This window comes from Ensifer sp. Root31 (assembly GCF_001424825.1).
GTDB lineage: Bacteria > Pseudomonadota > Alphaproteobacteria > Rhizobiales > Rhizobiaceae > Ensifer > Ensifer canadensis.
In genome coordinates, this window is record NZ_LMCO01000024.1 from 1 (window position 1) to 54,817 (window position 54,817).

Sequence of the window (54,817 nt, forward strand, 5' to 3'; positions counted from 1 at the left end):
GTCGACGCGGCCCTCGACGCCGCAATGTTCGGCCGAGCCGCGCCCGTTTTTGCCGACGAAGCCGACCGCATGGCTGTCATCGACCATGACCATGGCGCCGTACTTCTCGGCGAGGTCACAGACGCCCCCGAGATTGGCGATGATGCCGTCCATCGAGAACACGCCGTCGGTGGCGATCAGCTTGAAGCGACTGCCTTCGGCCTTCTTCAGCTCTTCCTCCAGCGCCGCCATGTCGTTGTTGGCATAGCGGAAGCGCTTGGCCTTGGAGAGGCGCACGCCGTCGATGATCGAGGCGTGGTTCAAGGCGTCGGAGATGATCGCGTCCTCTTCGCCCAGCAGCGTCTCGAACAGGCCGCCATTGGCGTCGAAACAGGAGGAATAAAGGATCGTGTCTTCCAGGCCGAGGAAGGCGGAGATGCGCGCCTCCAACTGCTTGTGCTCTTCCTGCGTGCCGCAGATAAAGCGCACCGAGGCCATGCCGTAGCCGTAACGGTCGAGCGCCTTTTTGCCGGCCTCAGTCAGTTCCGCATTGTCGGCCAGGCCGAGATAGTTGTTGGCGCAGAAGTTCAGCACCCGCTCGCCCGAGGCAACCTCGATCTCGCCCGCCTGCTTCGAGACGATCACCCGCTCCGACTTGTAAAGGCCTGATGATTTCAAGCCATCGAGTTCGGAGCGGAGGTGGGAAAGAAAAGCATTGGTCATGGCGGGCCGCTTTCACTGTGAAAAGGACGTTTCGTGCCAGACGAGTACCACGACAGCTTTCCCGTTGCAGCAAATTCCAGCGGCCAGGCCATGCGCAGAGGCAGTAGTGAGGGAAAACGACAGGGCCTTTCGCAACAGACCCGCTGGTCTGAAATTTTATGTCGCGCCCTTGGCGGTGCGAGACATATTGCTTCGGCCACTCCAGCTTTTGAGCGGTCGAAGATCGAAGCTGGCACCCTTTGTCCCATCAAGCACCATCCATTCGCGCCGCCGACGCAGCGCGGCTGGATTCCTGTGACAAGCACAGGAATGAGGGAGGGGACGTAGTTGCAGCCAGCGTATTCAGAATCTGGTCCCCAACAATCGCGGCAATATTATCCCAAGCTCAGGACAATGAGACGGGATCATTGGTCAGAGGGCATGCAGATAGGGCGAGATATCCTCCCAATCCGGGTTCATGCGTTCGATCAGGTTCAACTTCCACTTTCGAGGCCATTTCTTGATCGTTTTCTCCCGAGTTATCGCCGCGGTCAGCAAATCAAACTCCTCAAACCAGACCAGCGTCTTGACGTATCTCGATGTGAAGCCGGGCGTCAGGTCGTTCTGATGTTCGTAAAGCCGGGTGGCGAGATCCTTCGTCACGCCAACATAAAGCGTGCCTTTCGCTTGGACGCGAGGATGTAGACATAGCCCCTCATGAAAGGGAAATTGGCGATATCGCGCTTATTGCACAAGTAAAAATTGTAGTTGGGTGAAAGAATTTCGACCGCCCGCCACGCCCTCATTCCTGTGCTTGTCACAGGAATCCAGCCGCGCCGCGTCGGCGGCGCGACTTAGCTGGTCTGAGGGCGGAACTCCCCCAACTTCGTACTGCACCAGTGCCGAAAAGATACGAGAATCGGGACAAAGCCCAACCGCGAGAGCTAATCGTCGGGCCTCACCCCTCCAAATACCCGTCGATCACGGCCAGAAATGCCTCGCCGTACCGCTCGCGTTTGCTTTCGCCGATGCCGGGGATGTCGAGCAGCTCGTCGAAGCCGCGCGGGCGCTCCTTGGCGAGCGCGATCAGCGTTGCATCCGGGAAGACGACGTAGGGCGGCACGTTCAGGTCCTTGGCGATGGTGAAGCGCTCGGCGCGCAGCAGTTCGAACAGTTCGAGGTCGGAACCGGCAAGGTCGGCGCGCTCGCGCTGGCTGCCCGATTTCGCCTGCCGCGCCGCCTTGCCCGTCTGCGGGCGGTCCTTGCGAAACAGCACCTGGCGCTCGCGCTTGAACACGGCGCGGGCCTCCGCTTCGAGCTTGACTGCGCCGAAGGCCGTGTGATCGACGCTGACGAGACCGGCGGCCAGCAATTGCCGAAACACCGATTGCCAGGTACGCGCCGGCAGATCCTTGCCGGCGCCGAAGACCGGGATGTCGACATGGCCGAAACGCTCGGTCTTTTCGTTGACGGTCCCCATCAGCACGTCGACGACATGGCCGGTGCCGAAGCGCTCGCCGGTGCGGTAGACGGCGGCGAGCGCCTTGATCGCGGCCTCGGTGCCGTCCCAGGTTTCCACGGGCTTCAGGCAGGTATCGCAATGACCGCAACGACCGGGATGCGCCTCGCCGAAATGCGCGAGGATCGCCTGTCGGCGGCAGCCAGCCGTCTCACAGATCGCCAAAAGCGCATTGAGCTTGCCGCGCTCGATGCGCTTGATTTCGTCCGCCACTGCGCCCTCGTCGATCATCCGGCGGCGCTGCAAGACGTCGGCCATGCCATAGGCCATCCAGACCTCGGACGGTTGGCCGTCACGTCCGGCGCGGCCGGTCTCCTGGTAATAGGCCTCGACCGAGCCCGGCAGATCGAGATGGGCGACATAGCGCACATCCGGCTTGTCGATGCCCATGCCGAAGGCGACGGTTGCGACCAGGCAGAGGCTCTCCTCCTTGAGGAACGCGTCCTGATGGGTGTCGCGCAGCGTCCGGTCCATGCCGGCGTGATAGGGCAGCGCTCGAATGCCCTGCCCGTTCAACCATTCCGCAGTGTCCTCGACCTTTGCCCGCGACAGGCAATAGACGATGCCGGACGATCCGCGGAAGCGGGAGACAAAGCGCAGCAACTGCTGGCGCGGCTGGTCGCGCTCGACAATTTCATAGGCGATGTTCGGTCGGTCGAAGCTGGTGGTAAAGACTTCGGCGCCCTGCAGCGACAAGCGCTCGATAATGTCTTCGCGGGTATGCGGATCGGCCGTCGCCGTCAGCGCGATGCGCGGAACGCCGGGATAGCGCTCGGCAAGCAGGCCGAGGGTGCGATATTCCGGCCGGAAATCATGACCCCACTGCGAAACGCAATGGGCCTCGTCGATGGCGAAAAGCGCAATGCGGGCATTGCCGATGAGATCGGCGAAACCATCGGTGACGATGCGCTCGGGCGTGACGTAGAGGAGGTCAAGCGTGCCATCGGCAATCTGCCGGCGCACGGCCACCGCTTCTTCGCGCGTCAGGGACGAATTGAGTGCCGCCGCATTGACGCCGAGCTGCTTCAACGCCTCGACCTGATCGCGCATCAGCGCGATCAGCGGCGAAACGACGACGCCGAGGCCGGGACGGCAGAGTGCAGGGATCTGGAAGCAGAGCGACTTGCCGGCGCCGGTCGGAAACAGAACGACTGCATCGCCTCCGGCGGCCACATGCTCGACCACCTCCTGCTGCCGGCCGCGAAAGGCGGAGTAGCCATAGACGCGTTTGAGCACATCCAAAGGTGCCGGCGCGGCTCCGTCGAAGAGATGGCCGGCGACGCCCTTGGCGCATTGCGCCCTTTGCCCAATCTCCATCATATCTCCTTTACGGGAATCACCTGATCATCATCGCCCCAAGCGACCGCAATGCCATAGCCTTCCGGTCAACGGAATAGAGCAAGGCAAATCGCGGCGGCTGGACGGGCGGCTTCGGACCTGTTAGCTGAACTCGCCGCCGATGCGACCCTTCCGGTCACCGGCAATCTCGTGGATTGAAAAAACTGGAAAGTAACGATGTCTAGCATTCTGGCGGCAAGCGGCGGCGTCAAGCAGTTAATCTGCATCAACTGGGGGACCAAATACGGCGCGCCCTTCATCAACCGCCTCTATGCCATGGCGGCGCGCAACATCACCCCGCCCTTCACCTTCACCTGCTTCACCGACAATCGCGAGGGTCTGCACCCGGAAATTCTCTGCGAGGATCTGCCGCCGCTGGACATTGGAAAAATGCCCGAGAAGACGCCGGGCATCTGGAACAAATCTCGGCTATGGGGCGCCAAGCTGGGCAACCTCAGCGGACCGGTGCTGTTTCTGGACCTCGATATCGTCATCGTCGGGTCGCTCGACGCCTTCTTCGAGGTCGGAGAACCCGACGATGTGATCCTGGCGCGCAACCAGACGACGCCGTTCGAACGGCTCGGCCAGACCTCGCTGTTTCGCTTCCCGGTCGGCAAGCTGGTGCCGCTGCAGCAGAAGTTCCTGGCCGATCCGCAAGCCGTTGCCAATGAATACCGCTTCGAGCAGCGTTTCGTGACGCGCAACGCGCCGGGCGGCGTAAAACTTTTCCCAAGGCGCTGGGTGCTGCATTTCCGGCAGGACTGCCACTGGCCGCTCCCCCTAAACTACTTCTTCGCGCCGCGCCTGCCGACCGATGCACGCGTGGTGCTTTTCCCCCGCAGCCTGCTGCCGCAGCATGCGATCGACGGACAGTATGGCTATCGCGGCCGCGTGGACACGCCGCTCGGGCATATCCGGCGCCTGTTTTCCGGTGACCGGCGTGAAAAGAATCCAATCCGCTACCTGCGCCACTATATCCGCCCAGCTCCCTGGGTGGCCGAACATTGGCGCGAATAGTCGGCATACTGTTGAGACCGGACCGGATTTCGGCGTGGGCGCGCGACTTTTCGGCGGTCACCGGGCCGCCGGTCCCTTCACGCGGCCGGAGAGCACACCGAAGCCTTCGATGATCGCTTCCTGGTTTTCAAGCCGCGTCACTTCGAACTGTACTTCCTGAAGTGTGCGCAGGAGCTGAGGCACGGCCTCGAGGTCTCCCTCCTCGGTCGCATGCGCCAGTTCCCGCTCCAGCTCGCGCCGCTGCCAATGCAACGCCTTGGAGCGCTGGTGCAGCGCCAGCGCCTGCAGGTAACCCTCGCGCGCATCCTCGGGTGCCGCAGCAGCTGTCGCCGTCCACAGCCGGGCATAGCGGATCTGCTGGTCGATGGCCGCGATCAAGGGCGCAAAGCCTTCGGCTTCCAGCTGTTCCACCAGCCCTTCACGCGTCAGGCGCGGGCCGTTGGCGGCAGCCGCATTGAGCACCGCCGCCCAGCAGCGTTGCAGATCGCGGTGGTCGAACTCGATGGTCGAGATCTCGTCGTATTCGTCAAACAGCAGTTGCGGGTGGTTGACGATGGTGAGCGCCAGCACGCTTTCGCGCAACGAGGGCACCGCCTGCTGGCCGCTGACCAGCGACGAGCGCGCCAGCCGGTCCGAGATTGCCGTCGGACCCGAGGTGTTGGGCTGGCGTCCACCCTGCCCGCCGCGTTGGCCGCCGCCCTGGCGGCCGCCGCGCTCGAATTGCCGCCGCTCGCCGCCGCGACCGGGGCTTGAGGCCTGCAGGAAGGCGTGCAGCCGGTCGCGCATGTCCTGGCCATAGTGGCGCCGCACACTTTCGTCGGCAATGACGGCGGTGACCTGCTTCAGCCTCGCTTCAAGTTCGGCGCGTTTTTCCGGCGTATCGAACGAGCCGCCCTGGATTTCACGTTGCCAGACCATCTCGGCCAGCGACCTTGCATTGGCCAGCACCTGGTCGAAGGGCGCCCGCCCCTCTTGCCGCACCAGATCGTCCGGGTCCTTGCCGTCAGGCAGCATGGCAAAGCGCACCGAGCGGCCGGGTTTCAGATGCGGCAGCGCCAGATCGACGCCGCGGTTGGCAGCGCGGATGCCGGCGCCGTCGCCATCGAAGCAGAGCACCGGCTGCGACGTCATCTTCCAGAGCAGATCGAGCTGGTTTTCGGTGAGTGCTGTTCCAAGCGGCGCAACGGCATTCTCGACGCCCGCCTGGTGGAGCGCGATCACGTCCATATAGCCCTCGACCGCGATGATCGTCGCCGTAGCACTTTCGTTTTGCCCGGCATCACCGGGGCGGCTGCCCCCGGACATTGCACGGCGTGCCCGGGCAAAGTTGTAGAGCACGTTGCCCTTGTGGAAGAGCTCGGTCTCATTCGAATTGAGATACTTCGCCGGCGCATCCGGCGACATGGCGCGGCCGCCGAAGGCGATGACCTTTTCGCGCGACGACAGGATCGGAAACATGATGCGGTCACGGAAGCGGTCGTAGGAAACCGGCACTTCGGGACCATGCACCACCAGGCCGCAGGCCTCTATCTGCTCCTTGCCGATGCCCTTGCCGGCCAAAAATTCCTTCAGCGCATTGCGGCTGTCGGGCGCAAAGCCGAGGCGAAAGGTCTCGATGGTGCGGCCGGTCAGCCCGCGCTCGCGCAGATAGGCGCGCGCCTTGGCGCCATTGGCCGTCTGTAGCTGGTCCTCGAAAAACTGGGTCGCCAGCTCCATCACATCGAGCAGGCTGGTGCGTTCCTTTTCGCGCTTCTCGGCCTGCGGGTCGGGCTGCGGCATGGCAACACCGGCCATGTCGGCGATCTGCTGCACCGCCTCGGGGAAGCTCAGGCCTTCGAGATCGGTGAGGAAGCGGAAGTGGTCGCCGGTAACGCCACAGCCGAAGCAATGGTAGCGGCCCTTGCGGTCCTCGCAGTGGAAGCTCGGAGATTTCTCGCCGTGGAACGGGCAGCAGGCCCAGTAGTCGCCGCGCGAGACATTGGTCTTGCGCCGATCCCAGGTGACGCGTTTGGCGATCACGTCCGAAATCGGCACGCGGTCGCGTATCTCGTCAAGAAAGGACTGTGAAAAGCGCATGGGTACCTCTGGTCAATCCTCCATATAGGCGGCGAAACCGCCGGACGCCACAGCGCTGACCGGCCTTGCCCGCAATTCACAGGCTGTAAAAAGGCAATTGCAAACCCCGCTTGCTGTAGGTCATCGGATGATGCGCGTCTAGCGCGAACATGTTTCTACACCCAGGCCGTGCATCGACCCTGACTCCGACCAAGCACAACAGGATGAATTCGCCTCCCGACCTCGGATCCCGCATCATGGCCATCACCGTCGAAGCACTTGCATCCAGCGCCGGCTTCTTCAACGCCGTGCCCAGCGGCATGGGATGGGATGGCCCGCCGGGTCGCAGCAGCCTCTGGCTGTCGCAGGGTTTCATCCGGGAATATTGGGATTATCAGGCGGAGAAGTTCGCGCTGATCGATCAGGCCCATGAAAGGCTCACCGGCAATTTCAATGCCGCAACGGCGCCCGCCGCAGACGAGCGGGCGCAGTCGGTTACTTCAGCAGGTCCTTGACCAGGCCGGAGGCCTTGGCGAAGTCCATCTGGCCGGGATACCGTTCCTTGAGCGCGTTCATGCACTTGCCCATGTCGCGAAGCCCGTGCGCGCCGGTTTCCTGGATCACCGAAGCACAGAGTTCCTTGACCTTATCCTCTGGCAACTGAGCCGGCAGGAACTGGTTGATGATGACGATTTCCTGCCGCTCCTGCTCGGCAAGCTCCGGCCGGCCGCCCTGGTCGTAGATGCGCGCCGATTCCTCGCGCTGCTTGATCATCTTGGCGAGGATCTGCAGGATCTCGTCGTCGCCGACCGGATCCTTGCCCAGGCCACGGTTGGCAATATCACGATCCTTGATCGCAGCCTGGATCAGCCGCACGGTTGAGGTGCGCCGCGTGTCCTTGGCCTTCAGGGCTTCTTTCAGTACCTCAGCGAACTGGTCGCGCATGTCTTTCTCCATGTCGAAGCCGGCCCGCGGTGCTCTTGCCCGGAACCGGTTCGATGCGTCAATGTTGTCGTCGTCTTAAACCAGTGTGGCAGGTGCAATCAAACGGATTACACAACCGCTTGAATTAAAAGGAATTTTATTTCCAGACAATTCACAGCGGCTGGTTGACCGGGCTTTGCGCTTTGGCTATTTTCCCGCACCTGCACGACATTGGCATGTGAGCACTTTTCGCGGGGATTCCGCGCGTCCATGCCTGAGCACATAAAATGGCGATCAGCCGTCGGGCTTTCAAGCCCCGCCTCGCGCCGCAACGGGATAGGAACGATGACCGCGACACCCGCATGGACCACTGAAAAACCCACCGCTTTGCTCGTTCTTGCCGATGGCACCGTCATCGAAGGCAAGGGCATCGGCGCAACCGGCAAGGTGCAGGCGGAAGTCTGCTTCAACACGGCACTGACCGGCTACCAGGAAATCCTGACGGATCCTTCCTACCTCAGCCAGATCGTCACCTTCACCTTCCCGCACATCGGCAATATCGGCGCCAATGACGAGGACATCGAAGACCTGACGCCGGCAGCCCGCCACGGCGCGGTCGGCGTGATCTTCAAGGCCGATATCACCGAGCCGTCGAACTACCGGTCCGTCAAGCACCTCGATGCCTGGCTGAAAGCCCGCGGCATCATCGGCCTCTGCGGCATCGACACCCGGGCACTCACCGCCTGGATCCGCGAAAACGGCATGCCCAACGCCGTCATCGCCCACGATCCCTCAGGCGTCTTCGACATCGAGACGCTGAAGAAGGAAGCCAAGGCTTGGAGCGGGCTTGAAGGCCTCGATCTTGCCAAGGTCGCGACCTCCGGCCAGTCCTCGCAGTGGACCGAGAAGCCCTGGGTCTGGGACGAAGGCTATTCGACGCTCGGCGATGCCGAGGCCGACTACCACGTCGTCGCCCTCGACTACGGCGTCAAGCGCAACATCCTGCGCCTCTTCACCGGCCTCAACGCCCGCGTCACCGTGATGCCGGCAACGACGAGCGCCGAAGAGGTGCTTGCCCAGAAGCCGGACGGCATCTTCCTCTCCAACGGCCCGGGCGACCCGGCGGCAACCGGCGAATACGCCGTGCCTGTCATCCAGGACCTGCTGAAGAGCGATATCCCGGTGTTCGGTATCTGCCTCGGTCACCAGATGCTGGCGCTGGCGCTTGGCGGCAAGACCGAAAAAATGCACCAGGGCCACCATGGCGCCAACCATCCGGTCAAGGATCACACCACGGGCAAGGTCGAGATCGTCTCGATGAACCACGGCTTCGCGGTCGATTCGAAGTCGCTGCCGGAAGGTGTTGAAGAGACTCACATTTCGCTGTTCGACGGCACCAATTGCGGCCTGCGCGTCGCCGGCAAGCCGGTGTTCTCGGTGCAGCATCACCCGGAAGCCTCGCCGGGCCCGCAGGACAGCCACTACCTCTTCCGCCGGTTCATGAACCTCGTGCGCGAGAAAAAGGGCGAACCGGCGCTTGCCGAGCGCTGAGCGCGCGACCGAGACAGCATAGAGGCCCGCTCCAAGCGGGCCTTTTTCATTTGAACCCTAACTTTCTGCCATCCTTAAAACCAGTAGCGGCCGGCATAGACGCAGGTCATGACCGCGCCGGAGAGGATCACGAACAGCCGCACGACTTGGGCCGGCAGCACCCGCACCAGATGACCGCCGGCATAGCCGCCGATCAGCGCGCCCGACAACATCGTCAGCGTCTCAGGCCATTGCACCATGCCCTTCGCGATGAAGATGACGATCGCCGCGAGGCTGACACAGCTGCCGAGCAGGTTCTTCATCACCTTGACCTTGCGGATGTCGCCCGGCTCTTGCAGCGAAAGCACCGCCGTCAGGAGGATGCCGAGCCCCGCACCAAAGAAACCGCCATAGATCGAAGTGGCAAACAGCGCGGCCATTCCTTCGGTCCTTGATGCTTGTCCCTTCCCGCGATGCGTTACGGTCCACTGGCCGATGCGCGGCGCAAACGCAAAGAGCAGCGTGGCAAGGCCGATGAGCCCGGGAACCGGCAGCACGAAGAGGCGATCGGGAAGCGCAAGCAGAACCAGTGCGCCGATGACGCCGCCAACGACGCAGAGGGCGTGCAGGACCAGCATGCGCCGATCGAAGGTCGGCAGCTTCTCGCGATCGGCAATCGCCGCCAGCAGGTGCCCAGGTGCGATGGCAATGGCATTCGAGGCATTGGCAACAACAGGCGGAAGACCCGCGGCAAGCATCGCCGGGAAGGTGATCAGCGTTGCGCCCCCTGCTAGCGCATTGATGATGCCGCCGGCTATGCCGGCGAGAAACAGAAGAGGCGCGATCAGTCCGTCCATGCCATGCCTTTCGCAATGATGCGAAGAGATCTAGCCTGTGGCCGTGACCACGTCTGGAACGTTTGTGACCGCCCGCATGTTTTCGCCATAGGCGCGTGGTGTGGCGTCGAAGACGCGGCGGAAATGACGGCCGAGATGGCTCTGGTCGGCAAAACCATATTTTGCTGCGATGTCGGCCACCGACGTTTCCGATCGCAGATCGCGCCGGGCCGCGTTCAGGCGGTGCATCAGCCGATAGGCGTGCGGCGACATACCGATCAGCCGCGTGAACCGACGACTGAAACCTTCGCGGCTCAGACCATGACGAACGGCGATCTTGCCGACCGTCATGCTGCTTACACCGATATCGCCAAGCCAGAGATCGTCGCTCGCATGTCCCGGCAACCTGCCACCCGCTTGCAATCGTTCCCCAACGCCGCGGAGCAGCGCGAGCGGATCGGCCTCCCCTTCGGAAAGCCCGAGTTCACGAAGCGAGTATACTGTGGGGCCACAGCCTGCATCCGGCAGGGCAGCGTAGAGGTTGAGGCATTGCGCGCCCTCGGGCTCGGCAGCAAGGCTTCGGTGCGGCATACCGGCGGGAATGTGCAGGCACTGCCCCGCCTCGACCCGGAGTATCACGCTTCCCACCTGAAAGGCGCGACAGCCGGAATGCACCGTCGTCAGCTGGCTTTCGGGGTGGAAATGCATGCCAAGTGCCGGTGCAGGCCCGCCAGCCCAGAAGGCGTACTCGACTTCAGGCGACGCCCGGCCCAGCCAATAAGTCCATTGATGGTTCTCGTGCGGGATCATTCGACAACTCGGGCATCCGTTCGGGCGAAGGATAGGTTGGGGCCGCCCGACGCGCAACGGCAGTGATGCACGCCATCTGGCCAATCATTGCAGCTATGCGGCCGACCCTTGCGCGCCGGGCAGATGCTCGGCGATGAAGTCGACCACCGCGCGCACCGACGGCAGTTGCCCCCGCCGATGCGGCATCAGCAGGGTCGTGGTGACGCTGCCCGCTTCCCAATCGGGCAGGACACGAACGAGGCTGCCCTCCTCGATTTCCGCCCGGCAGAGTTTGCGCGGCAGCGCGGTGATGCCGAGGCCGGAAACGGCGGCCGCACGGAGCACATTGGATTCGTCCGCAAGGAAACGCGGCTCCGGACGGACCCGGACGACCACACCCGCATCATTGCGCATCGTCCATCCCTCGGCGGTCAACGACGCCAGAAGTCCGTCATGACGCGAAAGCTCGCTCGGTTCGCGCGGGGCCCCGCGGCTTTCGAGATAGGCCGGTGCCGCCACCAGCCAGATGGCGTCCGTTGCCACCCGCCGCTGCACAAGACCCGAATCGGGCAAGGGCGCGAAGTGATCGCGCACGGCGATGTCGAAGCCTTCCTGGACGACGTCGACGAAACGGTCGGTCGCGTGCACCATCACCCGCATCTTAGGGTATGCGAGCGCCAACGGCGGTAGAAGGCCTGCCAGCGTCATCTGCGCCGTCGGCACTGAGGCGGTGATCCTGACCGTGCCGCTCGGCTCAGCGAGCCGGCCCTTGACGATGGCTTCGGCCGCATCCGCCTCGATCAGCATCGCCGCGGCATGTCGATAGAAGTCCTCGCCGATCTCGGTCACGGTGAAGCGGCGCGACGTGCGGTTGATCAGCCTGACGCCGAGTGTCTTTTCCAGTTCGGCCACGCGCTTGCTCAGCGTCGATTTCGGCATGTTGAGCGCGCGCGCGGCCGGCGCGAACCCCTTGTGATCGACCACATGGGCAAAGACGATGAAGTCGTTGAGATTGCGCATGGCCATTTTCCGATGTCTACAAATGTGGACGATACATCCACATTTGCCCGTCTTCCGCAATATCGTCCATGAATTTATCTCTTCTCCATCGAACTCACATCGAAGGAAAAGATCATGGGTAGCTATCAGGACAAGAAAGCCGTCGTCATCGGCGGCACGCATGGCATGGGCCTGGCGACAGTCGAACGGCTCGTCAACGGCGGCGCGGAAGTACTCTTGACCGGCAACAATGCGGCCAACCTCGCCAAGATCCAGGAGCGCTTCGGGGCGCGTGTCCATGCGGTAAAATCCGACATCTCCGACCTCGGCGAGATCGCCGTGCTCGGGGCGACCGTCGGCCAAAAGCTGGGGTCGATCGATCTGTTGCACGTCAACGCCGGCACGTCGCTGCTCGAACCGTTCGACCAGGTGACGGAGGCCTCCTACGACCGACAGTTCACCATCAACACCAAGGGCGCCTTCTTCACCGTGCAGCGGCTGGCGCCGCTCATCCGCGACGGCGGCTCCATCGTCTTCACCTCTTCTGTCGCCGATGTCGGCGGTCATGCGGGCATGGCTGTCTATAGCGGCAGCAAGGCGGCACTGATCTCGTTTGCCTCCGTCTTTGCCGCCGAACTGTTGCCACGCGGCATCCGCGTCAACTCGGTCAGCCCCGGCTTCATCGACACGCCGACCAAGGGCGTTGCCGGCATCACCGATGCCGAGCGTGCAGAGTTCAAGGCGCTGGGGGACGCGATCACGCCCATGGGCCGCAACGGCACCGCCGACGAAGTGGCCCGCGCCGTGCTGTTCCTCGCCTTCGACGCGACGTTTACCACTGGCGCGAGGCTGACGGTCGATGGCGGTCTCGGCCAGCAATTGTCGCCGGCTGCCTGAAACAAGCCAGAACGGAGAATCGGATGTCCAATTGCATCACCATCATCGGCCTCGGCGCCATGGGCACGGCCCTCGCAAACGCCCTCATCGAAGCAGGCAACGTAACGACGGTCTGGAACCGCACCCAGGCGCGGGCTGACACACTTGTTGCCCGCGGCGCGCGCCGAGCCGAAACGGTGCAGGAAGCCATCGACGTCAGCGACGTGATCGTGCTGTGCCTCACCGATTATACCGCCGCCGAAGCCACGCTTGCCGACGCCGCTCCCTTGCTGGCCGGCAAGACCGTCGTCAACCTCACCGATGGTCGCCCGGACGAGGTCCGGGCGATCGCCGGCCGTCTTGGCGGATACGGTGCGCTCTATCTCGACGGCGGCAGCATGGCGACGCCGCCGATGATCGGCTCGTCGCACGCCTTCATTCTCTACAGCGGCAGCGCCGATGCGTTTGAGGGCGCAAAGGAGCAACTGGCTGCCTTTGGCCAGAGCCACTATCTCGGCGAAGATCCTGTTCTCGCCGCGGTCAACGACCTCGCATTGCTGTCGGCGATGTACGGCCTCTTCGGCGGCTATCTGCACGCAACGGCGCTTGCCGGCAGCGTTGGCGTCACGGCAATACAGTTCCTAGCCTTCGTCGAGCCCTGGCTGGCAGCGATGATGACGGCTCTGCCCGACCTTGCCGAGCGGATCGACAGCGGCGACCACGCCCGCGACGTGATGTCGAACCTTGCGATGCAATCGGTGGCGATCACCAATATCGTCGCCGCAAGCCGCAGCCAGGGCATCGATCCGGCGTTCATGGATCCGATCGAAAGACTGGCGCAAAAGCGCCTCGCCGGCGGCTTCGGTGCCGACGAGATCTCCGGCATCATCGAGGGAATGCGGGCAAAATAGGGTTCTGTCGTCCACGGGTGGCAGGCGCCGGCGAAAGCAGCGTCCGCCGCTCGCCTAAACATCGTCATAACCAACCGGCTCGAGCAAAACGGTCCGCGGTCGAAAGGTCGCGGGCCCTCGCTTGCTGTTGACCCGCCGCCGGGCTTCACGCATCCTCGCCGCAACTGGAGGTGACGATGATTACAGGTCCACAGTGCCGCGCCGCCCGGGCTCTGATCGAAATTTCGCGCGAGATGCTGGCGAGCTTTTCAGGCGTCGACGAAGACACGATCCTGAAGTTCGAGCGCAAGCTGGAAAAGCCCGCCGACGCGGTGATCGTGTCGCTGACGCATGCACTCGAAAATGCCGGCGCCATTTTTCTGCCGGAAGGCGAACGCGGCATCGGCGTCTGCCTGAAGTTTACCCGTTCCGAGGCACGTCGCCTCTCCATTCTCGAAAGCGAGGGCGGCGTCGTCGGCGATGACGAGGTTCCGGGGGCTTGAACGAAGGGCAGTTCGACTCTGATTTCAACGCCTTAGCCGCCGCGCTTGAATCAAATTGACCGCCCGTTGAATCCGTTTACGAACAAAAAAGCCCGCCGTTGCCGGCGGGCTTTTCATGAGATGGAATGCCTGAGCTTACTTGCAGGCGCCGCAAAAGCGCTGGATGCGGCGGCATGCTTCTTCCAGCTGCGCTTCCGACGTCGCGTAGGAGATGCGGAAGTTCGGGCCGAGGCCAAAGGCCGAGCCATGCACGACGGCAACGCCTTCGGCTTCGAGCAGCTCGGAGACGAAGTCTTCATCAGTCTCGATGACCTTGCCCGACGGTGCGGTCTTGCCGATCAGGCCGGCGCAGGACGGGTAGACGTAGAAGGCGCCTTCCGGCGTCGGGCACGCAATGCCCTTGGCCTGATTCAGCATCGACACCACGAGATCACGGCGACCTTCGAAGATCTTCTTGTTCTCGGGGATGAAGTCCTGTGTGCCGTTGAGCGCCTCGACGGCAGCCCACTGCGCGATCGAGGTTGCGCCCGAGGTCTGCTGGCCCTGGATCATGTCCATGGCCTTGATCAGCTGCAGCGGGCCGGCGGCGTAGCCGATGCGCCAGCCGGTCATGGCATAGGCCTTGGAGACGCCGTTCATGGTCAGCGTGCGGTCGTAGAGGCCGGGCTCGACTTCGACAGGGGTCGCGAACTTGAAGTCGCCATAGGTCAGGTGCTCGTACATGTCGTCGGTCAGCACCCAGACATGCGGGTGCTTCATCAGGACGTCGGTCAGCGCCTTGAGTTCTGCGTGGCTGTAGGCAGCGCCCGACGGGTTGGACGGCGAGTTGAAGATGAACCACTTGGTCTTCGGCGTGATCGCCTTGTCCAAGTCGGCAGGCTGGAGCTTGAAGTTGTTTTCCTGCGTCGCCGAAACAGTCACCGGCGTGCCGCCGCACAGCGCCACCATCTCCGGGTAGGAAACCCAGTAGGGCGCCGGGATGACGACTTCATCGCCCGCGTTCAGGGTCGCCATGAAGGCGTTGAAAAGAATCTGCTTTCCACCGGTGCCGACGATCGTCTGGGCGGCGGTGTAGTCGAGGTTGTTCTCGCGCTTGAACTTCTTGGCGATCGCTTCGCGCAGTTCCGGAATGCCGGATACCGGCGTGTACTTCGTCTCGCCGCGGTTGATCGCGTCGATCGCAGCCTTCTTGATATTATCAGGCGTGTCGAAATCCGGCTCCCCTGCACCAAGGCCGATCACGTCGCGTCCCTTCGCTTTCAGCTCGCGGGCTTTCTGCGAAACGGCGATGGTGGCGGAAGGCTTTACACGGGAAAGGGCATCGGCAAGGAAGGCCATGATGAAAGGTCCTGATCGTTTCGAGACGCGGTGAGCGCTACGGAACGAAAAAGTCAGGCTCCATAGCGGTTAGGTCTATGTCGAAAGACGCCCGGTCTTGCAAGCGCCAGAGCCTGAAAAACCGCCGGAATGCGGGCAAAATGCGTCACCATGACAAAGTTTCATGAGTGTGATCAGCAATCACGATCGACGCGCTCCGCCTGAGGTGATGGCAGCCCCGGCCAGAACGGTCCGCATACCGACAAGAAACCGGGGCTTCCATCCGATGAAGGCGCGGTCAGTCAGACACGTGCCACGGTCCCGATTTATTCAGAAAAAACAGCGGATTTCGACTTTTTTCGAAAAGCCATATTTTGGCCACAACAACTGTCGCGGAACGCCGCAATTCCGTCCCGCAACAGCCGATTTCCGGGCCTTTCCTTCCATGATCCGAACGCATGGCATGACGGGGGTATGCAATGTTTCTCGACGACGAAATCGCTGAATCACGGACACGGCAAAACGAAGCGCGCTGGGGCATGTATCTGGCGCTCGCAGCGCTCGCCGCCTGCATCGTGATGATCCTCGGCCTGATGACCCAGGCCTCGGCCCAGACAGCAAACGCCAGGCCCGAGCAGATGGCCGGCTATGTCAGGCCCAACGACATGGGCACCGGCGCCCTGCTCTTCCCCTCCAAGGAGCCCGGCTATTTCGTCGAGGCGCCGCGACTGGCGACCGACGTTCAGATCGACGTCAACGGCCCGATCATGCGCACCCGGGTGACGCAACGGTTCCAGAACCCGAGCAAGGGATGGGTCGAAGGCACCTATGTCTTCCCGCTTCCCGATGATTCCGCCGTCGACACGCTGAAGATGCAGATCGGCGACCGCTTCATCGAGGGTCAGATCAAGCCGCGCCAGGCGGCCAAGGAGATCTACGAGCAGGCAAAGGCCGAGGGCAAGAAGGCGGCGCTGCTCGAGCAGCAACGCCCCAACCTCTTCACCAATCAGGTCGCCAATATCGGCCCTGGCGAAACGGTGGTGGTGCAGATCGAATATCAAAGCGGTGTGCGCCAGTCGAACGACGCCTTCACCTTCCGCTTCCCGATGGTGGTCGCCCCTCGCTACAATCCGCAGCCGGTCGTCCAGACCGTCGATCTCGACAGCCGCTCCGGTTATGCCGTCAGCGATCCGGTCCCCGATCGCCAAAAGATCGAGCCGCCGGTGCTTGATCCGCGCGAGAACGCCAGGATCAACCCGGTGACGTTGACGATCAACCTGAAGGCGGGCTTCCCGATCGGCGAAGTGACATCGGCCTTTCACGAGATCGAAACGACCACCCTCGACCAGCTTACTCGCAAGATCACGTTGAAAGCAGGAAGCGTTCCGGCCGACAGGGATTTCGAACTCAGCTGGAAGGCTGTCGCAGGCAAGAGCCCCTATGCTGGCCTCTTCCGCGAGACCGTCGACGGCAAGACCTATCTCCTGTCTTTCGTCACCCCGCCGGTCACTGCGACCGCGACTGACAAACCACTCCGGCGCGAGGTGGTCTTCGTCATCGACAATTCCGGCTCGATGGCCGGCCCGTCGATGGAGCAGGCAAAGGAAAGCCTGGCGCTGGCGATCTCGCGGCTGAAGCCGGAAGACCGGTTCAACGTCATCCGCTTCGACGACACGATGACTGTGCATTTCCCTGGGCTCGTCGAGGCGACACCTGACAAGCGCGAGGACGCGATCTCCTTCGTGCGCGGCCTGACCGCCGACGGCGGCACCGAAATGCTGCCGGCGCTGGAAGCGGCCCTGCGCACGCAGGGACCGGTTGCCGCTGGCGCCCTTCGCCAGGTGGTCTTCCTCACCGATGGCGCCATCGGCAATGAAGGCCAGCTTTTCCAGGAAATCCAGAACAACCGCGGCGACGCGCGCGTCTTCACCGTCGGCATCGGGTCCGCGCCCAACAGCCATTTCATGACCAAGGCGGCTGAGTACGGCCGCGGCACCTTCACGCTGATCGGTTCCGAGAGCCAGGTGGCCGCCCGTATGGGCGAGCTTTTCACCAAGCTCGAGAGCCCTGTTATGACCGACATCTCCGCCACTTTCGAGGGTGCGGCCACGGGCGACATCACCCCGAACCCGATGCCCGATCTCTATCGCGGCGAGCCGGTCGTGCTGACGGCCGAACTCGACGGCGCCGCGCCGGAAGGCAAGCTTCGCATCGTCGGCAAGGCCGGCGACCAGCCCTGGCGCGTCGAGATGGACATCGCCAAGGCGGCAACCGGCGAAGGCGTCGCCAAGCTCTGGGCCCGCCGTAAGATCGACGATCTCGAGGCAAGCGCGGCGACGATCGCCGACCCGGCAACGCTCGACAGGCAGATCGAAACCGTCGCGCTCGCCCATCACCTGGTCTCGCGCGTCACCAGCCTTGTCGCCGTCGATGCGACACCGTCGCGGCCCGCCGGCGAAAACCTGACGGAAACCGCTGTGCCGCTCAACCTGCCGGCCGGCTGGGACTTCGGCAAGGTTTTCGGCGAGAAGTCCGATGCGACAGAAAAGGTCGACGAGCGCGAGGCTTCGGCCGAAAGCCAGACGAAGCTCGCAATGCTGACCGCCGACCGCATGCTGGCGGCACCGACGGCGCGCGCCGCCGGCCTGATTGCCGAAGCCAACAAACAGGTGAACCTGCCGCAGACGGCAACCGAAGCAGACAAGCAGATCCTCATCGGGCTGATGCTGCTCGCCTTTGCCCTTGCTGCCGGCAGCACCTTCGTCTTCTGGCGTGGGCAGATCGCCGCCCTCGTCACATCAGGGGTTCGACGCCATGGCCGCTGACGACGACCTGCCCGGGCCACGCCCGGGCTTCCTCGCCCGTCTTTCGGCGATCGAGACGATCGTGGTCGCGCTCATTGCCCTGTTCGCCCTTGCCGGCCTGATGCTGGTCGGCAAGGGATTTTACATGAAGGCCAAGGCCGAGGTCTCTCAAGTCCTCTTGAAAAAGAGCTTCGAGGCGCAATTGCACGGCGAGGCCAATGGCAGGCCCTGGCCCTGGGCCGACTTCGAAACGACAGCGGAAATCATGGCGCCGCGCATCAACCGCTCGGCGATCGTGCTCAAGGGCGCAAGCGGCCAGGCGCTTGCCTTCGGACCTGCCTGGCTCACAAACACCCCCCTTCCCGGCGACGAAGGCACCTCGGTCATCGCCGCCCACCGCGACACGCATTTCCGCTGGCTGAAGGATGTGTCCGCGGGCGACCTGCTGGTGCTGACCCGCAAGGACGGGCGGCGCTTTCTCTTCCGCGCCGGCGAAGGCCGGGTCGCGCGCTGGGACGAGAGCGGCATCAACGCCTCGGCCAGTGGCCACAAGCTGGCGCTTGCCACCTGCTTCCCTTTCGATGCGATCGAGCCGGGACCGATGCGCTACATCGTGACCGCCGAACTGGTCGGCGAGCAGCATCCGGTGCCGCTGACGACAGGCTCGGTTTCGAAATAAAGCCATTTTGATCCGATTTGACTTGAACGAACCGGGTGACCACTCCAGCTTGGCGTGTGGCGGCATGAACTGATCGGAGATATCGAATGTGGCAGGCGCAGGCATCAAGGCTGGAAACGACCCGGATGGCGGGAACAATTCGCGCGCTGCCGCTCCTCGCCGGCCTTGTTTCGTTTGCCGCCCCGTTTGCTGCCGCAGCACAGGAAACGCGTGAGTTTCCCTCCCAGCATGGCGACGTTCTCGTCGAAACGCTGGCGAGCGGGCTCGAACATCCCTGGTCCGTCGAGGTGCTGCCGGACGGCAGTTACATCGTCAGCGAGCGCGCCGGTCGGCTGCGCATCATCCGCGACGGCAAGGCCTCGGCGCCGCTTTCCGGCGTGCCTGAGGTGGCCGAGCAGGGCCAGGGTGGCCTGCTCGACATCGCCCTTGCCCCCGATTTTGCCACCAGCCGCACGCTCTACCTGACGCTCGCGGCCAGTGGAGACGGCGGTTTCGGAACGGTCCTGGTGCGGGCGGCATTGTCGGCGGATAATTCGGACCTGACCGACGTCAAGGAACTGTTCCGGATGAACAAGCTGACCCGCAACGGCCAGCATTTCGGCTCGCGCATCGCATTCGCGCCTGATGGCAGCCTGTTCTTCGGCATCGGCGACCGCGGCGAGCGCGAGCGCGCCCAGGATCTGCACGATCATGCCGGCGCCATCCTGCACATCAACGCCGACGGCAGCATTCCCGCCGACAACCCCTATCGCGGGGGCACCGAGGGCCTGCCGGAAATCTGGTCCAAGGGGCATCGCAATCCGCAGGGCATCGCCATTGATCCGAAGGACGGCACGCTTCTGACGGCAGAGCACGGCGCGCGCGGCGGCGACGAGGTCAACAACCCGCAATCCGGCCATAACTACGGCTGGCCGGTGATCACCTACGGCAAGGACTATTCCGGCGCCGAGATTGGCGAAGGCACGGCCAAGGACGGCTTCGACCAGCCGATCTACTACTGGGATCCCTCGATTGCGCCAGGCGCGCTCGCGGTCTATCGCGGCAAGATGTTTCCGGAGTGGGATGGCAACCTGCTGGTGGCGGCGCTGAAGTATCAGCTCCTCGCCCGGCTGGAGCGGGACGACACCGGCGCTGTGACCTCCGAGGAACGGCTGTTCGACGGCGAGTTCGGCCGTATCCGCGACATCGTGGTGGCGCCGGACGGCGCACTGCTGATGGTGACGGACGAAGAGGATGGCGCCTTGCTCAGGGTCTCCAAGGCACCGACGCAGTAATACCAACCGGCGCTCGTATAAATCCAAATTCGGGATCAGAGATCGGCGCGAACGTCCTTGCGGAACATAAACTTCAATCCGGACCAGACCGCATCGACGGCGCAGACCTTGGTGTCGACGAGCCCGAGCGGCAGAAAGATCTCGCGCAAGACGTCCTCCGTCAGCGTCGTCGGAACCTTCGATGCGCGCTTCGGCCACGAGATCCACATCATGCCGTCGGCCTTGAGGCTCGCCGCAAGCGGTAGTGCCAGCGCTTCAAGCTTTGCCCTCTCCACGGCGAAGACGTGGATGTAGTCGTGCCGACGTGACGCCGGGCCGTCGACGGCGGTTTCGCACCTGGAGAACCCTGGAAAGCCGGCAATATCGGTCAGATCGTCAGGGACGCCAAGCAACAGCGCTGACTGCCCGCCCCTCATGCCCAGCTTGCGGACAAGCGGCGTTCCCGAATAACCGCTCTCGCCCATCTCCACCGTCCCCATCTCCACCATGCAACCGTCGCCGGCACGCCGCGCAGATCAGCCGGCCGCCGACGATGAGCCTTGCCCGGAAAAATCGCAACTGATAGACGGCGAAGCATCTGAGGAGAGCAATGATGACCCGCGTCCAGGCCAATCTATTCCTGCTGTTTTCCGGCGCCATCTGGGGTGCCGGCTTCGTCGCGCAGTCGACGGCGATGCAGGCGATCGGACCGCTCTGGTTCATCACGCTTCGTTTTGCCATCGCAACCCTGGTCGCGCTGCCGCTCGCCGTCGTTGAAACCAGGCGGGCGCCGCAGCCGTTGACCGGCAGGACCCTTCGCAACTTCGTGTTTGTCGGGCTCGCGCTTTTTGCAGGCGCCGTTACGCAGCAATACGGGTTGCTCACCACCAGCGTCACCAACTCCGGCTTTCTAACCGGGCTTTACGTCGTCTTCGTCCCGGTGCTGACCATCATCTTCCTCCGCCGCAGGCCGCACTGGATCATCTGGCCCGGCGCGCTGATGGCCCTGCTCGGTATCTTCCTTTTGAGTGGTGGCGCTCTGTCGAGCCTGACCGGTGGTGATTATCTGACTGTTGTCTGCGCCCTGTTCTGGGCACTGCAGCTGATGCTTGTCGGCATCTTCGCACCGAGCAGCGGCCGGCCGATGCTGCTGTCGATGACGCAGTTTGCCGTTTGCGCCGTACTCGGCTGCGTCGTCGCTTTGGCGATCGAGCCCCTGAGCATGGAGGCGGTTAAGGGCGCGCTGCCGGAAATCCTCTATGCGGGCATCTTCTCCAGTGGTGTCGCCTTCATCTGCCAGGTCGTCGGCCAGCGCTACACCACGGCACCGCAGGCAGCGATCTTCCTGTCGAGCGAGGCGCTGTTTGCAGCCCTCTTCGGGGTGCTGCTGCTCGGGGAGATCATCACGCCCATCGGCTATGTCGGTTGCGCCATCATCTTTGCCGCCATGCTGGTCGTCGAGATCGTGCCCGAGATCACGAAAGGTGGCCGGAAGGAAGCCGCAGCCTGAGACGAGATAGGCATGCGCGGGGACCTGCAGAACTATAACCCTTGATTTTGGCGGGTACTGAACTGCTGCGTTACTTGTTATTGCCCCGCCCCGCAAAGCTGTTGCTTCACTTTAAAGCGCCGCGATGCAACCTGCCGATTCCCGGTTATTACTTGCAGGATTTCTGCAAAGCGAACCGCCACGGTGCCCGACAGCATCACTTTGGCAAGAAGCTTCAACCATATCAGTCGCTTGACAAATGAATGGACCTGTTTGGCAGCCATCGCGGCGTCGCCGATTGCGGCGAAAAACGGCGCAAAGCACTCAACTTCTCGGCACATTCGTTCAAAAAGCTGTGATTTCAACAGCTTGCGATGCACCTTCAATATCACCTGAAAAATCGGCGACTGACCGAATTTTGAGCAATGGCAAGACGCAATACCACTTCTAAAAAGTTTTGCTTGCCAATTCAAAATAAACCCATCAATCTTACTCTGTTCGGGCAATCTACGAGCATGGGAAGATCTTGAAATAAAAGCGGGCCGGAGACGCAAAAACTCCGGGTGGCCAGACTGGGGGGGACGCGAGTTTGCAACCTTTCCGATGGCTGGCTGCGGTAACAGGAACCTTTCCTCAAATATCGAGAACTGCCTGCCCAACGCCCAATCGGGCAAACTGCAATGCTACCCGTCCGTCAAACGGGTGGAGAGAAAAGGACCTGACGCATGGCCGAAACTGGCACTGTTAAATTCTTCAACACCGACAAGGGCTTTGGTTTCATCAAGCCTGACAACGGTGGTGCAGATATCTTCGTACACATCTCCGCTGTCCAGGCTTCCGGCCTGAACGGCCTGTCGGAAAATCAGAAGGTAAGCTTCGACACCGAACCGGATCGCCGCGGCAAAGGCCCGAAGGCGGTCAACCTGCAGATCTCCGGCTAACACCGGTTCTGCTGAAAGATTCAAGTTGAAGCCCGGCAGCGATGCCGGGTTTTTTTGTTCAGGCCCCGTTCAGTTTGGCGTGGTTAACACTCTTTCATCATGAAGGCCGGAAACGCTCCGGACCATGCACAGGATTGAAGCCATGAACAAGTTCATCAAAGCGACGGTTCTCTCGGTCATCGCCGCCGCCTCGGTTCTCCCGACCCTCAGCACGGCTGAGGCTGGTGATTGGAACCGCCGCAGGCACTATGACAACGGTGACGCCGTTGCACTCGGCGCTCTTGGCCTGGCGACCGGCGTGATCATCGGCGGCGCGATTGCTTCGCAGCCGCGTTACAGCGAGCGCGTCTATGTCGACCCGGAGCCCGATTATTACGAGCCGCGCCCGGTCTATCGTCCGCGCCCTGTCTATCGCGCGCGTCCGGTTGTCGTCGACAACTATGGCGGCGGCTACGGCGGCGGCGGCTACGGTTCGCTCGAGCCCTGGACCCCGTCCTGGTATCGTTATTGCTCGCAGCGCTACCGCTCGTTCAACCCGGACAACGGTACGTTCCGCGGCTACGACGGCCGCAGCTACTTCTGCGACGCAGGCTGATTGAAAAGCCGCGATGCGATAAACAAAAAGCGCATGCCTTTTCCCGGGGCATGCGCTTTTTCATTACGGCCTATATTCCCGAACCGGGGCCCGCGTCTTTTCGGGGTCAGAGACCACGCAGATAGGGGTTGGTGCGCCGCTCTTCACCAATCTGTCCACCGGGGCCATGGCCGCAAATGAAGCCGACCTGATCGCCGAGCGGCAGGATCTTGTCGCGGATGGAATCGAGCAATTGCTGATGATTGCCGCCGGGAAGATCGGTGCGACCGATCGAGCCGTGGAACAGCACGTCGCCGACATGGGCAAAATTCTGCACCCGGTTGAAATAGACCACGTGGCCAGGCGCATGGCCGGGGCAATGCAGCACTTCAAACACATGATTGCCGAAGGAGACGGTATCGCCGTCCTCCAGCCATTGGTCGGGTACGACGTTCTCGACCTTCATCGCCAGGCCGAATTTCTCGGCCTGCTCTTCCAGCCGCGACAACAGCGGCAGATCGTCCTTGTGCGGGCCGATGATCGAAAGCCCGAGCGCTTCCTTCAGTTCCTTGGCACCGCCGGCATGGTCGATGTGGCCGTGCGTCAGCCAGATCGCCTTCAGCGTGATGCCGTTCTCCTGGATCGTCTGGAGGATCACATCGACGTCGCCGCCGGGATCGACGATCACGCCTTCCTTGGTTTCAGCATCGAAGAGAACCGTGCAGTTCTGCTGGAAATGAGTAACCGGGATGATGCCCGCCTGTAGCATGCCGTCTGCGCCTCACTTAGATGTCGTTGGCACACCTATAGCGCCAAACGGCATCAGACACAGCGCGAATTAAAGCATGTCGCACAAAAGTGTTCAGCAGTTTTGCGATGACGACATGCGCAAAAACAAGAGCTTAAAGCGCAGCAAGCGAATCCTTGAGCGCCGCGCGTCATATTAGATGCGCAAAGGTCGCGGTAGCACTTAAATGACTGCATGCTGCCTTAAATCGAATACGATCTAAGGAAACATGCAGTGGAGATCGCGACGCGCTTTAACGCAGGCTGGCAATTTCCGCTGATGGAGACTGAGGTGCGGGGAGCTGCACGGTGGTAAGCAGCAAGGCCGAGACAAGCAGTTCGGCCGCAACGACGATTGCCACCACCGGGCGCAAGCCGTTGATGGCAGGATTTACCGGATTAACAGCTGAATTCGACATTGAACCTCCCTCTCCTGCCCGTGCTCACCTTCTTTGCGCGGGCATATCGCTGATCGTTCCCTCGGGCGCCTGCCCGACATCGACAGGAAAAATACTTTGATCGCGAAACGGTTCCCTCGGCGTAACGCCGGGTTGAACTGCGACAGGGTTAGTATGTCGCATCTTCACATTTCGTGACGTTACCGCGGGAACATCCCCACCATCGCTGCGTTTGCTCATCAGGGATAACGAAGGAGCATGATGATGAAGAACCTTACCAGCACCCTGTTGCGAACTGCCGCGGCTGCGGGTTTCGTACTCGTAGCTGGCACCTCGGCAGCCTTCGCAGCCATGACCGCCACAACCGTCACTGACCTCAATGTCCGCGCTGGCCCGGGCCCGCAATATCCCACCGTTGGCCTGGCAACACGCGGCAGCACCGCAGTCCTTGATGGCTGCATCGAAGGCAGCAAGTGGTGCCGTGTCGACGTCAACGGCCTTCGTGGCTGGGTCTATGCCCAATATCTGACCACCGATCTCGGCGGCGCTGCTGTCGTCGTTCAGGATCGACGCGCCGACCTGGCGGTTCCCGTCGTGACCTATGAGGCGCAGGCCGGCGATCCGCCAATGCCTGCACCCGGTGACGAGTTGCTCGGCCCTGTCGAAGAGGTCGATCCGATCGCGCCGCCGGATACGGTGCGCACCTATATCACCACCAACCCGGGCGAAACCGTCTATCTCGACGGCGAAGTCGTGGTCGGCGCCGAGCTGCCGCAGACAGTCGAAGTGCGCCGCGTGCCGGACTATAGCTACGACTATGTCAGCATCAACGGCCAGCCGGTTCTGGTCGAGCCGACAACACGCCGCATCGTCTACGTCTATCGCTAAACGAAACACGCCTCCACGTGGGCGAATACACAACCAACTCCAGCGGCTTGGCCGCTGGAGTTTTCGTTTGCACTGCAGCGAATCACCAGTCTTTTTTAGCCACGGGCGGCTGAAACGATCCTCGAACACTGCAGTAATTCTGTCATTTTTCGGCTTTCGAAGCTCGAAAAGCGCGGTTTCCGGCATGAAACAGCAACATTTTAGCGAGTAACGCCTTCACAGAAGGCAGCCGTGACTTCCCCAAATTGACAAGAGTCTAAATTCGGCCTCAACCTGTCCTTGCCGGATCATCGGCATTTGGCGGCTCGTCTTCGACGGGCCTGGATACGGAGGGATCAATGGAAGCATTAATGCCAATCATTACCCAATTGATCGCGGGGGCGGCCGGCGGCAACGCGGCCAGCGCAGTGTTGAAGCAAGGGGCATTCAGTGTCGTCGCACGCACGATCGTCGGCGCTATCGGCGGCCTCGGCGGGGGGTTCCTGATCCAGATGCTCGGTGGCGAAGCGGCCGCAACTGGTCTTGCGATGCAGGCACTCGGCGGCCTCGTCGGCGGCGGTGTGTTGAGCGGCATCGTCGGGCAATTCCTCGGAAAACAAGCCTGACGCCTTCCGAACGATATCCGTAGCAAGACAAAAGGCGGCCCTGGGCCGCCTTTTCTGCATTCAGGGATAATCCGGTTACTCGGCTGCCGCTGCAACCGGATAGACTTCCTTCATGTAGTCGTTCATCAGCGTTTCGCAGATGGTTGCCGGCGTGAAGCGATGGGGGCCGATCTCGGAAACAGGCGTGACCTCGGCGGCAGAGCCGGTCAGGAAGCACTCGCTGAAACCGGACAGTTCTTCCGGCATGATCGCCCGTTCGACCACTTGGTAGCCGCGGCGCTTCGCCAGCTCGATCACCGTGCGGCGGGTGATGCCGTCGAGGAAGCAATCCGGCACCGGCGTATGGATGACGCCATCCCTAACGAAGAAGATGTTGGCGCCGGTCGCTTCAGCCACCTGGCCGCGGTAGTCGAGCATCATCGCGTCGGCATAGCCCTTGGCTTCCGCCGCATGCTTGGAGATCGTACAGATCATGTAGAGGCCGGCAGCTTTCGATTTCGACGGCGCCGTCTTCGGATCCGGGCGGCGCCATTCGGCGATATCGAGACGAATGCCCTTCAGCTTTTCGGCCGGGTTGAAATAGCTGCCCCACTGCCAGATGGCGATCGCCACGTTGATGCGGTTGCTCTGGGCCGAAACGCCCATCATCTCGCTGCCGCGCCAGGCGATCGGCCGGACATAGGCTTCGGAGAAGCCCTGACGTTTCAGAAGTTCGACGCTCGCCGCGTCCAGTTCTTCGACGGAATAGGGAATCTTGAAGCCGAGGATTTCGGCGGAGTTGTGAAGGCGCTGGTTGTGTTCGGTCAGCTTGAAAATGCGGCCGCCATAGGCGCGCTCACCCTCGAATACGGCACTTGCATAGTGCAGGCCGTGGGTCAGCACGTGGATCTTGGCGTCCTTCCACGCGACGAACTCGCCGTTGAACCAGATTTCGCCGTCCAACTGATCAAAAGGAACCGCTGCCATGATGTCGTCCTCTGGCGCTTGTGCGCCATTCTTGCTGTTGATTATCTTCCCGCTTTCAGTTTATCGGCAAACTGATTGTGGGAAAATTCAATTTCGAGATTTTGGATTTGCGATCAGTGCGGCGCGGCATATCCTCCTGAGGTATTACCGCCGCCAAATGTCTCGCTTACCGAGCATGGACGCTACCAACGCGGTAAAAATATGTCAATAAAGCTGACATATTTTTCCGATTGTTTCGTAAGTTGCAACTTGGCTGAAAGGAAATGACCGCGTGGCCGGCCAATCCAAAGAAAACACCCGATATGTGGGCGACACGGTCGCGCACGACGATGATACGATCGACTTCGAAATCATCGAGCTGCTTTTCTTCGCCTATCGCGACTTCACCTCCGATCCGGATGCGATCCTGGAAAAGAGCGGCTTCGGCCGCGCCCATCACCGCGTCGTGCACTTTGTCGACCGCGAGCCGGGCATGACCGTGGCAGACCTGCTCGATACGCTGAAGATCACCAAGCAGAGCCTGGCCCGCGTGCTCAAGCAGCTGATCGATTCCGGCTATATCCGGCAGGTCACGGGGCCAGAGGACCGGCGCCAGCGCATGCTCTATACCACCGAGGAAGGCCAGGCGCTTGCCCGTGCGCTTGCCGAGCCACAGTCCCGCCGCATAGCCGATGCATTGGCAAAGACGGGTCCCGGCGCGCGCGAAACCGTCAAGCGCTTCCTTGCCTGCATGAAGAACGGCGCCGGGGACTGAAATGTCGAAAGCCCGCTATCGGCGGGCGACGGGGGAAAGCTAGGCATGACAACAAAAGCGACAGTCTCCGACGATGCAGCCCATCTACTGATCGTCGACGATGACAGGCGTATCCGCGATCTGCTCAACCGCTATCTGGTCGAACAGGGTTTTCGCGTCACGACCGCCGCCGACGCCGATGAAGCGCGACGCAAGCTGGTCGGTCTCGATTTCGACCTGTTGATCGTCGACGTGATGATGCCCGGCGAAAGCGGCATTTCCCTGACGCAGAGCCTGCGCCAGATCAAGACCGTGCCGATCCTGATGCTGACGGCGCTGGCGGAATCGAATTCTCGCATCGAGGGCCTCGAAGCCGGCGCCGACGATTATCTCTCCAAGCCGTTCGAGCCGCGCGAACTGGTGCTGCGCATCAGCAATATCCTGCGGCGCAACCAGCCGGCCCAGGCGCCCAAGATCGATCAGGTGATCTTCGGTCCCTACACCTTCTCCGTGGTACGCAAGGAGCTTCGACGCGGCGCCGATCACATCCGCCTTACCGACCGCGAGCAGGAAATCATGACGCTGTTCTCCCAACGCGCCGGCGAGACGATCCCGCGCCACGAGCTGATCGGCGACGATGCCGAGGTCGGCGAGCGCACCATCGATGTCCAGATCAATCGCCTGAGGCGCAAGATCGAGGACGATCCCTCCAATCCCGTTTGGCTACAGACGGTCCGCGGCATCGGCTATAGATTGAGCGTGGACTAAAGCATGTCGCGCAAAAGTGCGCAGCGGTTTTGCGCGACATGCGCAGAAACAAGAAATTAAAGCGCAAGAAGCGAATCCCGGAGATCGCGACGCGCTTTAGAGTGGCGACCCCGATGAGGGCAGCGGAAACCGATGGCAAGCTTTGACAGTATGCGGCGCGAGGCGGCAAACCCGAGCGACAATCCGTGGAAGCGCGTCACCCGCTGGCTGCGCCGGCGGTTGCCGATGGGCCTCTATGCCCGCTCGCTGCTCATCGTCATCATCCCGATGGTGCTGCTGCAATCGGTGGTCGCCTTCATCTTCATGGAGCGGCACTGGCAACTGGTGACACAGCGCCTCTCGGCAGCCGTGACCGGAGATATCGCGGCAATCGTCGATCTGATCGCCACTTTCCCCGCCGATCGCGACATTTCGGAAATCGTCCGCATCGCCCGCGACCAGCTCAATCTCAGCATTTCCGTCGAACCGGGCGGCGAACTGCCGCCGCCGCGGCCCAAGCCCTTCTTCGAGATCCTCGATCAAATCTTGAGCGAGGAGATCTCCGACCAGGTCCGCCGCCCCTTCTGGATCGACACGGTCGGCAATTCCAACCTTGTCGAAATCCGCATCAAGCTCGACGACGGCCGCATGCTCCGGGTCTATGCCCGCCGCAACCGGGCCTACGCCTCCAACACCCATATCTTCATCGTCTGGATGGTTGCCGCCTCGCTGGTGTTGCTGTCGATCGCCATCCTGTTCCTGCGCGGGCAGATCCGGCCGATCCTGGCGCTGACCAAGGCAGCGGAAAGTTTCGGCAAGGGCCAGAAGATCGACGACTTCGCACCGCGTGGCGCTGATGAAATTCGCCGCGCCGGCCTTGCCTTCATCCAGATGCGCGAGCGCATCGAGCGCCAGATCGAGCAGCGCACGGCCATGCTCACCGGCGTCAGTCATGACCTTCGAACCATCCTGACCCGCTTCCGGCTGCAGCTGGCGCTCGCCGGCAACAACCCCGACCTCGAAAGCCTCAATCAGGATGTCGACGACATGCAGAACATGCTCGAAGGTTACCTCGCCTTTGCCCGTGGGGAGGCTGAGGAAGACGTCGGGCAATTGAAGCTCAGCGACCTGATGACGCGTCTTGCCGCCGAAGCAGAACTGCACGGCAAGACGCTGACGACCTCCGTCGAGGGGGAGGACCAGGTCCGTGTTCGCCCGAACGCCTTCACCCGCCTTATCGCCAACCTGGCATCCAACGCCTATCGCTACGCCAACCGGGTCAATATCGAGGCACGCCACAGCGCCAAATGGGTGACGATCACGGTCGACGACGACGGGCCCGGCATTCCCGAGCGCTCGCGCGAGGACGTGTTCAAGCCGTTCTTCCGCCTCGACGAGGCGCGCAATCTCGACAGTTCGGGAACCGGCCTCGGCCTCGCGATCGCCCGCGACATCGCCCGCAGCCACGGCGGCAACGTCACGCTTGGCGACAGCCCGCTTGGCGGCCTGCGGGCAACCGTGCGTTTGCCGGCGTGAGCGGGGCGATCTGGTCAGCGCTGCAAATATGGAGGCTCCGGACTTGTCCGACACGCTAGACTGGGACGATTGGGAACAGCGGCTGGCGCTGCACTGGGCGGATTTCGGCCATATGGACGCGGACGCGTTTATCGCACGGCTCGATGTGCTGGCCGCCGAACTTCCGGACGGCGATCCGATCGGCCTCTTCGAGCGTGCATCAGCCCAGGATTCCCTCGGCAACGAAGCAAATGCAGCACCTCTGTATCGGCAGGCGCTTGCCGGTGGCCTCTCCGGCATTCGCCGCCGCCGCGCCACCATCCAGCTTGCAAGCACGCTGCGCAATCTCGGGCAGATCGAAGAGAGCATTGCCTTGCTGGAGGCCGAACGGACAATGCCATCCGACGAACTCGACGATGCGGTCTTAGGCTTTCTGGCGCTCTCGCTCGTCGATGCCGGACGAGCGCAGGAGGCGGCGGGCCTGGCGCTCGGCCGTCTGGCGCGCCATCTGCCCCGCTACAATCGCTCGCTCAAGCGCTACGCCGACGCGTTGCTGTCGGACGCGTGAGCATCCCCAAGCAAGTCGTTTTCCCCGAAAGCGCTGCCCACCTTCGGCCGGTTTATTCTTGAGCGTTTCCGATTTAGACGGAACCGCACAAACGCTCTATCTCTTTGTTTTTACGCATTTCTTGACGGAAAACCGCTTCGCACTTTTCCTGGAATGCTCTAGCGCGAATATATGGAAATCAGGCCGCGCCGCTCGTTGAAGCGGTGCCAGGCATCGATGCGACGCGGATGGCGCGCGCGCATGGCGTCGAGCGGTGCAAGCAACCGGCCCTCACGACCAAGCGACGCATCGAGGATCTCGATGATCCGGCGGTTCGGCCAGGGCTTTCTGGTGATCATCAAAAGCGCCCGAAAAGCCTCGTCCTCGCGGCCGGCGCCGAGCTGGTGGGCGATCAAACCATAGGCAAAAGCGGTCGAACGGCTGACGCCGGCATGGCAATGCACCAGAATGCGGCTCGACCTGTCGTCGGCAGCCGGCCGCATCGCTTCGAACACTTCAAGGACCAGATCCGGGAAATGCTGCGTCGCACCGGCGTTTTCCTGATCGCGCATGCGCACGACGCGGTGGCTCGCCTCGGCGATAACAGGCACGTCGGTATCGGGCAATTCCGGATCGAGCAGCGAGAGAACATGGCTGGCGCGCCAGTCGCGCGCAGCATCAGCCGCGCGCCAAAGGCAGGAGACCTTGACGCGCTCGGGTATCAGATCAACATGGATTGTCATCGGATCACATCAGTTTGCGGCCGTTGGGAATCGCCTTGTCGATGGCGGCCAGCACGATTGCGCCAGCCTCGTCTTCAAAGCCCAGCGTAAGAACCTCGGAACGGACAGGACCGATCTGGCGTGGCGGAAAATTGACCACTGCCATGATCTGCCGGCCGATGAGATCCTCAGGCTGGTAGTGCACCGTGATCTGCGCCGATGACTTTTTTATGCCGATTTCAGGGCCGAAATCGATCTGCAGCTTGTAGGCCGGCTTGCGCGCCTCGGGGAAAACCTCGGCTTCGATGATGGTGCCGACACGAATATCGACGCGTTCGAAATCTGCGAAAGTAATCGTTTCCGACATGACAATGCTCTTGAATTAACCGGCCAGTTCCTCGGCGCGCTGGCGGGCAGCGGCAATGGCCTTGTCGAAAAGTGGCTGCATCCCGTCATCGGCCATCAGCACCGCGAGTGCTGCGGCGGTCGTGCCACCCGGCGAGGTTACGTTCTGGCGCAGCCGCGAAGCGTCGTCGGGGGACTGATAAAGGAGTTCACCAGCCCCCGCGACGGTTTCCCGCGCGAGCCGCATGGCGAGGTCCGCCTTGAGACCGGCCTTGCGCCCGGCCTCCGCCATGCACTCGACGAGGTAGAAGACATAGGCCGGACCGCTTCCGGAAACGGCGGTGACGGCATCGATATCGGCTTCAGTCTCGACCCATTCGACCGGGCCGCTGACCTTCAGGAGATCATGTACCTGGCCGCGCTGCGCGTCGCTGACGCGGGCATTGGCAAAGGCGCCGGTAACACCGCGCCCGATCATCGCCGGCGTGTTGGGCATGGCGCGCACGGTGGCGGTAGCACCCAGATGGCTTTCGATGAAGGCAAGCGTCTTGCCGGCAGCGACTGAAACTATCACCGTGCTTGCACCGACGAGTGTCTTCAGCGGCGGCAGCACCGCCTCCATCACCTGCGGCTTGACGGCGATGAAAATCACCGCAGCCTCGACGCCAGCGGGAGCCGAGGTCGCGTGACTGACGCCATTGTCGGCGATCAGCTTTGCCATCGCCGGCGGCGGGCCGGGATCGATGACGAGAATGTCGGCGCCCTTGACGCCGCTCTTCAGCCAACCGCTGAGCATGGCGCCGCCCATGTTGCCGGCGCCGATGAGAACGATGGGACCGGAAGCGACGGCTGCCATCTCAAGCCTCCCCGACCGTTTCGAACAGCACCGCATCAACGGCGCGCTGCGCATCCATGCCCGACCAGACGACGAACTGGAACGCCTGGAAATAGGACTCGCAGGCATCAAGCGCGCTCGAAAGCAGAACTTCGACCTGCTGATTGGTGGGCTCGGCGCCGCCGGCGAGCAGCAGCGACTGCCGGAAGATCACCACCTCTTCCTGCCGCCACAGATCGAAATGCCCCATGAGCACCTGACCGTTGATGTGCGACAGAAGACGGATGACTTCGTTGACGCGGCTGTCGGGAACCTTGATGTCGAAGGCACAGGCAAGATGCAGCGCCTCGAACTCTTCCATCCACGAGAAGGAAACGTGGTAGTCCGCCCACTTGCCCTCCACGGTCATGGCGATCTCGTCCTCGCCCGACCGTTCGAATGACCAGTCATTGGTGGCGGCCACAAACTCGATCATATCGACCGGGTTGGACTGACGCTCGATTTCCATTTCCAAAAGGCTCATGCATCACCCTAGTAGGCGCGACACAGGCGCGCGTTATCACGTTTACAAGACGCAACTCTGCAAACCTGGCACTGAATAAGAACACACTATGATTGCTGAACTCACATCCATCCTGGCTGACTTACCCTGCCTGGAGCTTGCGTGGTCCGTTTCGAATCATCATTTAAAATCAGTGTATAATGGCGGAGTCAGGCTGCCAGCCCCCCGGCCGAAAAATAGCCGGGTACAACCACTTGCGTGTTGCCATTTCGATTCAGCGCGGGTGGTTAAGCGACTCTGGCATAAGGGTTTTTTGCCAGTGTCCACAGGTGGAAAACTTTTCAGGTTTTATTAACCTCCCTGTGCGGCGTTTCACACCGCCAAGGAATAACGACAGCAAAACGCCCGCAGAATCGATCCGCGGGCGAAGTAGAAACGTTGAAAAGCCGTTATTTCGCAAGAATCGCGTTACTTGCCACTTTCGGCGAGACGCGCTTCCAGAGCCTCGATACGCGCCAGAAGCGCATCGTTTTCGTCGCGCGCCTTGATCGCCATTTCCTTCACGGCTTCGAACTCCTCGCGCTTGACGACATCGAGCGAATTCATCGCGCGCTCGACCTGGGCGCGAAACGCGGTCTCGACCTCGCGACGCACACCCTGGGCCGCCCCTGCGGCATCGGTCATCAACTTGGCAAAATCATCCATGATGCGGTTGGCGCCTGTGCTCATCGTTCTGATCTCCATATTCAGCCGCCGCCTCGCACTGCGATGCGGTCCTGGTTTTCAGGTAGGGTCAGGCGCGAACGGATGCAAGAAAAATCACCAAACTGTGGCTGGCCGTCGGCCGCAAGCGGCCTTGACCCCGCCGGATTCGATCGCCATGTTCCGGCAAAACAACCGGTCCGGAACGAGAAGACATTTTGGAAACCATCGCGACCCGCCTCGCCATTCTCCCCTTCCCTCAAATCGATCCCGTGATCTTCCAGATCGGTCCGCTCGCTGTCCACTGGTACGGACTGGCCTATGTCGCCGGTATCCTCATCGGCTGGTACTACGCGCGCCGCCTCGTGCAGAACACGTCGCTCTGGCGCAATGGCGAACCCGCGGCAACCCTGGCGCAGCTCGACGACTTCCTGCTCTGGGCCGCCGGCGGCATCGTGCTTGGCGGCCGCATCGGCTACATCCTCTTCTATGATCTGGGCTCCGTTCTCGAAAACCCGATCCGCGCGCTCGAGATCTGGAATGGCGGCATGTCGTTCCACGGCGGCTTCCTCGGCACGACCATCGCCATGATCGTCTTTGCGCGCAGGAACGGCATCGCCATCTGGAGCATGTTCGATATCGTCGCGACCGTGGTGCCAATCGGCCTGTTCTTCGGCCGCATCGCCAACTTCATCAATGGCGAACTCTGGGGCCGGCTGTCGTCCATGCCCTGGGCAATGGTGTTTCCGACCGGCGGCCCCTTTGCCCGCCACCCGAGTCAACTCTATGAGGCGGCACTCGAGGGTCTCGTGCTGCTCACCGTCATCGCCTGGTTCATTTATCGCCGCCATGCGCTGAAATCGCCGGGTCTTGTCACCGGCATCTTTGTGCTCGGTTATGCCGCAAGCCGCATTTTCGTCGAATTCTTCCGCGAACCGGACGCGCAGATCGGCTATCTCGCCGGCGGTTGGTTGACCATGGGCATGCTGCTTTCGCTGCCGATGGCGCTTGCCGGCATCTGGGCCATCGCCCGGGCGTGCCGGGCCGCCGTCGCTGCTGCATAATTGGACGGGCGCATGACGACACCACTCGCGGACAAGATAAAGACGCTGATCAGGACCAACGGACCGATCAGCGTCACCGACTATTTCTCGCTCTGCCTCGCGGATCCGGAGCACGGATACTATCGCGTTCGCGAACCCTTCGGCAAAGCGGGCGACTTCACCACGGCGCCTGAAATCAGCCAGCTCTTCGGCGAGATGATCGGCATCTTCCTGGTTCATGCCTGGCAGCAGCATGGCGCGCCGGAGCAGCCCGTGATCGTCGAGATCGGCCCCGGCCGCGGCACGATGATGTCCGACGTCCTACGGGTCGTCAGGCGCCTGTCCCCCGAACTCTATGCCACCGCCAGCGTCCATCTCGTCGAAACGAGTGATCGCCTGCGCAAGATCCAGGCGGAAACACTGGCCGCCCATGGCGAGAAGGTGGAATGGCACACCAGTTTCGAAACGCTGCCGGAGGGTTTTGTGCTCCTGGCGGCCAACGAGCTTTTCGATGCCATCCCGATCCGCCAGTTCGTGCGAACGCCGCAAGGGTTTCGCGAACGCATGGTCGGCCTCGACGCTGAGGACGAGCTGACATTTGCCGCGGGGATTGCCGGCATCGACCCGACACTGTTGCCGACGCCCGCACAAGCAGTTGCCGAAGGCACGATCTTCGAGATCGCGCCTGCCCGCGACGCAGTCATGGCCGCCCTTTGCGAACGGCTGAAGATCGGCGGCGGCACCGCCGTCATCATCGACTACGGGCACCTGGCGACGAACTACGGCGACACGCTGCAAGCGCTGCTCGACCATCAGTACGATCCGCCACTTGCCAACCCTGGACGCGCCGACCTGACCAGCCATGTCGACTTCGAGCAACTGGCGCGGCGCGCGCAGAACGACGGCGTGCAGATCAATGGGCTTGCTCACCAGGGCGATTTCCTGATCGGCCTTGGTCTTCTGGAGCGCGCCGCGGCGCTGGGCCGCGAGAAGGATGCAATGATCCAGGAAGGCATCCGCCAGGACGTCGAAAGGCTTGCCGGATCCGGCGAAGGCAAGATGGGCGAACTTTTCAAGGTGCTCGCCGTCAGCAGCCCGCCAATCGCGCTTCCGCCGTTTCGCAAACCCAAGGCATGATTGCTTCGGGCGTGGCCGGCCAAGGGTGAAAATCATATAGAGGGCCTGGGGTGTTCCTGCGCCCCTTGAGCCTTGGGATTGGCGCCTTGCGCCATCGGCCCTAAGCCCGCGCCGAACGGCACCCCTGTCGTTCGGCAATTGACAGCCCCGCCATCGCGGGTCAACATCGCGCTGGCAAATCAGCCGCCAGCCACCGGGCCACACGTGCCCCCAACCCCATTGAAACTCACGTCAAAGCAAAGGGCGAAAACACCGATGCAGCATGATGCCGCGCTTTCCCCCGTGCAAAGCTCGCTCTTTAGCGACAAGGCCGGTCCGGCGATCGCACATGGTTATTTCACCCGCCAAGGCGGCGTTTCCGAAGGCATCTATCGCGGACTGAATGTTGGTCTCGGCTCGAATGACGACAAGGAGCGGGTCGGTGAGAACCGCGCTCGTGTCAGCCGCTGGTTCGGCGCCGCTCCGGAACAGCTTGCCACCGTCCATCAGGTCCATTCCCCCGACGCCATCGTCGTGGACGCAAGCTACGACGGCAGCCGACCTACGGCCGACGCCCTGGTGACGGCGACGCCCGGCATCGTGCTTGGCGTTCTGTCGGCCGATTGCGGACCTATTCTGTTTGCCGATGCCGACGCCGGTGTTATCGGCGCGACCCATGCCGGTTGGAAGGGCGCGCTCGGCGGCGTGCTCGAAAGCACGATCGAGGCGATGCTGACGCTCGGCGCCAGCCGCGAACGCATCGTCGCCTGTCTCGGACCTTCGATCAGCCGGCGCAACTACGAAGTCGGCGCCGAGTTCGTCGATCGGTTCCTGGCGACCGATGGCAGCTATGCGCAATTCTTCAACCCATCCGAACGCGACGGCCACGCCATGTTCGATCTGCCGGGCCTGACCATCGCACGCCTTACCGCAGCCGGCGTTACCGCCGAAAACCTCGACATCTGCACCTATGCAGACGAGGATCGCTTCTTCTCCTACCGCCGCACCACGCATCGGCAGGAGCCGGACTACGGCCGGCAGATATCCGCAATTTGCATACGGGAGACCTGACATGGCGCTTCAATTTGCCCAGGAGGAATATGCCGCCCGCCTTGAGCGGCTGACCGCGAAGATGCGCGAAGACAAGCTCGACGCGGTTCTGCTCTTTGCCCAGGAAAGCATGTACTGGCTGACCGGCTACGACACCTTCGGCTACTGCTTCTTCCAGACGCTGGTGGTCAAGAAGGACGGTTCAATGGTGCTTTTGACGCGCTCGGCCGACCTGCGCCAGGCCCGTCACACCTCCAATATCGAGCGCATCGAGATCTGGGTCGACCGTGTCAACGCCGACCCGACGATGGACCTGAAGAACCTCTTGAGCGAAATGGACCTGCTCGGCAGCCGCATCGGCGTCGAATACGACACCCATGGCATGACCGGCCGCACCGCACGCCTTGTCGACAACCAGCTTTCGACCTTCGGCGAGCTCGTCGATGCCTCGCTGCTCGTCAGCCGGCTGCGCCTGATCAAGAGCCCGGCCGAAATCGCCCATGTGGAAAAGGCCGCAAGCCTTGCCGATGACGCGCTCGACGCCGCGCTGCCGCTGATCGGCCCCGGCGGCAACGAAGCTGACATCCTTGCCGCGATGCAGGGAGCGATCCTTGCCGGCGGCGGCGACTACCCCGCCAACGAGTTCATCATCGGGTCGGGCGCCGACGCGCTGCTCTGCCGCTACAAGGCCGGCCGCCGGTTGCTCGACAGCCAGGATCAGCTGACGCTGGAATGGGCGGGCGTCAGCGCCCATTATCACGCCGCCATGATGCGCACCGTCGTGATCGGCGAACCGACCAACCGCCACCGCGAGCTTTACAGCGCCTGCCGTGAGACCATCCAGGCGATCGAGATGGTGCTGCGCCCCGGCAACACCTTCGGCACGGTCTTCGACGTGCACGCCAAGATCATGGACGAGCGCGGCCTGGCCCGGCACCGCTTGAACACCTGCGGTTATTCGCTGGGCGCGCGCTTCTCGCCGTCCTGGATGGAGCACCAGATGTTCCATGTCGGCAACCCGCAGGAGATCGAGCCTGACATGTCGCTGTTCGTGCACATGATCATCATGGATTCCGACAGCGGCACGGCCATGACGCTCGGCCAGACCTACATCACAACCACCGATACGCCGCGTGCTCTTTCCCGTTATGGGCTGGACTTCATTTCTGCTTAGGGAAATCCGCCTACACTCGCGCTGAAATGGCAGACAACAGGAGATGACTTCACAGAACTGCCGCGAAGGAAAGACGGACGGTTTGAACGATGCGAAAGCTTATCACGCCCATCGCAAGCCTTGGCCTTGTAGCGGCCCTGGCAAGTTGTAACAGCACGGACGCGCTGATACCGCAGGTCGATGTCGGCGGCGGAACGTTCCGCTCGCCGCCGGTGACGCAGTCCGACCTCGAATCGATGTCGACGCAGACCGCCGTCGTTCCGGTGCAAAGCTCGCCGGTGCAGCGGACCCGGGCCTTCGCCTCCCAGCCGGCACCTGCCAGCATGCCGACGGAATATGCGACCGGCGACAGCACCTACACCGATCCCGCCGGCTCGCTTGAGGCGCAGGCAAGTCGCCTGGCTTCCGGTGTGGAACCGGTGCAGAACACGACGATGCTCGCCGAGCCGGCGCCTGTGGAAACATCCGAACCTGTTGCCGAAGAGGTTCAGCAGCAGCAGCCGGCCGTTGCCTCCGTGCCTTCCGCAAGCACGGCGACGAGCGGGACGATCCGCTTCCTGCCGATCATCGGCGCGCCTGTCGCCGCCGTCACACCGCTGTCGAAACAGCTCGGCGCCGAGGCGCGCAGCCATGGCCTGACGATCAAGGGTTCGGCCGATGCCAGCAGCGAACATATCCTCAAGGGCTACTTCTCGGCCCTGAAGGACAATGGCAAGACCACGATCGTCTACGTCTGGGATGTGCTCGACGGCAGCGGCAATCGGCTGCACCGCATTCAGGGGCAGGACTCAGTTGCCACTGTCGGTGCCGATCTCTGGGAGGGCATTCCGGCCGAAACCATGCAGGCAATCGCCACCAAAACCATCAGCGCCTACCTCGAATGGCGGCAATCCAGACCCGGTTGATACAAAGTTTTTAGGATAATGCGCTTCGCGGCGCAGCATTCCCCTTGCATTCAAGTTCAGTGTCGCTAAAAAGCGGCCGATCAGCTCTGAACGGCGGCCATCCGCAATGAATGTCCGCGATTGGAATGGCTCTCGGAATCTGCGCGGAAAATGCCGCTCCCGGAAATGAACCCGGACGGTAGCCGCGCCAGCTCAAGGCGGTCCGTCAATGAAGGTTTTCGCAGGCAATTCGAACCGGCTGCTGGCCGAAGCGATCTGCAACTATCTCAACCTGCCTCTTGGAAAAGCGACCGTAAGGCGGTTTGCCGATCAGGAGATTTTCGTCGAGATCGGCGAAAACGTGCGCGGCGAGGATGTCTTCATCATCCAGTCGACCTCGTTCCCCACCAACGATCACCTGATGGAACTGCTCATCATGATCGACGCGGTGCGCCGCTCCTCGGCCCGCCGCATCACCGCGGTGCTGCCCTATTTCGGCTACGCCCGCCAGGACCGTAAGCCCGGTCCGCGCACGCCGATCTCGGCCAAGCTGGTTTCCAACCTGATCACCGAGGCCGGCGCCGATCGCGTGCTGACCCTCGATCTTCACGCCGGCCAGATCCAGGGCTTCTTCGACATTCCGACCGACAACCTCTATGCGATCCCGATCCTCGCCCGCGACGTCAAGGAAAACTACGACCTGAAGAACGTCATGGTCGTTTCGCCCGACGTCGGCGGCGTGGTACGCGCCCGTGCGCTCGCCAAGCGTCTCGACTGTCTGCTTGCCATCGTCGACAAGCGCCGCGACCGCCCGGGTGAATCCGAAGTGATGAACGTCATCGGTGACGTGAAGGGCAAGGACTGCCTGCTGATCGACGACATCGTCGATTCCGGCGGCACGCTCTGCAACGCGGCCGAAGCGCTGTTGAAGAACGGCGCAACGAGCGTTACCGCCTATATCACCCACGGCGTGCTTTCCGGCGGCGCGGTTGCCCGCGTCACCTCGTCGATGCTTAAGGAACTTGTCATCACCGACTCGATCCAGCCGACGACGGCGGTTCAGTCGGCGCACAACATCCGCGTCATCACCACGGCAACTCTGCTCGGCGAGGCGATCAACCGCACCAGCCAGGAAGAATCGGTTTCGAGCCTCTTCGACTGAGAGAGGCTCGGCCGCCCGCAAAAGCATCCGTCTTCGTCAAGCGGGATTTGGCGCCCATTTTCTGTCGTTCCTGAAAAGCGCGTTGCGTTTAGGCAGCCCTATGCAACGCGCTTCCAAGGCTCGATTTCACGCATGTCGTTGTCGCAAGACGGCTGTGCACTCTTGTGCGACATGCCTTAGCGCATAATTCTTTCGTTAAATCGAAAACGGTCTAGCGAAAGAATTATGCAGTAAATCAAAGCGCTACAGCAATCTTTGCGCGTCTAGTTGGAGGCGCGGCGCTGTAGCAACGGCCCCCGAGAGTTGTCATCTTCCATCCCAAGGGGTAACATCTGCCCGCTGTTGCTGACACCTTTCTCTGCAGACAGCATTGTTCATCAATGACGTGCTTCTGATCGAACAGAAGCCTTTTTGATTCTTAGAAGAACATAATCGGAACTTTACTTCCATGCAGCGCCACGCAAATGGCGGCTCCCCGATCTATCCCGATCACCCCGGATAATTTTGGAGGAAAAGATGAGTAACTGTACGCTAACCCTCATTCTTGCAGGCGGCCTCGCCTTGTCTGGTTGCCAATCTGCTACGTACTCTCGGACGAGCACCGGCGATTTCGGCTGCCTTGCCGGGACCGTCAGCGGCGCAATCCTTGGCGGGTTCGCCGGCTCGGCCATCGGCGCAGGCACCGGTCAGCTCTGGGCTGTCGGCGGCGGCGCCACCCTTGGCGGTGCGGTTGGTAATGCCTTGACTTGCCGCTGATTGCGAAAGGCTACGAGATGCGAAAAGTGACTCTCCTTATGGCATCCGTGCTTTGCCAGTTCGCTCCGGTCGCCGCACAGGATAAGCCTGCGGCGATGTATCAGGGGCAAATGGATCGGCTCGACCGCGACGGCGACGGCGTGATCAGCCGGTCCGAATATCAGGCCTTCATGACAACGGCTTTCGCAAATCTGGACAAGAACAAGGACGGCACTCTAAGCGCCGACGAGGTAGCGCCTGTCCTTAACGCCCAACAGTTTGCCGCCATCAACGTGAACCGCGACGGCAAGATCACCCAAAGCGAGTTCCTGAACAGCGTGATGGCCGATTTCAAGGCGGCCGACCGCGGCGGCGACGGCAGTCTGCAGTAGAACGCGCGCGGATCGGACGAAAAACGGTCGCGAAGGCAGCGCAACAGAGGACACGGCTGTCAGCTCACGCTGGCGGAAGTAGCGGTCATGCGCCGGCGCTTGTCGCCGTGGCTGTGGCCGCCAGCGGGCAGGCCTCGCCACCACCGAAGAGGCGCGAACGCGTCAGGAAGCGTCGCTCGCGACCATTGTCGAGCGAGAACATCCCGCCCCTGCCCGGCACCACGTCGATGATCAACTGCGTATGCTTCCAGACTTCGAACTGGCTGGCGCTGATATAGACGGGAACGCCGCCAATCTCGCCGAGCTTCACGTCATTGTCGCCGACGATGTAGTCGTCGGCGGGATAACACATCGGCGACGAGCCGTCGCAGCAGCCACCCGATTGATGGAACAGGATGTCGGGATGATCGCGCCTGATCTCGGCGATGAACTCGAGCGCCGCGTCGGTCGCCAGCACGCGCGGTTCGGTGGTGGTCATGTTGAGCCTCCTTGCGCATGTCGCGCAAAAGTGTGCAGCGGTTTTGCGATGACGATATGCGCGAATCAAGCGCCTTGAAACAAGCGCCGCGCCTTGCGTTTTCAAAGTCGGGGTGGACCGAGGGCGAGAGCTGGAGAAGAGCCCTCGGCCACACCTGGGAGGCCCTCTCCCATAGGGGAGAGGGAACGATGGCGAAGCCTCAGAAGAAGCCGAGCGCCTTCGGGCTGTAGCTCACCAGCATGTTCTTGGTCTGCTGGTAATGGTCGAGCATCATCTTGTGGGTCTCGCGACCGATGCCCGATTGCTTGTAGCCGCCGAAGGCCGCATGGGCCGGATAGGCATGGTAGCAATTGGTCCACACCCGGCCCGCCTGGATCTCGCGGCCGAAGCGGTAGCAACGGTTGGCGTCACGGCTCCAGACCCCGGCGCCAAGGCCGTAGAGCGTATCGTTGGCGATCTCCAGCGCTTCGGCTTCGGTCTTGAAGGTGGTGACGGACACCACCGGCCCGAAGATCTCTTCCTGGAACACCCGCATCTTGTTGTGCCCGCGGAAGACGGTCGGCTTGACGTAGAAGCCTTCCGCCAGCTCGCCTTCGAGCACGTTGCGGCCGCCGCCGGTCAACACCTCAGCGCCCTCCTGCCTGCCGATGTCGATATAGGAGAGGATCTTTTCGAGCTGCTCGCTCGACGCCTGCGCGCCGATCATCGTGGCGCTGTCGAGCGGGTTGCCCTGTCGGATCGCCTCGACACGCTTCAACGCCCGCTCCATGAAGCGATCATAGATGCTTTCCTGGACCAGGGCGCGGCTCGGGCAGGTGCAGACTTCGCCCTGGTTGAGCGCGAACATCGCGAAACCTTCGAGCGCCTTGTCGAAATAGTCGTCGTCCTCGGCCAGCACGTCGGCGAAGAAGATGTTCGGCGACTTGCCGCCAAGCTCGAGCGTGACCGGAATGAGGTTCTGGCTGGCATATTGCATGATCAGCCGCCCGGTTGTCGTCTCGCCGGTAAAGGCGATCTTGGCGATGCGCGGGCTGGTGGCCAGCGGCTTGCCGGCTTCAAGACCGAAACCGTTGACGATGTTGAGCACGCCGGCCGGCAACAGGTCGCCGACGAGGTCTGCCCAGACCAGGATCGAGGCCGGCGTCTGCTCGGCCGGCTTCAGCACCACGCAATTGCCAGCGGCCAGCGCCGGCGCGAGTTTCCATGCGGCCATCAGGATCGGGAAGTTCCAGGGGATGATCTGGCCGACGACGCCGAGCGGCTCGTGAAAATGATAGGCAACCGTGTCGTGGTCGATCTCGCCGATAGAACCTTCCTGGGCGCGGATGCAGGCGGCGAAATAGCGGAAATGATCGATCGCCAGCGGAATGTCGGCGGCCATGGTTTCGCGGATCGGCTTGCCGTTGTCGAAGGTCTCGGCGCGCGCCAGAAGCTCCAGATTGTCTTCCATGCGGCTGGCGATCTTCATCAGGATGTTCGACCGCTCCGCAGCCGACGTGCGCGCCCACTTCTCGCGGACGGCATGGGCAGCGTCGAGCGCAAGCTCGATGTCGGCCGCATCCGAGCGCGCGACCTGGCACAGCACGCCGCCGGTCACCGGCGTCGTATTGTCGAAATAGCGCCCGGCCACCGGCTCGCGCCATTCACCGCCGATGAAGTTGCCGTATTTCTGCTTGAACGGGCTCTCGACGATCTTCTGATGCAACATGTTCATTCCTCCCTGTGAACAGCAACCAAAGCTGTGAGAGGAAGGTGAAGCCGAACGTGCGTGTTCGATAGTGAGGCACGATCGCCAGCGACGCGATCTGTTTCAGATGTGAGACACCTGGGCTGAGGTCAGCGTGCTGCAGCGCAATAAGCGGCGCGTTGATGAGTGATTCGAGCCGCTTCCGCCCCTCATCCCCCTGCCGGGACCTTCTCCCCGCCAGCGGGGAGAGGGTTAGGATGAGGGGGGCAGCCTCAGATGAGGTAAAAGTTCAGTTAACCGAAAGCCGTTTCATCTTGCGATAAAGCGTGGCGCGGCTGATGCCGAGCAGTTCGGCTGCCGTCGACACATTGCCATTGGCGCGCGACAGCACGCGCCGAAGCGCGGCCCGCTCGGCATCGGGAAGCTCGCTCCCGTCGCCGGACGGATCCTCCTTGAGAAGATCGGATGCCGGAATGCCCGAGGCGATGCGTTTGTCGTCGAGTCCGAGCCATTGCCGCGCCGCGCGTGTCGCGCCCTTGACGAGGTCGTCGCGATCGACAGCCAGAAGTGCCGGCCCTGCCCGGTCGATCGGCACGAGCACGATCCGCGATCCGGCAAAGGCTCGACGGAAGAGCCCCGCCTCGATACGCGCGGCCGCATCGCGCACGGCCTGTGACAAAAGCGAGACGGTGATCTCCGACGCATCATCGCGGCAGGTGGAGATGTCGATCGCCGCCGCCAGCCGGCCGAGGTGATCGCGGATCGGCGCGGTCGTGCAGCTAAGCCCGATATTGCTGCTGAGGAAATGCTGATCACGCTGGATAATGACGGCGCGCTCGTCGGCGATCGCCGTGCCGATGCCGTTGGTGCCGACGCTGGCCTCGCTCCAGATAGTTCCTGACCACAGTCCGACATCGCGGAAATCCGCATCGTCACCGACCGCACCACGCCGCTCCAGCGCCACGCCCTTGTCGTCGGTCAGAAGCAGGCAGCAGCCGGCCTTGCCGACCGTCGCAAACAGCCGGTCGAGTTCGCCGCCCGCCTCGGCGATCAGTTCGGCCGATCGCTGCCGCGCCAATCGGAACTCGCTATCGGAAAGTCGAACCGGTGTGCGCCGATCCTCAGGTGCCAGGCCATGGAGCGTCATGCAGCGGCGCCAGGATGCGGCCACCGGCGAGCTTGCAGCCGCCGAGGACCGGTGCGCAACCTGATAGACGTATTCCGTATGATCCCTGACGGCAGGCATCGGTTTCCTCCCTGCAAGCCACGTCCGGCAACGCAAGTCCCACCCGATCTCCCAAACGGCTGAGCCTGCTTTGGCCATACTATAGGCATCGATTGGATGAGAGGTCCAGCAAGACGAAGGTCCACCTTCATGCCCGCATCAGCGCGTTTGATGCGTTCATCACGCCGGCGGTATCGACACGCCGGCGGAATATGATACGCGAGTTCGAGCATCATCCGACACTCATTCACAACAACCGGTTGCCAGCCATGCTTCGTGACTTCTCGCTCCAGAGCCTCTTCATGGGTCTCTTGATCGCCTTTGTCGGCTTCGCCAGCTCCTTCGCCGTCGTCCTTCACGGCCTTGGCGGCGTCGGTGCGACAGAAGCACAGGCCGCATCCGGGCTGATGGCGCTGTCGATCTCGATGGGCGTATGCGCCGTCATCCTCAGTGCCGTGACCCGGCTGCCGGTCAGCGTCGCCTGGTCGACGCCTGGTGCCGCGCTGCTCGCCAGTTCCGGCATGGTCGAGGGCGGCTTCAACGCCGCGGTCGGTGCCTTCCTCGTCTGCGGCCTGCTCATCGTTATTGCCGGCCTCTGGAAGCCGCTCGGCCGCATGGTCTCGTCCATTCCGGCGACACTGGCAAATGCCATGCTGGCCGGCGTCCTGCTCAGCCTTTGCTTTGCCCCGGTCAAGGCGATCGGCTTCAATCCGCTGTTCGGCCTGCCGATCCTCTTGGCCTGGGCGATCGTCGGCAGCGTCAACAAGCTCTATGCGGTGCCGGCCGCCCTGCTCGCCTTCGTGCTGGTGATCGCCTTTGGCGTCGAAATGCCTGCTGATGCCCTGGCCGAGCTGTCTTCGGCTCTGGTGCCGCGGCCGGAATTCGTGATGCCCGCCTTCACGACGCCTGCGATGATCAGCATCGCGCTGCCGCTGTTCATCGTTACAATGGCGTCGCAGAACATTCCCGGCATCGCCGTCATGAAGGTCAACGACTATAACCCCACCCCCGGCCCGCTGTTCGCGACGACCGGCCTGTTTTCGATGCTGAGCGCGCCCTTCGGCGGCCATGCGGTCAACCTTGCGGCGATCACGGCGGCCATGGGTGCCGGCGCCGACAGCCATCCGGATCCGGCGCGACGCTACTGGTCGACGATCAATGCCGGCATCTTCTATGTCATCTTCGGCCTGCTCGCCGGCGCGGTCACCACCTTCGTCAGCCTCGCACCATCGGTGCTGATCGAGGCAGTCGCCGGTCTTGCGCTTGTCGGCGCCTTTGCCGGCTCCGCCATGGCGGCCTTCACCGACGCCAGGACACGCGAGGCGGCCGCAATCACCTTCCTGGTCACCGCCTCCGGCGTCAGCTTCGGCGGCGTTTCGGGCGCCTTCTGGGGGCTGATCGCCGGTGGCCTGATGCTGGCGCTGGCGCGCTTCACGCGCAAAAAGGCCTGAGCGCGACGCGCCTTCGCACTTTGATTTCACGCAAGTCGTTATCGCAAAACCGCTGTGCACTCTGCGCCACATGCTTTAAAACCGCGGCAAAGCTTGCATTTGCGGGTGATCTCGTCTATGCACCGCCCGTCCGCGTAGACACCCTTGGAGGCAACGCGGATGAAGCCCATGCGGCTTCGGTTTTTCCGCATTGCGGATGAACTCTCCAGAATTAGACATAGAAAGGTCTACCTATGAGCCACGCAACTTATGAGCTCAAGGCCGAGACGCGCGAACGGGTTGGTAAGGGGTCCTCCCGTGAACTCCGTCGCAACGGTCTTATCCCAGCTGTCATCTACGGTGACAAGCAGGCCCCCATTTCGATCGCGCTGTCCACCAAGGACGTGACGATGAAGATCCACGCCGGCGGTTTCATGACCACCGTTGCGGTCATCGACGTCAACGGCGAAAAGATCCGCGTCCTGCCGAAGGACTACCAGCTGGATCCGGTCCGCGACTTCACCATGCACGTTGACTTCCTGCGCGTCTCCAAGGACAGCAAGGTCACCGTTCAGGTTCCGGTTCACTTCGTCAACGAAGAGAAGTCCCCGGGCCTCAAGGCCGGCGGCGTTCTCAACATCGTTCGCCACGAAGTCGAACTGGCCGTTGCTGCCGACGACATTCCGGAATTCCTGACCGTTGACCTGTCGGGTCACAAGGTCGGCGACGCGATCCACATCTCCAACATCAAGCTGCCGAAGGGCGCGACCCCGGTTATCACCGACCGCGACTTCACGGTTGCCACGATCGCTGCTCCGGCTGGCGGTCTGAAGGAAGAAGAAGAAGGCGAAGCAGAAGCCTGATTCACCTTGAGGTGAAGCGGCGATCCGGCATCGGCCGGATACCCTGCGGTACCCATTGAAAGGCCCGCCCCGTCAAACGAGGCGGGCCTTTTGCGTTGAACGCACCGGTTGCCGCCGTGCTGTCCCTGTCCTGCAATCGAGCAGGCTTCCTCACGAATTGTCACGTAGCAATTTCAGCAACATTTAAGGTTTTGATGATGTTCTTGCGCCGGGGAAATTTGTAAGCAAGCGTCTAAAGAGAATCCGAAATGACACGAGTGGCAACGCCTGGGGGATGCGTCCAGTGATGCATTCCGTCGAGAACCGATTTATTGCGATTGTCTGCGGTGCAATGCTGGTTTTCGTTGCCCCACTCTTCGTGCTCTTCCTCAGCATCTCCAGCGAACGCGCCGCCCGTGAGCGCCTGCACAACATCGAGCTTCTGATGGGCGCAAGCGCCGAAGCGTTGGGCAAGCCGATCTGGGATTTCGACAGCGACGGCATCAAGCGCATCGCCCGCTCGCTGATGAACGACACCGATATCGTCGCTGTCACCATCCGCGACACCTCCGGCTCGATCCTCGCGCAGATGCCCTCCGGCGGCCTCGGCATCGACAGCGACAGCCGCAGCCTGAAAACACCCATTTCCTACGACTCGATCGACGGCATCAAGGAAATCGGCAGCATCGAAGTGCGCGCGCCGACACCCGGCCTGCTATCGCAGTTCAGCAAGGACGAGCTGGCTATCCTCGCCATCCTGCTGATTGCCGTAGCCACCGTCTTTGCCGCCGCGCTCATCGGCAACCGCTTCACCGTCATTCGCCCACTGATGCGCTTGACGTCCGCCATAGAGGCGACCCGGCGCCTGGGCTCGCGCCACCGGGTCGATTGGACCTCGGACGACGAAATGGGCGCGCTGGCTGCCAATTTCAACGAGATGCAGGACCGGCTCGAGCGTGAGTCGATGGAGCTGAAGAGCGCGCATGAGCGCGCCACCGACATCTACAACCTGACCCCGGCGATGCTGTTCTCGCTCGACACCGACAACCGCCTCTGCGCCGTCAGCGATTACTGGCTGCTGGCAACCGGCTATCACCGCGAACAGGTGATCGGCGAGGATTTCACCGATTTCATCGACCCGCACTGGCACGAGACCTACCGCAGCCACGCCAAGGCGATTGCCGTCGGCGACCACGACATCTGCGAGGTCACAGTCCCCTTCCGCAAAGCAGACGGCGCGTTCATGACCGTGCTGATCCTGGAGACGGAAACGGCCGGCGATGGCGACCTGTCGCTATCCGTCATGACCGACGTCACCGCGTTGAAGCAGGCCGAAAGCCGCAACCATGCCCAGGCGATCACCGATCACCTCACCGGCCTTCTCAACCGCCAGGGCTTCGAGGCGGCACTCGACGAGGCGATCGTCACCGCCGATGCCTGCGGCATCCAGGTCGGCTGCCTGTTCATCGACCTCGACCGCTTCAAGTGGATCAACGACAATTTCGGCCATGCCGCCGGCGACGAGGTTCTGCGCCACACGGTCGAGCTGATCCGCGCAACCCTGCGCCCTGACGATGTCATGTCACGCCTCGGCGGTGACGAGTTCGCGATCCTGGTATCGGATAAGGACGTCGCCACTCTTGCGTCTGAAATCGGCGAGCGCATCGTCAGTGCCCTGCGCGAGCCGATGCCGATTGCCGGCAACGAACTTTTCGTCAGCGCCAGCGTCGGCATCTCCGTTTATCCCGAGCACGCCGAGAATGCTTCGGACCTGCTGCTCAACGCCGACATGGCGATGTATGCGCGCAAACGCGACGGCAAGAACGGTCTGCAGGTCTTCGACGCCAGCATGCTCGATGCCGCGCGCGAGCGCCACGAGATCGAACAGTGCATCGAAGCGGCCCTCAAGGACGATCACTTCGAGGCGTGGCTGCAGCCGATCGTCAGCCTCAGCGACGGCCAGATCGCCGGCTTCGAGGCCTTGATGCGCCTCAACCACCCGGAAAAGGGCGTGATGCCGCCGGGCAAGATCATCGGCATTGCCGAGGAAACGGGAACGATCGCCCGCATCGGCGATTGCATTCTCGAAAAGGCTATCCGGCATCTGGCTGATATCTCCGCCCTCGACGGCACGCAAAACACCTATCTCGCGGTAAACTTCTCGCCGCTGCAGTTCGAGCTTACGCTGCCGCACAAGCTCGCGGCCCTGCTCCTCAAGCACCATATTTCGCCGAACCGGATCGTCATCGAAATCACCGAGGCGGTGCTGATGCTCGACAATCCGGAAGTGCACGCGGTGCTGAAGCAGCTCAACGAGTTCGGCTGCCGGATCGCGCTCGACGATTTCGGAACGGGCTACTCGTCGCTGAGCTACCTCAACCGCTTCCCGGTCGACATCGTCAAGGTCGACCAGTCCTTCACCCGTTCGCTCAGCTCCGGCACCGCCGATATCCGCCGCAAGAGCCGGATGCTGATCAAGGGCATCCGCACGATCTCGCACCAGATGGGCTGCACCGTGGTCGCGGAAGGCATCGAGACCAAGGAGCAGTGGCAACTCCTGCGCAAGCTTGGTGTGGATTGTGGGCAGGGTTATCTTTTCAGCCGCCCCATGCCGATCGGCAAGATGCTGGCCATGCTGGAGAGCGATTCCGAAGTCAAGGCCAACATCCAGGCATAACGGCCAGACACTGGCGCGAAGGAGCAAGGCGTGAAAGAGCTGATCCTGGCATTGTTCCTCGGCCTTTCCACCGCCGCCGAAGCACAGACGATCAAATTCGTCACCGAGGACTACCCGCCCTACAACTTCTCGACTTCGAGCGGCGCAAGCGGCGCCTCGGTCGAGCAGGTAACCGCGATCATGGAGGGGCTGAAGCTTCCCTATACGATCGAAGTCCTGCCCTGGGCGCGGGCCTACATGCTGGCAGAAACCGATGCGTCCTATTGCGTCTTCACCACCGGCCGCAACACCGAGCGCGAAAAGCTGTTCCAGTGGGTGCAGCCGCTGCTCGTCGACCACATGATCATGGTCCGGCGCAAGGGATCTGACACCGCCCCCGGTTCGATCGATGCGGCAAAGCGGTTCACCATCGGCACCCAGCGGGAAGATTTTTCCGCCACCTACCTCACGGAACACGGCTTCGAGAAGATCGACTATGCGACCAATCTCGATTCGACGCTGAAGAAACTGATCGGCGGCCGCATCGACCTGATGATGACATCGGAGAAGACCTTCGAAAGCATGCGTGCCGAGGGCAAGCCCGTCGAGGCGGCATTGATGCTGGAAGGCGAATATTACGGCATCGCCTGCCATCGCGACATGGACAAGGAAACGGTCGAGAAGATGCAGCGCGAACTCGACCGCCTGATCGGCAACGGCACCCAGGATGCGATCTTCGATCGTTACGGCGTTCGGCCGAGCGGAAGCGAACAGGCAACGAAATAAGGATTGACTCTGATGGCGTTTCGCGCTCGTGAAGCGGGGAAGCCCGACGGAGCGTAACGACATGCTGATCATTGCAGGACTTGGCAATCCAGGTTCGAAATATGCCTCAAACCGCCACAATATCGGTTTCATGGCTGTCGACGTCATCCATCGCCGCCATAACTTTTCCTCCTGGTCGAAGAAATTCAAGTCCGAGATCGCCGAGGGTGAAATCGGCGGCGAACGGGTTCTGCTGATGAAGCCGCAGACCTTCATGAACCTCTCCGGCGAGGCGGTCGGCGAAGCCATGCGCTTCCACAAGCTGCATCCGAAGGATATCACCGTCATCTATGACGAGCTGGATCTGCCGGCGGCAAAAGCCCGCATCAAGGTCGGCGGCGGCCACGGCGGCCACAACGGCATCAAATCGATCGACGCCCATTGCGGCAAGGAGTATCGCCGTCTGCGGCTCGGCATCGGCCATCCTGGCGTCAAGGACCTCGTCCACGCCCATGTGCTCGGCGATTTCGCCAAGGTCGACCAGACCTGGCTGGTGCCGCTGCTCGACGCCATCGCCGACAATGCCGACATGCTGGTGCGCGGTGAGGACTCGCAGCTTCTGAACAAGATCGCGCTTGCGACCGGCGGCAAGCCGGACGAGGACAAGCCGCAGGCGCAAAAGAAGCAGGGCGCGCAATCCCATATCCATCAGGCGCGCAATTCGGCTCAGCCGAAGAAGCTGCCTACGAGCGGTCCGATGGCCGACATGCTGAAGAAGCTGTTCGGCCCCAAGGGCGACTGACAGGTGTCGCCCCTGCCCTTCGCGATCCGTGCGGCATCGGCAGACGATCTGCCGGGACTTCTTGCGCTTTATGGCGAACTGAACCCGGACGACCCTTCGCTCGACACAACCCTCGCCACCGATCGCTTTCAGGCAATCCTTGCACAACCCGGCATGACGGTCTTCATCGGGTTTGCCGGCGATGTCGCCGCCGCATCGGTCACGTCGGTCGTCGTGCCGAACCTGACGCGGGGCGGCGCACCCTACGCTCTCATCGAAAACGTCGTCACTTCGGCCGCCTTTCGCAAGCGCGGCTTTGCCCGCGCTTTGATCCTGCATGCCATCGGCGATGCGTGGGCCGCCGGCTGCTACAAAGTCATGCTGCTGACGGGGTCGAAGGATCCCGCGACGCTGCGTTTCTACGAAAATTGTGGCTTCCGGCAGGACAAGACCGGCTATCAGATCCGCCGCCCCTGACCGTCACTCCTCCGGCTCGGTCATGAACATCAGCGGGAAGCCGGCATCCTTGGCGAGGTCGGTCGCCTCCTTTGCCTTGGTCTCGGCGATATCGCGCACGCAGACGACAACGACGGAAACCCCCATTTTGTGCGCCGTCATCATCACCCGGTAGCCCGCCTCCTCGCTCATATGGAACACGGCCTTCAGTACCATGACGACGAAGTCGCGCGGCGTGTAGTCGTCATTGACGAGAATGACCTTGTAGAGCTTCGGCCGCTCCAGCTTCGGTTTCGGCTTCAGCTTCGGTTTTGCGGCAAGATCGTCGTCACTCATCGGAAATCCACCCGTTGATGACAGGAAGGCGGTCGCGGTTGGCCATCCGGCCCCAGGACGCTGCCACTCAATATCGTACGCCAGACACCGCCAATCAAGCAAAAGCCCGCTCCTTCACCGCGCCGAAACGCGCGAAGGCTTGACCGTTCGGCTCCTTTATCCCATAGCCACGCCCAACGAATTCGAGAACGACAGGTTTTAGCCATGGGCTTTAAATGCGGTATTGTCGGGCTGCCGAACGTCGGCAAGTCCACCCTCTTCAACGCACTCACCAAGACGGCGGCGGCTCAGGCTGCCAACTATCCGTTCTGCACGATCGAGCCGAACACCGGCGAAGTCGCGGTTCCCGATCCGCGCATGCGCAAGCTGGCCGACATTGCCAAGTCGAAGGAAATCATCCCGACGCGCATCTCCTTCGTCGACATCGCCGGCCTGGTGCGCGGCGCGTCGAAGGGTGAAGGCCTCGGCAACCAGTTCCTCGCCAACATCCGCGAAGTGGATGCGGTGGTGCACGTGCTGCGCTGCTTCGAAGATGACGACATCACCCACGTCGAAGGCCGCATCAACCCGGTCGCCGATGCCGAGACGATCGAGACCGAGCTGATGCTCGCCGACCTCGACAGCCTGGAGCGCCGCACCGAGCAGACCCGCAAGCGCGCCGGCGGCAAGGACAAGGATTCGGTGGCACAGCTGCCGATCATGGACGCGTCGCTGAAGCTGCTGCAAGACGGCAAGCCGGTGCGCACGCTGCTTGCCAAGCTTGATGCCGAAGAACTGCGCATTCTGCAGGGCCTCAATCTCCTGACCGCCCATCCCGTGCTTTACGTCTGCAACGTCGCGGAAAGCGATGCCGTCGACGGCAACGAGCACACCCGCGCGGTTGCCGAAATGGCAAAGACCCAAGGCGCTGAAAGCGTCGTGATTTCGGCGGCGATCGAATCCGAAGTGGCGCAGCTGCCGGAAGAGGAAGCCAAGGAGTTCCTGAGCGCGCTCGGTCTCGAGGAGGCTGGTCTCGACCGCCTGATCCGCGCCGGCTACAAGCTGCTCGATCTCATCACCTATTTCACGGTCGGTCCGAAGGAAACGCGCGCCTGGACGATCCCGCGCGGCACCAAGGCACCGCAGGCCGCCGGCGTCATCCACACCGACTTCGAGCGCGGCTTCATCCGTGCCAACACCATCGCCTTCGACGATTACATTGCGCTCGGCGGCGAAGTCGGCGCCAAGGAAGCCGGCAAGGCCCGCGACGAAGGCAAGGAATATGTCGTCCAGGACGGCGACGTCATCCACTTCCGCTTCAACACGTAAGACAATGAGATGAGGCGCGCTTCACGCGCGCAGCCATTGAAGCATGTCGCGCAAAAGTGTGCTGCGGTTTTGCGATAACGACATGCGCAAAGAACAAGAGCTTAAAGCGCAGAAAGCGATCTGAAAGATCGCAACGCGCGTTACCCGATATTACGGCGCGGCATGCAACCGCGCCGTAATCATTTCCGGCAACAGGTTCATGACAATGCGCCGCAGCTTCTGCCAGAAAATGCCGATGAAAAGCACGGTGACGCCGACCGCCGCGAAGGCAACGAAGACGTAGTTGTCAAGCGACGCGCCGGTCTGGTTGAGCATCGTCCAGATCGCGCCTCCGAGCGACAACAGCCCTGAAGTGACGAAGGCGCGGCGGTCGATGACCAATCCGACCAGCATGAACAGGGCAACGATCAGAATGGCGGCAATCGCCTGGCCAAGCCCGGCCTGCCCGTCCCACCACGTGCCGCGGCCGTTCGACACGAAGACCAGACCGATCAGCGAGTAGAGCAATGCGGGCGCGGCGGCCAGATGCAGCCAGAACGCCGTATCGGAGCGCGCCGTCACACGCTGTGGATCGGAAACGTCGTAGCGCATGGCGGTCGCAAAGAGACCCAGGGCTCCGACAAGAACGGTGAGCGCGAGAAGCATGAAATGGTCGTCGTTGGCGAGGTCGATCCCCAAGCTCCTCTCGAAGGCAAGAAGGATCGCGACCACGCAGATGAGTGCGACCGACACCATCAGACCGGCCAGCGCCAGCGGAACGCGATAGCGCCAGTAGAACAGACCAAGCGGGATCGGGAACGCTGATAGATAGGCGAGTGCAAAGACCATCGGCTTCCAGGCATCATCATGCTCGCTCACGAACAACAGTGACGTCGTCCCGACCCAATGCACGAGAGCAACCGTCAGCGCCACCGACGGCAGCGCCAGCCGCTGGCGCCGCACCAGGATTTCCGCGAGCCCAAGAATGACCGGCAGCGTTACGAATGGGCCGCCCAAGCCCCAGAGGCCGATCAGCACGACAACGACGCCGATCGTGATCAGGATATCGTGAAATCCCCTGACGAACCGCGGCTGTTCGCTGTCTTCGGCGGCGCGGGCATCGAACGCCGCATCGTCCCGGTCGGCGGCAGCATCCGGTGCCACCGGCCCGAAGCTGATGCCACGGTCAGCGAGATAGGCTTCGAGATCGCTCACCTGACGGGCAGAGATGATCCCTTTTTCGGCAGCGCCTGCGAGCGCCCTGTTCAGTTCGGTCACGAGCATTCCTCAATCAAAAGCCGGTCGATACACCCATAAATCAGGTGGTTGCATGAACAATCGGCATGCGCAACCTGGAAATTCCACGATACGGTGGCATCAACCGACACGAGAGCGCCACAGGTCAGAGATGACGAATGAGGCACGCTCTAACGTTTGAAAGCCACTGCTTAATTTCCCGCTTAAATCGATTCCGGTTTGAGAAATTATGCAGTACGTAAAGCGTCAGCAAATCAGACGGGACAACTCAGCATGCTGTATTTCGAGGATTTTTCCGAAGGGCGACGCTTCGACTACAAGCCGGTCGAAATGAAGCCTGCGGACATGATCGCCTTTGCCCGTGAATTCGACCCGCAGCCGATGCATCTCGACGAGGAAGCTGGCAAACTCAGCATCCTTGGCGGCCTCTCTGCCTCCGGCTGGCACACCAGCGCCGTCGGCATGCGCATGATGCTCGACGCCTTCATGGGCCATTCTTCGTCTCAAGGCTCTCCCGGCATCGATTTCATGGACTGGAAGAAGCCGGTGATAGCAGGCGACGTGCTCACCGGTTTCAGCCAGGTGCTCGAAGCGCGCCGGTCGAAGTCCAAGCCGAGCCTCGGCATCGTCAAGTTCCGCAACGAAATCGTCAACCAGACCGGCGAACCGGTGGCGGTTTCGGAATGTACCGTGCTCTTCCGCTGCCGCGACAAAGGTCAGAATTAATGATGACGATGGAGGAGTTTTACGCCACCG

At 62.2% G+C, this 54,817-nt stretch carries 58 protein-coding genes and 1 pseudogene (1 of these 59 cut by a window edge); 35 read left to right on the forward strand and 24 right to left on the reverse strand.

Going from position 1 to position 54,817, the window contains the following annotated elements:
• The 3 genes and pseudogenes from ASD00_RS21855 to recQ all read right to left on the reverse strand — a co-directional run.
• A partial coding sequence (locus tag ASD00_RS21855; RefSeq protein ID WP_156585718.1) for an aminotransferase class I/II-fold pyridoxal phosphate-dependent enzyme occupies nucleotides 1–702 on the reverse strand: 702 nt, incomplete at its 3' end.
• Nucleotides 703–1,113: 411 nt separating this feature from the next.
• A pseudogene (locus ASD00_RS21860) lies at nucleotides 1,114–1,400 on the reverse strand (GIY-YIG nuclease family protein).
• A gap of 239 nt (nucleotides 1,401–1,639) precedes the next feature.
• The gene (gene recQ, locus ASD00_RS21865; protein WP_025427887.1) at nucleotides 1,640–3,517 is read right to left on the reverse strand and encodes a DNA helicase RecQ; all 1,878 of its coding nucleotides are present in this window, start codon (nucleotides 3,515–3,517) and stop codon (nucleotides 1,640–1,642) included.
• Between the two features lie 198 nt (nucleotides 3,518–3,715).
• Between recQ and ASD00_RS21870 the strand changes: the two genes are divergently transcribed.
• A complete protein-coding gene (locus ASD00_RS21870; protein WP_025427888.1) occupies nucleotides 3,716–4,555 on the forward strand; it encodes a hypothetical protein in 840 nt (279 codons plus the stop codon).
• A gap of 57 nt (nucleotides 4,556–4,612) precedes the next feature.
• Here the strand turns inward: ASD00_RS21870 and dnaG are convergent, their stop codons facing one another.
• Nucleotides 4,613–6,631 carry a DNA primase gene (gene dnaG / locus ASD00_RS21875; protein WP_025427889.1) on the reverse strand — a complete coding sequence of 673 codons (2,019 nt, stop codon included), beginning with the start codon at nucleotides 6,629–6,631 and terminating at the stop codon, nucleotides 4,613–4,615.
• A 236-nt stretch (nucleotides 6,632–6,867) separates the two neighbouring features.
• On the opposite strand from dnaG, the gene ASD00_RS21880 reads away from it, so the two are divergent.
• Entirely contained in the window at nucleotides 6,868–7,125 is a 258-nt protein-coding gene (locus ASD00_RS21880; RefSeq protein ID WP_025427890.1) for a hypothetical protein, read from the forward strand.
• Here the strand turns inward: ASD00_RS21880 and ASD00_RS21885 are convergent.
• Nucleotides 7,106–7,555 carry a GatB/YqeY domain-containing protein gene (locus ASD00_RS21885; RefSeq protein ID WP_025427891.1) on the reverse strand — a complete coding sequence of 150 codons (450 nt, stop codon included), beginning with the start codon at nucleotides 7,553–7,555 and terminating at the stop codon, nucleotides 7,106–7,108. The genes ASD00_RS21880 and ASD00_RS21885 overlap by 20 nt on opposite strands.
• A 324-nt stretch (nucleotides 7,556–7,879) precedes the next feature.
• Between ASD00_RS21885 and carA the strand changes: the two genes are divergently transcribed.
• Entirely contained in the window at nucleotides 7,880–9,085 is a 1,206-nt protein-coding gene (gene carA / locus ASD00_RS21890; protein ID WP_025427892.1) for a glutamine-hydrolyzing carbamoyl-phosphate synthase small subunit, read from the forward strand.
• 74 nt (nucleotides 9,086–9,159) lie between these two features.
• On the opposite strand, the gene ASD00_RS21895 is transcribed toward carA, so the two are convergent.
• The 3 genes from ASD00_RS21895 to ASD00_RS21905 all read right to left on the reverse strand — a co-directional run bounded on the left by ASD00_RS21895 (nucleotide 9,160) and on the right by ASD00_RS21905 (nucleotide 11,709).
• Complete coding sequence (locus ASD00_RS21895; protein WP_025427893.1) at nucleotides 9,160–9,921, reverse strand: sulfite exporter TauE/SafE family protein; 762 nt, start codon at nucleotides 9,919–9,921, stop codon at nucleotides 9,160–9,162.
• 30 nt (nucleotides 9,922–9,951) lie between these two features.
• The gene (locus tag ASD00_RS21900) at nucleotides 9,952–10,710 is read right to left on the reverse strand and encodes a helix-turn-helix domain-containing protein (RefSeq protein WP_057208760.1); all 759 of its coding nucleotides are present in this window, start codon (nucleotides 10,708–10,710) and stop codon (nucleotides 9,952–9,954) included.
• Nucleotides 10,711–10,803: 93 nt separating this feature from the next.
• Nucleotides 10,804–11,709, reverse strand: coding sequence for a LysR substrate-binding domain-containing protein (locus ASD00_RS21905; protein ID WP_025427895.1), 906 nt, complete (start codon nucleotides 11,707–11,709; stop codon nucleotides 10,804–10,806).
• A gap of 114 nt (nucleotides 11,710–11,823) precedes the next feature.
• Here ASD00_RS21905 and ASD00_RS21910 point away from each other — a divergent pair, with 114 nt between their 5' ends.
• From ASD00_RS21910 to ASD00_RS21920, 3 genes are all read left to right on the forward strand, one after another.
• Nucleotides 11,824–12,585, forward strand: coding sequence for an SDR family oxidoreductase (locus ASD00_RS21910; protein WP_025427896.1), 762 nt, complete (start codon nucleotides 11,824–11,826; stop codon nucleotides 12,583–12,585).
• Between the two features lie 23 nt (nucleotides 12,586–12,608).
• The gene (locus ASD00_RS21915; RefSeq protein WP_057208762.1) at nucleotides 12,609–13,475 is read left to right on the forward strand and encodes an NAD(P)-binding domain-containing protein; all 867 of its coding nucleotides are present in this window, start codon (nucleotides 12,609–12,611) and stop codon (nucleotides 13,473–13,475) included.
• 176 nt (nucleotides 13,476–13,651) lie between these two features.
• Complete coding sequence (locus ASD00_RS21920; protein WP_025427898.1) at nucleotides 13,652–13,957, forward strand: hypothetical protein; 306 nt, start codon at nucleotides 13,652–13,654, stop codon at nucleotides 13,955–13,957.
• Between the two features lie 135 nt (nucleotides 13,958–14,092).
• Here the strand turns inward: ASD00_RS21920 and ASD00_RS21925 are convergent, their stop codons facing one another.
• A complete protein-coding gene (locus tag ASD00_RS21925) occupies nucleotides 14,093–15,295 on the reverse strand; it encodes a pyridoxal phosphate-dependent aminotransferase (protein ID WP_025427899.1) in 1,203 nt (400 codons plus the stop codon).
• 518 nt (nucleotides 15,296–15,813) lie between these two features.
• Between ASD00_RS21925 and ASD00_RS21930 the strand changes: the two genes are divergently transcribed.
• The 3 genes from ASD00_RS21930 to ASD00_RS21940 all read left to right on the forward strand — a co-directional run bounded on the left by ASD00_RS21930 (nucleotide 15,814) and on the right by ASD00_RS21940 (nucleotide 20,031).
• On the forward strand, nucleotides 15,814–18,099 hold the full coding sequence (locus tag ASD00_RS21930) for a marine proteobacterial sortase target protein (protein WP_244496098.1): 2,286 nt from the start codon (nucleotides 15,814–15,816) through the stop codon (nucleotides 18,097–18,099).
• Nucleotides 18,089–18,757: a class GN sortase gene (locus ASD00_RS21935; protein WP_025427901.1), complete on the forward strand. Its 669-nt coding sequence runs from the start codon at nucleotides 18,089–18,091 to the stop codon at nucleotides 18,755–18,757. The genes ASD00_RS21930 and ASD00_RS21935 overlap by 11 nt, the downstream gene beginning before the upstream one ends.
• Before the next feature lie 125 nt (nucleotides 18,758–18,882).
• Nucleotides 18,883–20,031, forward strand: a complete 1,149-nt coding sequence (locus ASD00_RS21940) for a PQQ-dependent sugar dehydrogenase (protein ID WP_051509213.1) — start codon at nucleotides 18,883–18,885, stop codon at nucleotides 20,029–20,031.
• A 35-nt stretch (nucleotides 20,032–20,066) separates the two neighbouring features.
• Here ASD00_RS21940 and ASD00_RS21945 read toward each other — a convergent pair whose 3' ends face one another.
• Nucleotides 20,067–20,519 (reverse strand): hypothetical protein, encoded by a 453-nt coding sequence (locus ASD00_RS21945; RefSeq protein WP_038576303.1) that lies wholly within the window; start codon nucleotides 20,517–20,519, stop codon nucleotides 20,067–20,069.
• Nucleotides 20,520–20,623: 104 nt separating this feature from the next.
• Here ASD00_RS21945 and ASD00_RS21950 point away from each other — a divergent pair, with 104 nt between their 5' ends.
• The gene (locus ASD00_RS21950; protein WP_025427904.1) at nucleotides 20,624–21,520 is read left to right on the forward strand and encodes a DMT family transporter; all 897 of its coding nucleotides are present in this window, start codon (nucleotides 20,624–20,626) and stop codon (nucleotides 21,518–21,520) included.
• Nucleotides 21,521–21,597: 77 nt separating this feature from the next.
• Here the strand turns inward: ASD00_RS21950 and ASD00_RS40275 are convergent, their stop codons facing one another.
• Nucleotides 21,598–22,005 carry a hypothetical protein gene (locus ASD00_RS40275; protein WP_128090426.1) on the reverse strand — a complete coding sequence of 136 codons (408 nt, stop codon included), beginning with the start codon at nucleotides 22,003–22,005 and terminating at the stop codon, nucleotides 21,598–21,600.
• 219 nt (nucleotides 22,006–22,224) lie between these two features.
• Between ASD00_RS40275 and ASD00_RS21960 the strand changes: the two genes are divergently transcribed.
• Together ASD00_RS21960 and ASD00_RS21965 are read left to right on the forward strand one after the other, a co-directional pair.
• Nucleotides 22,225–22,440 carry a cold-shock protein gene (locus tag ASD00_RS21960; protein ID WP_025427905.1) on the forward strand — a complete coding sequence of 72 codons (216 nt, stop codon included), beginning with the start codon at nucleotides 22,225–22,227 and terminating at the stop codon, nucleotides 22,438–22,440.
• A gap of 142 nt (nucleotides 22,441–22,582) precedes the next feature.
• The gene (locus tag ASD00_RS21965) at nucleotides 22,583–23,035 is read left to right on the forward strand and encodes a BA14K family protein (RefSeq protein ID WP_025427906.1); all 453 of its coding nucleotides are present in this window, start codon (nucleotides 22,583–22,585) and stop codon (nucleotides 23,033–23,035) included.
• Between the two features lie 106 nt (nucleotides 23,036–23,141).
• On the opposite strand, the gene ASD00_RS21970 is transcribed toward ASD00_RS21965, so the two are convergent.
• Entirely contained in the window at nucleotides 23,142–23,783 is a 642-nt protein-coding gene (locus ASD00_RS21970; protein WP_025427907.1) for an MBL fold metallo-hydrolase, read from the reverse strand.
• 271 nt (nucleotides 23,784–24,054) lie between these two features.
• Entirely contained in the window at nucleotides 24,055–24,219 is a 165-nt protein-coding gene (locus ASD00_RS41000) for a hypothetical protein (protein WP_164474916.1), read from the reverse strand.
• A gap of 243 nt (nucleotides 24,220–24,462) precedes the next feature.
• Here ASD00_RS41000 and ASD00_RS21975 point away from each other — a divergent pair, with 243 nt between their 5' ends.
• A complete protein-coding gene (locus ASD00_RS21975) occupies nucleotides 24,463–25,086 on the forward strand; it encodes a DUF1236 domain-containing protein (RefSeq protein ID WP_025427908.1) in 624 nt (207 codons plus the stop codon).
• A 338-nt stretch (nucleotides 25,087–25,424) separates the two neighbouring features.
• A complete protein-coding gene (locus ASD00_RS21980) occupies nucleotides 25,425–25,691 on the forward strand; it encodes a hypothetical protein (RefSeq protein WP_025427909.1) in 267 nt (88 codons plus the stop codon).
• Between the two features lie 75 nt (nucleotides 25,692–25,766).
• Here the strand turns inward: ASD00_RS21980 and ASD00_RS21985 are convergent, their stop codons facing one another.
• Nucleotides 25,767–26,657, reverse strand: a complete 891-nt coding sequence (locus ASD00_RS21985; protein WP_025427910.1) for a branched-chain amino acid aminotransferase — start codon at nucleotides 26,655–26,657, stop codon at nucleotides 25,767–25,769.
• Nucleotides 26,658–26,928: 271 nt separating this feature from the next.
• On the opposite strand from ASD00_RS21985, the gene ASD00_RS21990 reads away from it, so the two are divergent.
• From ASD00_RS21990 to ASD00_RS22005, 4 genes are all read left to right on the forward strand, one after another.
• Complete coding sequence (locus tag ASD00_RS21990) at nucleotides 26,929–27,411, forward strand: MarR family transcriptional regulator (RefSeq protein WP_025427911.1); 483 nt, start codon at nucleotides 26,929–26,931, stop codon at nucleotides 27,409–27,411.
• A 45-nt stretch (nucleotides 27,412–27,456) separates the two neighbouring features.
• Nucleotides 27,457–28,158 (forward strand): response regulator transcription factor, encoded by a 702-nt coding sequence (locus tag ASD00_RS21995; RefSeq protein ID WP_025427912.1) that lies wholly within the window; start codon nucleotides 27,457–27,459, stop codon nucleotides 28,156–28,158.
• A 132-nt stretch (nucleotides 28,159–28,290) separates the two neighbouring features.
• The gene (locus ASD00_RS22000) at nucleotides 28,291–29,673 is read left to right on the forward strand and encodes an ATP-binding protein (protein ID WP_025427913.1); all 1,383 of its coding nucleotides are present in this window, start codon (nucleotides 28,291–28,293) and stop codon (nucleotides 29,671–29,673) included.
• A gap of 43 nt (nucleotides 29,674–29,716) precedes the next feature.
• Nucleotides 29,717–30,220 carry a tetratricopeptide repeat protein gene (locus tag ASD00_RS22005; RefSeq protein WP_198956839.1) on the forward strand — a complete coding sequence of 168 codons (504 nt, stop codon included), beginning with the start codon at nucleotides 29,717–29,719 and terminating at the stop codon, nucleotides 30,218–30,220.
• A 158-nt stretch (nucleotides 30,221–30,378) separates the two neighbouring features.
• On the opposite strand, the gene ASD00_RS22010 is transcribed toward ASD00_RS22005, so the two are convergent.
• The 5 genes from ASD00_RS22010 to ASD00_RS22030 form a co-directional block, all read right to left on the reverse strand.
• Entirely contained in the window at nucleotides 30,379–30,942 is a 564-nt protein-coding gene (locus ASD00_RS22010) for a protein-tyrosine phosphatase family protein (protein WP_025427915.1), read from the reverse strand.
• Nucleotides 30,943–30,946: 4 nt separating this feature from the next.
• On the reverse strand, nucleotides 30,947–31,288 hold the full coding sequence (locus ASD00_RS22015) for a tRNA-binding protein (protein WP_025427916.1): 342 nt from the start codon (nucleotides 31,286–31,288) through the stop codon (nucleotides 30,947–30,949).
• A gap of 15 nt (nucleotides 31,289–31,303) precedes the next feature.
• The gene (gene proC, locus ASD00_RS22020; RefSeq protein WP_025427917.1) at nucleotides 31,304–32,122 is read right to left on the reverse strand and encodes a pyrroline-5-carboxylate reductase; all 819 of its coding nucleotides are present in this window, start codon (nucleotides 32,120–32,122) and stop codon (nucleotides 31,304–31,306) included.
• A 1-nt stretch (nucleotide 32,123) separates the two neighbouring features.
• Entirely contained in the window at nucleotides 32,124–32,624 is a 501-nt protein-coding gene (locus tag ASD00_RS22025) for a YbjN domain-containing protein (RefSeq protein ID WP_025427918.1), read from the reverse strand.
• A 447-nt stretch (nucleotides 32,625–33,071) separates the two neighbouring features.
• Nucleotides 33,072–33,332, reverse strand: coding sequence for an accessory factor UbiK family protein (locus ASD00_RS22030; RefSeq protein ID WP_057208770.1), 261 nt, complete (start codon nucleotides 33,330–33,332; stop codon nucleotides 33,072–33,074).
• A 191-nt stretch (nucleotides 33,333–33,523) separates the two neighbouring features.
• On the opposite strand from ASD00_RS22030, the gene lgt reads away from it, so the two are divergent.
• From lgt to ASD00_RS22070, 8 genes are all read left to right on the forward strand, one after another.
• Nucleotides 33,524–34,369, forward strand: a complete 846-nt coding sequence (gene lgt, locus ASD00_RS22035; protein WP_025427920.1) for a prolipoprotein diacylglyceryl transferase — start codon at nucleotides 33,524–33,526, stop codon at nucleotides 34,367–34,369.
• Between the two features lie 12 nt (nucleotides 34,370–34,381).
• A complete protein-coding gene (locus ASD00_RS22040) occupies nucleotides 34,382–35,485 on the forward strand; it encodes a class I SAM-dependent methyltransferase (protein ID WP_025427921.1) in 1,104 nt (367 codons plus the stop codon).
• Between the two features lie 255 nt (nucleotides 35,486–35,740).
• Nucleotides 35,741–36,535, forward strand: a complete 795-nt coding sequence (gene pgeF, locus ASD00_RS22045) for a peptidoglycan editing factor PgeF (RefSeq protein ID WP_025427922.1) — start codon at nucleotides 35,741–35,743, stop codon at nucleotides 36,533–36,535.
• A gap of 1 nt (nucleotide 36,536) precedes the next feature.
• On the forward strand, nucleotides 36,537–37,688 hold the full coding sequence (locus ASD00_RS22050; protein ID WP_025427923.1) for a Xaa-Pro peptidase family protein: 1,152 nt from the start codon (nucleotides 36,537–36,539) through the stop codon (nucleotides 37,686–37,688).
• Nucleotides 37,689–37,777: 89 nt separating this feature from the next.
• Nucleotides 37,778–38,593: a hypothetical protein gene (locus tag ASD00_RS22055; RefSeq protein ID WP_025427924.1), complete on the forward strand. Its 816-nt coding sequence runs from the start codon at nucleotides 37,778–37,780 to the stop codon at nucleotides 38,591–38,593.
• Nucleotides 38,594–38,801: 208 nt separating this feature from the next.
• On the forward strand, nucleotides 38,802–39,734 hold the full coding sequence (locus tag ASD00_RS22060; protein WP_025427925.1) for a ribose-phosphate pyrophosphokinase: 933 nt from the start codon (nucleotides 38,802–38,804) through the stop codon (nucleotides 39,732–39,734).
• Between the two features lie 516 nt (nucleotides 39,735–40,250).
• Nucleotides 40,251–40,490 carry a membrane protein gene (locus ASD00_RS22065; protein WP_025427926.1) on the forward strand — a complete coding sequence of 80 codons (240 nt, stop codon included), beginning with the start codon at nucleotides 40,251–40,253 and terminating at the stop codon, nucleotides 40,488–40,490.
• 17 nt (nucleotides 40,491–40,507) lie between these two features.
• Nucleotides 40,508–40,861 carry an EF-hand domain-containing protein gene (locus tag ASD00_RS22070; protein ID WP_025427927.1) on the forward strand — a complete coding sequence of 118 codons (354 nt, stop codon included), beginning with the start codon at nucleotides 40,508–40,510 and terminating at the stop codon, nucleotides 40,859–40,861.
• Between the two features lie 85 nt (nucleotides 40,862–40,946).
• Here ASD00_RS22070 and ASD00_RS22075 read toward each other — a convergent pair whose 3' ends face one another.
• The 3 genes from ASD00_RS22075 to ASD00_RS22085 all read right to left on the reverse strand — a co-directional run bounded on the left by ASD00_RS22075 (nucleotide 40,947) and on the right by ASD00_RS22085 (nucleotide 44,272).
• Nucleotides 40,947–41,339, reverse strand: coding sequence for a DUF779 domain-containing protein (locus ASD00_RS22075; protein ID WP_025427928.1), 393 nt, complete (start codon nucleotides 41,337–41,339; stop codon nucleotides 40,947–40,949).
• Nucleotides 41,340–41,538: 199 nt separating this feature from the next.
• Entirely contained in the window at nucleotides 41,539–43,047 is a 1,509-nt protein-coding gene (gene adh, locus ASD00_RS22080; protein WP_025427929.1) for an aldehyde dehydrogenase, read from the reverse strand.
• A gap of 268 nt (nucleotides 43,048–43,315) precedes the next feature.
• Nucleotides 43,316–44,272: a helix-turn-helix domain-containing protein gene (locus tag ASD00_RS22085; RefSeq protein ID WP_057208772.1), complete on the reverse strand. Its 957-nt coding sequence runs from the start codon at nucleotides 44,270–44,272 to the stop codon at nucleotides 43,316–43,318.
• Nucleotides 44,273–44,520: 248 nt separating this feature from the next.
• On the opposite strand from ASD00_RS22085, the gene ASD00_RS22090 reads away from it, so the two are divergent.
• The 6 genes from ASD00_RS22090 (at nucleotide 44,521) to ASD00_RS22115 (ending at nucleotide 51,202) form a co-directional block, all read left to right on the forward strand.
• Nucleotides 44,521–45,702: a benzoate/H(+) symporter BenE family transporter gene (locus tag ASD00_RS22090; protein ID WP_025427931.1), complete on the forward strand. Its 1,182-nt coding sequence runs from the start codon at nucleotides 44,521–44,523 to the stop codon at nucleotides 45,700–45,702.
• 233 nt (nucleotides 45,703–45,935) lie between these two features.
• Nucleotides 45,936–46,544 carry a 50S ribosomal protein L25/general stress protein Ctc gene (locus tag ASD00_RS22095; protein ID WP_025427932.1) on the forward strand — a complete coding sequence of 203 codons (609 nt, stop codon included), beginning with the start codon at nucleotides 45,936–45,938 and terminating at the stop codon, nucleotides 46,542–46,544.
• Nucleotides 46,545–46,827: 283 nt separating this feature from the next.
• Nucleotides 46,828–49,200: an EAL domain-containing protein gene (locus ASD00_RS22100; protein WP_025427933.1), complete on the forward strand. Its 2,373-nt coding sequence runs from the start codon at nucleotides 46,828–46,830 to the stop codon at nucleotides 49,198–49,200.
• 30 nt (nucleotides 49,201–49,230) lie between these two features.
• Nucleotides 49,231–49,965: a transporter substrate-binding domain-containing protein gene (locus ASD00_RS22105; RefSeq protein ID WP_025427934.1), complete on the forward strand. Its 735-nt coding sequence runs from the start codon at nucleotides 49,231–49,233 to the stop codon at nucleotides 49,963–49,965.
• A gap of 61 nt (nucleotides 49,966–50,026) precedes the next feature.
• Complete coding sequence (gene pth, locus ASD00_RS22110) at nucleotides 50,027–50,746, forward strand: aminoacyl-tRNA hydrolase (RefSeq protein ID WP_025427935.1); 720 nt, start codon at nucleotides 50,027–50,029, stop codon at nucleotides 50,744–50,746.
• Between the two features lie 3 nt (nucleotides 50,747–50,749).
• Entirely contained in the window at nucleotides 50,750–51,202 is a 453-nt protein-coding gene (locus ASD00_RS22115) for a GNAT family N-acetyltransferase (RefSeq protein ID WP_057208773.1), read from the forward strand.
• A 3-nt stretch (nucleotides 51,203–51,205) separates the two neighbouring features.
• Here the strand turns inward: ASD00_RS22115 and clpS are convergent, their stop codons facing one another.
• Nucleotides 51,206–51,517 carry an ATP-dependent Clp protease adapter ClpS gene (gene clpS / locus ASD00_RS22120; protein ID WP_025427937.1) on the reverse strand — a complete coding sequence of 104 codons (312 nt, stop codon included), beginning with the start codon at nucleotides 51,515–51,517 and terminating at the stop codon, nucleotides 51,206–51,208.
• Nucleotides 51,518–51,721: 204 nt separating this feature from the next.
• Between clpS and ychF the strand changes: the two genes are divergently transcribed.
• Nucleotides 51,722–52,825: a redox-regulated ATPase YchF gene (gene ychF, locus ASD00_RS22125; protein ID WP_057208775.1), complete on the forward strand. Its 1,104-nt coding sequence runs from the start codon at nucleotides 51,722–51,724 to the stop codon at nucleotides 52,823–52,825.
• 150 nt (nucleotides 52,826–52,975) lie between these two features.
• Here the strand turns inward: ychF and ASD00_RS22130 are convergent, their stop codons facing one another.
• Nucleotides 52,976–54,082, reverse strand: coding sequence for a hypothetical protein (locus tag ASD00_RS22130; RefSeq protein WP_025427939.1), 1,107 nt, complete (start codon nucleotides 54,080–54,082; stop codon nucleotides 52,976–52,978).
• 252 nt (nucleotides 54,083–54,334) lie between these two features.
• On the opposite strand from ASD00_RS22130, the gene ASD00_RS22135 reads away from it, so the two are divergent.
• Together ASD00_RS22135 and ASD00_RS22140 are read left to right on the forward strand one after the other, a co-directional pair.
• Complete coding sequence (locus tag ASD00_RS22135; protein WP_025427940.1) at nucleotides 54,335–54,787, forward strand: MaoC family dehydratase; 453 nt, start codon at nucleotides 54,335–54,337, stop codon at nucleotides 54,785–54,787.
• Nucleotides 54,787–54,817, forward strand: partial view of a MaoC family dehydratase gene (locus tag ASD00_RS22140; RefSeq protein ID WP_025427941.1) — the start only. Its footprint extends 440 nt past the window's final position; the window shows 31 of its 471 coding nt (coding positions 1–31); the start codon lies at nucleotides 54,787–54,789; its stop codon lies off the right edge, out of view. The genes ASD00_RS22135 and ASD00_RS22140 overlap by 1 nt, the downstream gene beginning before the upstream one ends.

What these genes read in the sequence shown, in the direction of transcription:
- ASD00_RS22075 (WP_025427928.1), bottom strand. Translation starts at nt 41,339, where the DNA reads ATGACCACCACCGAACCGCGCGTGCTGGCGACCGACGCGGCGCTCGAG.
- ASD00_RS21915 (WP_057208762.1), top strand. Translation starts at nt 12,609, where the DNA reads ATGTCCAATTGCATCACCATCATCGGCCTCGGCGCCATGGGCACGGCC.
- ASD00_RS22070 (WP_025427927.1), top strand. Translation starts at nt 40,508, where the DNA reads ATGCGAAAAGTGACTCTCCTTATGGCATCCGTGCTTTGCCAGTTCGCT.
- ASD00_RS21945 (WP_038576303.1), bottom strand. Translation starts at nt 20,519, where the DNA reads ATGGTGGAGATGGGGACGGTGGAGATGGGCGAGAGCGGTTATTCGGGA.
- recQ (WP_025427887.1), bottom strand. Translation starts at nt 3,517, where the DNA reads ATGGAGATTGGGCAAAGGGCGCAATGCGCCAAGGGCGTCGCCGGCCAT.
- ASD00_RS21970 (WP_025427907.1), bottom strand. Translation starts at nt 23,783, where the DNA reads ATGCTACAGGCGGGCATCATCCCGGTTACTCATTTCCAGCAGAACTGC.
- ASD00_RS22060 (WP_025427925.1), top strand. Translation starts at nt 38,802, where the DNA reads ATGAAGGTTTTCGCAGGCAATTCGAACCGGCTGCTGGCCGAAGCGATC.
- ASD00_RS21880 (WP_025427890.1), top strand. Translation starts at nt 6,868, where the DNA reads ATGGCCATCACCGTCGAAGCACTTGCATCCAGCGCCGGCTTCTTCAAC.
- ASD00_RS21905 (WP_025427895.1), bottom strand. Translation starts at nt 11,709, where the DNA reads ATGCGCAATCTCAACGACTTCATCGTCTTTGCCCATGTGGTCGATCAC.
- ASD00_RS22015 (WP_025427916.1), bottom strand. Translation starts at nt 31,288, where the DNA reads ATGTCGGAAACGATTACTTTCGCAGATTTCGAACGCGTCGATATTCGT.
- ASD00_RS22065 (WP_025427926.1), top strand. Translation starts at nt 40,251, where the DNA reads ATGAGTAACTGTACGCTAACCCTCATTCTTGCAGGCGGCCTCGCCTTG.
- ASD00_RS21885 (WP_025427891.1), bottom strand. Translation starts at nt 7,555, where the DNA reads ATGCGCGACCAGTTCGCTGAGGTACTGAAAGAAGCCCTGAAGGCCAAG.
- dnaG (WP_025427889.1), bottom strand. Translation starts at nt 6,631, where the DNA reads ATGCGCTTTTCACAGTCCTTTCTTGACGAGATACGCGACCGCGTGCCG.
- pth (WP_025427935.1), top strand. Translation starts at nt 50,027, where the DNA reads ATGCTGATCATTGCAGGACTTGGCAATCCAGGTTCGAAATATGCCTCA.
- ASD00_RS21975 (WP_025427908.1), top strand. Translation starts at nt 24,463, where the DNA reads ATGAAGAACCTTACCAGCACCCTGTTGCGAACTGCCGCGGCTGCGGGT.
- ASD00_RS22010 (WP_025427915.1), bottom strand. Translation starts at nt 30,942, where the DNA reads ATGACAATCCATGTTGATCTGATACCCGAGCGCGTCAAGGTCTCCTGC.
- proC (WP_025427917.1), bottom strand. Translation starts at nt 32,122, where the DNA reads ATGGCAGCCGTCGCTTCCGGTCCCATCGTTCTCATCGGCGCCGGCAAC.
- clpS (WP_025427937.1), bottom strand. Translation starts at nt 51,517, where the DNA reads ATGAGTGACGACGATCTTGCCGCAAAACCGAAGCTGAAGCCGAAACCG.
- ASD00_RS21895 (WP_025427893.1), bottom strand. Translation starts at nt 9,921, where the DNA reads ATGGACGGACTGATCGCGCCTCTTCTGTTTCTCGCCGGCATAGCCGGC.
- ASD00_RS41000 (WP_164474916.1), bottom strand. Translation starts at nt 24,219, where the DNA reads ATGTCGAATTCAGCTGTTAATCCGGTAAATCCTGCCATCAACGGCTTG.
- ychF (WP_057208775.1), top strand. Translation starts at nt 51,722, where the DNA reads ATGGGCTTTAAATGCGGTATTGTCGGGCTGCCGAACGTCGGCAAGTCC.
- ASD00_RS22090 (WP_025427931.1), top strand. Translation starts at nt 44,521, where the DNA reads ATGCTTCGTGACTTCTCGCTCCAGAGCCTCTTCATGGGTCTCTTGATC.
- ASD00_RS22085 (WP_057208772.1), bottom strand. Translation starts at nt 44,272, where the DNA reads ATGCCTGCCGTCAGGGATCATACGGAATACGTCTATCAGGTTGCGCAC.
- ASD00_RS21930 (WP_244496098.1), top strand. Translation starts at nt 15,814, where the DNA reads ATGTATCTGGCGCTCGCAGCGCTCGCCGCCTGCATCGTGATGATCCTC.
- ASD00_RS22050 (WP_025427923.1), top strand. Translation starts at nt 36,537, where the DNA reads ATGGCGCTTCAATTTGCCCAGGAGGAATATGCCGCCCGCCTTGAGCGG.
- ASD00_RS21960 (WP_025427905.1), top strand. Translation starts at nt 22,225, where the DNA reads ATGGCCGAAACTGGCACTGTTAAATTCTTCAACACCGACAAGGGCTTT.
- ASD00_RS22135 (WP_025427940.1), top strand. Translation starts at nt 54,335, where the DNA reads ATGCTGTATTTCGAGGATTTTTCCGAAGGGCGACGCTTCGACTACAAG.
- carA (WP_025427892.1), top strand. Translation starts at nt 7,880, where the DNA reads ATGACCGCGACACCCGCATGGACCACTGAAAAACCCACCGCTTTGCTC.
- ASD00_RS21935 (WP_025427901.1), top strand. Translation starts at nt 18,089, where the DNA reads ATGGCCGCTGACGACGACCTGCCCGGGCCACGCCCGGGCTTCCTCGCC.
- ASD00_RS22030 (WP_057208770.1), bottom strand. Translation starts at nt 33,332, where the DNA reads ATGAGCACAGGCGCCAACCGCATCATGGATGATTTTGCCAAGTTGATG.
- adh (WP_025427929.1), bottom strand. Translation starts at nt 43,047, where the DNA reads ATGTTGCATCAGAAGATCGTCGAGAGCCCGTTCAAGCAGAAATACGGC.
- ASD00_RS22000 (WP_025427913.1), top strand. Translation starts at nt 28,291, where the DNA reads ATGGCAAGCTTTGACAGTATGCGGCGCGAGGCGGCAAACCCGAGCGAC.
- ASD00_RS21965 (WP_025427906.1), top strand. Translation starts at nt 22,583, where the DNA reads ATGAACAAGTTCATCAAAGCGACGGTTCTCTCGGTCATCGCCGCCGCC.
- ASD00_RS21950 (WP_025427904.1), top strand. Translation starts at nt 20,624, where the DNA reads ATGACCCGCGTCCAGGCCAATCTATTCCTGCTGTTTTCCGGCGCCATC.
- ASD00_RS22040 (WP_025427921.1), top strand. Translation starts at nt 34,382, where the DNA reads ATGACGACACCACTCGCGGACAAGATAAAGACGCTGATCAGGACCAAC.
- ASD00_RS21980 (WP_025427909.1), top strand. Translation starts at nt 25,425, where the DNA reads ATGGAAGCATTAATGCCAATCATTACCCAATTGATCGCGGGGGCGGCC.
- ASD00_RS22095 (WP_025427932.1), top strand. Translation starts at nt 45,936, where the DNA reads ATGAGCCACGCAACTTATGAGCTCAAGGCCGAGACGCGCGAACGGGTT.
- ASD00_RS21925 (WP_025427899.1), bottom strand. Translation starts at nt 15,295, where the DNA reads ATGGCCTTCCTTGCCGATGCCCTTTCCCGTGTAAAGCCTTCCGCCACC.
- ASD00_RS21910 (WP_025427896.1), top strand. Translation starts at nt 11,824, where the DNA reads ATGGGTAGCTATCAGGACAAGAAAGCCGTCGTCATCGGCGGCACGCAT.
- ASD00_RS22055 (WP_025427924.1), top strand. Translation starts at nt 37,778, where the DNA reads ATGCGAAAGCTTATCACGCCCATCGCAAGCCTTGGCCTTGTAGCGGCC.
- ASD00_RS21995 (WP_025427912.1), top strand. Translation starts at nt 27,457, where the DNA reads ATGACAACAAAAGCGACAGTCTCCGACGATGCAGCCCATCTACTGATC.
- ASD00_RS21920 (WP_025427898.1), top strand. Translation starts at nt 13,652, where the DNA reads ATGATTACAGGTCCACAGTGCCGCGCCGCCCGGGCTCTGATCGAAATT.
- ASD00_RS21900 (WP_057208760.1), bottom strand. Translation starts at nt 10,710, where the DNA reads ATGATCCCGCACGAGAACCATCAATGGACTTATTGGCTGGGCCGGGCG.
- pgeF (WP_025427922.1), top strand. Translation starts at nt 35,741, where the DNA reads ATGCAGCATGATGCCGCGCTTTCCCCCGTGCAAAGCTCGCTCTTTAGC.
- ASD00_RS22025 (WP_025427918.1), bottom strand. Translation starts at nt 32,624, where the DNA reads ATGAGCCTTTTGGAAATGGAAATCGAGCGTCAGTCCAACCCGGTCGAT.
- ASD00_RS21940 (WP_051509213.1), top strand. Translation starts at nt 18,883, where the DNA reads ATGGCGGGAACAATTCGCGCGCTGCCGCTCCTCGCCGGCCTTGTTTCG.
- ASD00_RS21985 (WP_025427910.1), bottom strand. Translation starts at nt 26,657, where the DNA reads ATGGCAGCGGTTCCTTTTGATCAGTTGGACGGCGAAATCTGGTTCAAC.
- ASD00_RS21870 (WP_025427888.1), top strand. Translation starts at nt 3,716, where the DNA reads ATGTCTAGCATTCTGGCGGCAAGCGGCGGCGTCAAGCAGTTAATCTGC.